This window comes from Neobacillus drentensis (genome assembly GCF_036962125.1).
In the GTDB taxonomy this organism is placed as follows: domain Bacteria; phylum Bacillota; class Bacilli; order Bacillales; family Cytobacillaceae; genus Neobacillus; species Neobacillus drentensis_B.
The window spans coordinates 1-56,475 of sequence record NZ_JBALOA010000041.1 but is presented as its reverse complement, the minus strand read 5'-3'; the positions used below and the strand labels follow the sequence as shown (position 1 = coordinate 56,475).

General features: G+C 40.5%; 71 protein-coding genes and 2 other annotated features (1 of these 73 only partly in view). Of the genes, 5 read left to right on the top strand and 66 right to left on the bottom strand.

All coding sequences use genetic code 11. The features are described from left to right. The 5 genes from V7121_RS23745 to V7121_RS23725 all read left to right on the top strand — a co-directional run. Nucleotides 1–157, top strand: the 3' portion of a protein-coding gene (locus tag V7121_RS23745) for an SDR family NAD(P)-dependent oxidoreductase (RefSeq protein ID WP_335548095.1). 560 nt of this gene lie to the left of the window's left edge; only the last 157 of its 717 coding nucleotides appear in the window; the start codon falls outside the window, past its left edge; it ends in the stop codon at nt 155–157. Beyond that, on the top strand, nt 157–1,185 hold the full coding sequence (locus V7121_RS23740) for an S-adenosylmethionine:tRNA ribosyltransferase-isomerase (protein WP_335548093.1): 1,029 nt from the start codon (nt 157–159) through the stop codon (nt 1,183–1,185). Before V7121_RS23745 ends, V7121_RS23740 begins: the two co-directional genes overlap by 1 nt. A 17-nt stretch (nt 1,186–1,202) precedes the next feature. Then, nucleotides 1,203–1,553, top strand: coding sequence for a VOC family protein (locus tag V7121_RS23735; protein ID WP_335493446.1), 351 nt, complete (start codon nt 1,203–1,205; stop codon nt 1,551–1,553). A gap of 82 nt (nt 1,554–1,635) precedes the next feature. Further along, nucleotides 1,636–2,748: a GAF domain-containing sensor histidine kinase gene (locus V7121_RS23730; RefSeq protein ID WP_335493443.1), complete on the top strand. Its 1,113-nt coding sequence runs from the start codon at nt 1,636–1,638 to the stop codon at nt 2,746–2,748. 14 nt (nt 2,749–2,762) lie between these two features. Continuing rightward, nucleotides 2,763–3,404, top strand: coding sequence for a response regulator transcription factor (locus V7121_RS23725; RefSeq protein WP_335548091.1), 642 nt, complete (start codon nt 2,763–2,765; stop codon nt 3,402–3,404). Nucleotides 3,405–3,502: 98 nt separating this feature from the next. On the opposite strand, the gene rpsI is transcribed toward V7121_RS23725, so the two are convergent. From rpsI to V7121_RS23395, 66 genes are all read right to left on the bottom strand, one after another. After that, nucleotides 3,503–3,895, bottom strand: coding sequence for a 30S ribosomal protein S9 (rpsI, locus tag V7121_RS23720; RefSeq protein WP_026565721.1), 393 nt, complete (start codon nt 3,893–3,895; stop codon nt 3,503–3,505). Between the two features lie 20 nt (nt 3,896–3,915). Then, nucleotides 3,916–4,353, bottom strand: a complete 438-nt coding sequence (rplM, locus tag V7121_RS23715) for a 50S ribosomal protein L13 (RefSeq protein ID WP_335493438.1) — start codon at nt 4,351–4,353, stop codon at nt 3,916–3,918. Between the two features lie 258 nt (nt 4,354–4,611). Continuing rightward, entirely contained in the window at nt 4,612–5,352 is a 741-nt protein-coding gene (gene truA, locus V7121_RS23710) for a tRNA pseudouridine(38-40) synthase TruA (RefSeq protein WP_335493435.1), read from the bottom strand. A gap of 12 nt (nt 5,353–5,364) precedes the next feature. Beyond that, nucleotides 5,365–6,162 carry an energy-coupling factor transporter transmembrane component T family protein gene (locus V7121_RS23705; protein ID WP_335493432.1) on the bottom strand — a complete coding sequence of 266 codons (798 nt, stop codon included), beginning with the start codon at nt 6,160–6,162 and terminating at the stop codon, nt 5,365–5,367. After that, nucleotides 6,159–7,028: an energy-coupling factor ABC transporter ATP-binding protein gene (locus V7121_RS23700; protein WP_335493429.1), complete on the bottom strand. Its 870-nt coding sequence runs from the start codon at nt 7,026–7,028 to the stop codon at nt 6,159–6,161. Before V7121_RS23700 ends, V7121_RS23705 begins: the two co-directional genes overlap by 4 nt. Then, a complete protein-coding gene (locus V7121_RS23695) occupies nt 7,004–7,843 on the bottom strand; it encodes an energy-coupling factor ABC transporter ATP-binding protein (protein ID WP_335493426.1) in 840 nt (279 codons plus the stop codon). The genes V7121_RS23700 and V7121_RS23695 overlap by 25 nt, the downstream gene beginning before the upstream one ends. Nucleotides 7,844–8,247: 404 nt before the next feature. Next, the gene (gene rplQ / locus V7121_RS23690; RefSeq protein ID WP_026565727.1) at nt 8,248–8,610 is read right to left on the bottom strand and encodes a 50S ribosomal protein L17; all 363 of its coding nucleotides are present in this window, start codon (nt 8,608–8,610) and stop codon (nt 8,248–8,250) included. 54 nt (nt 8,611–8,664) lie between these two features. Next, complete coding sequence (locus tag V7121_RS23685) at nt 8,665–9,609, bottom strand: DNA-directed RNA polymerase subunit alpha (protein ID WP_335493422.1); 945 nt, start codon at nt 9,607–9,609, stop codon at nt 8,665–8,667. Nucleotides 9,610–9,785: 176 nt separating this feature from the next. Continuing rightward, nucleotides 9,786–10,175: a 30S ribosomal protein S11 gene (gene rpsK / locus V7121_RS23680; protein WP_024027886.1), complete on the bottom strand. Its 390-nt coding sequence runs from the start codon at nt 10,173–10,175 to the stop codon at nt 9,786–9,788. Nucleotides 10,176–10,196: 21 nt separating this feature from the next. Continuing rightward, nucleotides 10,197–10,562, bottom strand: a complete 366-nt coding sequence (gene rpsM / locus V7121_RS23675; RefSeq protein ID WP_026565543.1) for a 30S ribosomal protein S13 — start codon at nt 10,560–10,562, stop codon at nt 10,197–10,199. Between the two features lie 21 nt (nt 10,563–10,583). After that, nucleotides 10,584–10,697 carry a 50S ribosomal protein L36 gene (rpmJ, locus tag V7121_RS23670; protein WP_000868344.1) on the bottom strand — a complete coding sequence of 38 codons (114 nt, stop codon included), beginning with the start codon at nt 10,695–10,697 and terminating at the stop codon, nt 10,584–10,586. A 38-nt stretch (nt 10,698–10,735) separates the two neighbouring features. Beyond that, nucleotides 10,736–10,954: a translation initiation factor IF-1 gene (infA, locus tag V7121_RS23665; RefSeq protein WP_007085268.1), complete on the bottom strand. Its 219-nt coding sequence runs from the start codon at nt 10,952–10,954 to the stop codon at nt 10,736–10,738. Between the two features lie 278 nt (nt 10,955–11,232). Next, complete coding sequence (locus V7121_RS23660; protein ID WP_335493420.1) at nt 11,233–11,883, bottom strand: adenylate kinase; 651 nt, start codon at nt 11,881–11,883, stop codon at nt 11,233–11,235. 56 nt (nt 11,884–11,939) lie between these two features. Continuing rightward, complete coding sequence (secY, locus tag V7121_RS23655; RefSeq protein WP_335493417.1) at nt 11,940–13,235, bottom strand: preprotein translocase subunit SecY; 1,296 nt, start codon at nt 13,233–13,235, stop codon at nt 11,940–11,942. Then, nucleotides 13,235–13,675 carry a 50S ribosomal protein L15 gene (gene rplO / locus V7121_RS23650; protein ID WP_335493414.1) on the bottom strand — a complete coding sequence of 147 codons (441 nt, stop codon included), beginning with the start codon at nt 13,673–13,675 and terminating at the stop codon, nt 13,235–13,237. The genes secY and rplO overlap by 1 nt, the downstream gene beginning before the upstream one ends. Before the next feature lie 32 nt (nt 13,676–13,707). Continuing rightward, nucleotides 13,708–13,890 (bottom strand): 50S ribosomal protein L30, encoded by a 183-nt coding sequence (gene rpmD / locus V7121_RS23645; protein ID WP_335493411.1) that lies wholly within the window; start codon nt 13,888–13,890, stop codon nt 13,708–13,710. Nucleotide 13,891: 1 nt separating this feature from the next. Further along, on the bottom strand, nt 13,892–14,404 hold the full coding sequence (gene rpsE / locus V7121_RS23640; RefSeq protein ID WP_026565538.1) for a 30S ribosomal protein S5: 513 nt from the start codon (nt 14,402–14,404) through the stop codon (nt 13,892–13,894). A gap of 24 nt (nt 14,405–14,428) precedes the next feature. Beyond that, nucleotides 14,429–14,791: a 50S ribosomal protein L18 gene (rplR, locus tag V7121_RS23635; RefSeq protein WP_098573661.1), complete on the bottom strand. Its 363-nt coding sequence runs from the start codon at nt 14,789–14,791 to the stop codon at nt 14,429–14,431. Nucleotides 14,792–14,823: 32 nt separating this feature from the next. Next, on the bottom strand, nt 14,824–15,360 hold the full coding sequence (gene rplF, locus V7121_RS23630) for a 50S ribosomal protein L6 (protein WP_335493408.1): 537 nt from the start codon (nt 15,358–15,360) through the stop codon (nt 14,824–14,826). Nucleotides 15,361–15,391: 31 nt separating this feature from the next. Further along, on the bottom strand, nt 15,392–15,790 hold the full coding sequence (rpsH, locus tag V7121_RS23625; protein WP_098262322.1) for a 30S ribosomal protein S8: 399 nt from the start codon (nt 15,788–15,790) through the stop codon (nt 15,392–15,394). Nucleotides 15,791–15,819: 29 nt separating this feature from the next. Next, a complete protein-coding gene (rpsN, locus tag V7121_RS23620; RefSeq protein ID WP_007085277.1) occupies nt 15,820–16,005 on the bottom strand; it encodes a 30S ribosomal protein S14 in 186 nt (61 codons plus the stop codon). 24 nt (nt 16,006–16,029) lie between these two features. After that, complete coding sequence (rplE, locus tag V7121_RS23615) at nt 16,030–16,569, bottom strand: 50S ribosomal protein L5 (protein ID WP_335493406.1); 540 nt, start codon at nt 16,567–16,569, stop codon at nt 16,030–16,032. A 28-nt stretch (nt 16,570–16,597) separates the two neighbouring features. Beyond that, complete coding sequence (gene rplX / locus V7121_RS23610; protein ID WP_335493403.1) at nt 16,598–16,906, bottom strand: 50S ribosomal protein L24; 309 nt, start codon at nt 16,904–16,906, stop codon at nt 16,598–16,600. A gap of 36 nt (nt 16,907–16,942) precedes the next feature. Further along, complete coding sequence (rplN, locus tag V7121_RS23605) at nt 16,943–17,311, bottom strand: 50S ribosomal protein L14 (RefSeq protein WP_026565532.1); 369 nt, start codon at nt 17,309–17,311, stop codon at nt 16,943–16,945. 40 nt (nt 17,312–17,351) lie between these two features. Beyond that, on the bottom strand, nt 17,352–17,615 hold the full coding sequence (rpsQ, locus tag V7121_RS23600; protein ID WP_088084990.1) for a 30S ribosomal protein S17: 264 nt from the start codon (nt 17,613–17,615) through the stop codon (nt 17,352–17,354). A 22-nt stretch (nt 17,616–17,637) separates the two neighbouring features. Beyond that, on the bottom strand, nt 17,638–17,838 hold the full coding sequence (rpmC, locus tag V7121_RS23595) for a 50S ribosomal protein L29 (protein ID WP_007085282.1): 201 nt from the start codon (nt 17,836–17,838) through the stop codon (nt 17,638–17,640). Continuing rightward, nucleotides 17,828–18,262: a 50S ribosomal protein L16 gene (rplP, locus tag V7121_RS23590; protein WP_335493400.1), complete on the bottom strand. Its 435-nt coding sequence runs from the start codon at nt 18,260–18,262 to the stop codon at nt 17,828–17,830. The genes rpmC and rplP overlap by 11 nt, the downstream gene beginning before the upstream one ends. Nucleotide 18,263: 1 nt before the next feature. Then, complete coding sequence (gene rpsC / locus V7121_RS23585; protein ID WP_335493398.1) at nt 18,264–18,920, bottom strand: 30S ribosomal protein S3; 657 nt, start codon at nt 18,918–18,920, stop codon at nt 18,264–18,266. A 3-nt stretch (nt 18,921–18,923) separates the two neighbouring features. Continuing rightward, nucleotides 18,924–19,265: a 50S ribosomal protein L22 gene (gene rplV, locus V7121_RS23580; RefSeq protein ID WP_026565527.1), complete on the bottom strand. Its 342-nt coding sequence runs from the start codon at nt 19,263–19,265 to the stop codon at nt 18,924–18,926. Between the two features lie 17 nt (nt 19,266–19,282). Then, complete coding sequence (rpsS, locus tag V7121_RS23575) at nt 19,283–19,561, bottom strand: 30S ribosomal protein S19 (RefSeq protein WP_026565526.1); 279 nt, start codon at nt 19,559–19,561, stop codon at nt 19,283–19,285. A 60-nt stretch (nt 19,562–19,621) separates the two neighbouring features. Continuing rightward, nucleotides 19,622–20,452, bottom strand: coding sequence for a 50S ribosomal protein L2 (gene rplB, locus V7121_RS23570; protein WP_335493395.1), 831 nt, complete (start codon nt 20,450–20,452; stop codon nt 19,622–19,624). A 29-nt stretch (nt 20,453–20,481) separates the two neighbouring features. Next, nucleotides 20,482–20,766 (bottom strand): 50S ribosomal protein L23, encoded by a 285-nt coding sequence (gene rplW, locus V7121_RS23565; protein ID WP_144555565.1) that lies wholly within the window; start codon nt 20,764–20,766, stop codon nt 20,482–20,484. Then, nucleotides 20,766–21,389, bottom strand: a complete 624-nt coding sequence (gene rplD, locus V7121_RS23560) for a 50S ribosomal protein L4 (protein WP_335493393.1) — start codon at nt 21,387–21,389, stop codon at nt 20,766–20,768. The genes rplW and rplD overlap by 1 nt, the downstream gene beginning before the upstream one ends. Nucleotides 21,390–21,417: 28 nt before the next feature. Beyond that, complete coding sequence (rplC, locus tag V7121_RS23555) at nt 21,418–22,044, bottom strand: 50S ribosomal protein L3 (protein WP_026565522.1); 627 nt, start codon at nt 22,042–22,044, stop codon at nt 21,418–21,420. 39 nt (nt 22,045–22,083) lie between these two features. Continuing rightward, nucleotides 22,084–22,392, bottom strand: a complete 309-nt coding sequence (gene rpsJ / locus V7121_RS23550; RefSeq protein WP_026565521.1) for a 30S ribosomal protein S10 — start codon at nt 22,390–22,392, stop codon at nt 22,084–22,086. A 447-nt stretch (nt 22,393–22,839) separates the two neighbouring features. After that, complete coding sequence (gene tuf / locus V7121_RS23545) at nt 22,840–24,027, bottom strand: elongation factor Tu (RefSeq protein WP_335493390.1); 1,188 nt, start codon at nt 24,025–24,027, stop codon at nt 22,840–22,842. Between the two features lie 131 nt (nt 24,028–24,158). Then, complete coding sequence (gene fusA, locus V7121_RS23540; protein WP_335493387.1) at nt 24,159–26,240, bottom strand: elongation factor G; 2,082 nt, start codon at nt 26,238–26,240, stop codon at nt 24,159–24,161. A 48-nt stretch (nt 26,241–26,288) separates the two neighbouring features. Further along, nucleotides 26,289–26,759, bottom strand: a complete 471-nt coding sequence (rpsG, locus tag V7121_RS23535; protein WP_218350784.1) for a 30S ribosomal protein S7 — start codon at nt 26,757–26,759, stop codon at nt 26,289–26,291. A gap of 40 nt (nt 26,760–26,799) precedes the next feature. Further along, a complete protein-coding gene (gene rpsL, locus V7121_RS23530) occupies nt 26,800–27,222 on the bottom strand; it encodes a 30S ribosomal protein S12 (RefSeq protein WP_026565517.1) in 423 nt (140 codons plus the stop codon). Nucleotides 27,223–27,324: 102 nt separating this feature from the next. After that, entirely contained in the window at nt 27,325–27,573 is a 249-nt protein-coding gene (locus V7121_RS23525; RefSeq protein WP_335493384.1) for a 50S ribosomal protein L7ae-like protein, read from the bottom strand. Between the two features lie 137 nt (nt 27,574–27,710). Continuing rightward, nucleotides 27,711–31,310: a DNA-directed RNA polymerase subunit beta' gene (gene rpoC, locus V7121_RS23520; protein WP_335493381.1), complete on the bottom strand. Its 3,600-nt coding sequence runs from the start codon at nt 31,308–31,310 to the stop codon at nt 27,711–27,713. Between the two features lie 219 nt (nt 31,311–31,529). After that, nucleotides 31,530–35,087, bottom strand: a complete 3,558-nt coding sequence (rpoB, locus tag V7121_RS23515) for a DNA-directed RNA polymerase subunit beta (RefSeq protein ID WP_335493378.1) — start codon at nt 35,085–35,087, stop codon at nt 31,530–31,532. A 254-nt stretch (nt 35,088–35,341) separates the two neighbouring features. Beyond that, complete coding sequence (locus V7121_RS23510; RefSeq protein WP_335493375.1) at nt 35,342–35,944, bottom strand: class I SAM-dependent methyltransferase; 603 nt, start codon at nt 35,942–35,944, stop codon at nt 35,342–35,344. A 145-nt stretch (nt 35,945–36,089) separates the two neighbouring features. Further along, nucleotides 36,090–36,452 (bottom strand): 50S ribosomal protein L7/L12, encoded by a 363-nt coding sequence (gene rplL / locus V7121_RS23505; protein ID WP_335493372.1) that lies wholly within the window; start codon nt 36,450–36,452, stop codon nt 36,090–36,092. Nucleotides 36,453–36,554: 102 nt separating this feature from the next. Further along, entirely contained in the window at nt 36,555–37,055 is a 501-nt protein-coding gene (rplJ, locus tag V7121_RS23500; protein WP_335493369.1) for a 50S ribosomal protein L10, read from the bottom strand. 33 nt (nt 37,056–37,088) lie between these two features. Next, nucleotides 37,089–37,233, bottom strand: a sequence feature (ribosomal protein L10 leader region). Between the two features lie 53 nt (nt 37,234–37,286). Then, on the bottom strand, nt 37,287–37,985 hold the full coding sequence (gene rplA / locus V7121_RS23495) for a 50S ribosomal protein L1 (protein WP_335493366.1): 699 nt from the start codon (nt 37,983–37,985) through the stop codon (nt 37,287–37,289). Between the two features lie 154 nt (nt 37,986–38,139). Further along, on the bottom strand, nt 38,140–38,565 hold the full coding sequence (gene rplK / locus V7121_RS23490; RefSeq protein ID WP_026565509.1) for a 50S ribosomal protein L11: 426 nt from the start codon (nt 38,563–38,565) through the stop codon (nt 38,140–38,142). Between the two features lie 179 nt (nt 38,566–38,744). Next, nucleotides 38,745–39,278, bottom strand: a complete 534-nt coding sequence (nusG, locus tag V7121_RS23485; RefSeq protein WP_335493363.1) for a transcription termination/antitermination protein NusG — start codon at nt 39,276–39,278, stop codon at nt 38,745–38,747. Nucleotides 39,279–39,414: 136 nt separating this feature from the next. Continuing rightward, a complete protein-coding gene (gene secE / locus V7121_RS23480; RefSeq protein WP_310367005.1) occupies nt 39,415–39,597 on the bottom strand; it encodes a preprotein translocase subunit SecE in 183 nt (60 codons plus the stop codon). Nucleotides 39,598–39,645: 48 nt separating this feature from the next. Then, nucleotides 39,646–39,792 carry a 50S ribosomal protein L33 gene (rpmG, locus tag V7121_RS23475; protein WP_214716664.1) on the bottom strand — a complete coding sequence of 49 codons (147 nt, stop codon included), beginning with the start codon at nt 39,790–39,792 and terminating at the stop codon, nt 39,646–39,648. A gap of 110 nt (nt 39,793–39,902) precedes the next feature. Continuing rightward, a complete protein-coding gene (gene sigH, locus V7121_RS23470; RefSeq protein WP_335493361.1) occupies nt 39,903–40,553 on the bottom strand; it encodes an RNA polymerase sporulation sigma factor SigH in 651 nt (216 codons plus the stop codon). 69 nt (nt 40,554–40,622) lie between these two features. Beyond that, a complete protein-coding gene (locus V7121_RS23465; protein ID WP_335493358.1) occupies nt 40,623–41,132 on the bottom strand; it encodes an NYN domain-containing protein in 510 nt (169 codons plus the stop codon). Between the two features lie 3 nt (nt 41,133–41,135). After that, complete coding sequence (gene rlmB / locus V7121_RS23460) at nt 41,136–41,885, bottom strand: 23S rRNA (guanosine(2251)-2'-O)-methyltransferase RlmB (protein ID WP_335493355.1); 750 nt, start codon at nt 41,883–41,885, stop codon at nt 41,136–41,138. Nucleotide 41,886: 1 nt separating this feature from the next. After that, the gene (locus V7121_RS23455; protein WP_335493352.1) at nt 41,887–42,306 is read right to left on the bottom strand and encodes a Mini-ribonuclease 3; all 420 of its coding nucleotides are present in this window, start codon (nt 42,304–42,306) and stop codon (nt 41,887–41,889) included. 3 nt (nt 42,307–42,309) lie between these two features. Continuing rightward, the gene (gene cysS / locus V7121_RS23450; RefSeq protein WP_335548089.1) at nt 42,310–43,707 is read right to left on the bottom strand and encodes a cysteine--tRNA ligase; all 1,398 of its coding nucleotides are present in this window, start codon (nt 43,705–43,707) and stop codon (nt 42,310–42,312) included. Next, nucleotides 43,688–44,356: a serine O-acetyltransferase gene (gene cysE, locus V7121_RS23445; RefSeq protein WP_335493346.1), complete on the bottom strand. Its 669-nt coding sequence runs from the start codon at nt 44,354–44,356 to the stop codon at nt 43,688–43,690. Before cysE ends, cysS begins: the two co-directional genes overlap by 20 nt. A gap of 61 nt (nt 44,357–44,417) precedes the next feature. Then, nucleotides 44,418–44,662, bottom strand: a binding site (T-box leader). Nucleotides 44,663–44,707: 45 nt separating this feature from the next. Beyond that, nucleotides 44,708–46,165: a glutamate--tRNA ligase gene (gene gltX, locus V7121_RS23440; protein WP_335493344.1), complete on the bottom strand. Its 1,458-nt coding sequence runs from the start codon at nt 46,163–46,165 to the stop codon at nt 44,708–44,710. Nucleotides 46,166–46,231: 66 nt separating this feature from the next. After that, entirely contained in the window at nt 46,232–46,714 is a 483-nt protein-coding gene (gene ispF, locus V7121_RS23435) for a 2-C-methyl-D-erythritol 2,4-cyclodiphosphate synthase (protein WP_335493341.1), read from the bottom strand. 66 nt (nt 46,715–46,780) lie between these two features. Then, nucleotides 46,781–47,470: a 2-C-methyl-D-erythritol 4-phosphate cytidylyltransferase gene (gene ispD / locus V7121_RS23430; protein ID WP_335493338.1), complete on the bottom strand. Its 690-nt coding sequence runs from the start codon at nt 47,468–47,470 to the stop codon at nt 46,781–46,783. Nucleotides 47,471–47,558: 88 nt separating this feature from the next. Continuing rightward, on the bottom strand, nt 47,559–48,647 hold the full coding sequence (locus tag V7121_RS23425) for a PIN/TRAM domain-containing protein (RefSeq protein ID WP_335493335.1): 1,089 nt from the start codon (nt 48,645–48,647) through the stop codon (nt 47,559–47,561). Between the two features lie 192 nt (nt 48,648–48,839). Further along, complete coding sequence (gene disA, locus V7121_RS23420) at nt 48,840–49,913, bottom strand: DNA integrity scanning diadenylate cyclase DisA (protein ID WP_335493331.1); 1,074 nt, start codon at nt 49,911–49,913, stop codon at nt 48,840–48,842. 3 nt (nt 49,914–49,916) lie between these two features. Further along, a complete protein-coding gene (gene radA, locus V7121_RS23415) occupies nt 49,917–51,299 on the bottom strand; it encodes a DNA repair protein RadA (RefSeq protein ID WP_335493328.1) in 1,383 nt (460 codons plus the stop codon). A gap of 169 nt (nt 51,300–51,468) precedes the next feature. Further along, on the bottom strand, nt 51,469–53,910 hold the full coding sequence (gene clpC / locus V7121_RS23410; RefSeq protein ID WP_335493325.1) for an ATP-dependent protease ATP-binding subunit ClpC: 2,442 nt from the start codon (nt 53,908–53,910) through the stop codon (nt 51,469–51,471). Nucleotides 53,911–53,927: 17 nt separating this feature from the next. Further along, on the bottom strand, nt 53,928–54,998 hold the full coding sequence (locus V7121_RS23405) for a protein arginine kinase (RefSeq protein WP_335493322.1): 1,071 nt from the start codon (nt 54,996–54,998) through the stop codon (nt 53,928–53,930). Between the two features lies 1 nt (nt 54,999). Then, nucleotides 55,000–55,548 (bottom strand): UvrB/UvrC motif-containing protein, encoded by a 549-nt coding sequence (locus tag V7121_RS23400; RefSeq protein WP_335493320.1) that lies wholly within the window; start codon nt 55,546–55,548, stop codon nt 55,000–55,002. Between the two features lie 26 nt (nt 55,549–55,574). Further along, nucleotides 55,575–56,036 carry a CtsR family transcriptional regulator gene (locus V7121_RS23395; protein ID WP_335493317.1) on the bottom strand — a complete coding sequence of 154 codons (462 nt, stop codon included), beginning with the start codon at nt 56,034–56,036 and terminating at the stop codon, nt 55,575–55,577. Nucleotides 56,037–56,475: the final 439 nt, after the last annotated feature.

The window sequence follows — 56,475 nt, the reverse complement described above, 5'->3', positions numbered from 1 at the left end:
AATGGACACAGCTATGCATCAGTTAGCCGTGCCCGACTGCAATTACCCTTTAGCTAAGCCAGAGGAGATTGTTGACATATTTTTATATCTAGCCTCTAGCAAGTCACAAGGTATAAGCGGTCAGCGCTTTGAGGCCCAGAAAGAGGAGGAATTGTAATGGCAACAAAAGCATTAGATTTTTACCTGCCTGATGAATTAAACGCATCCCTTCCTCCTGAAAAACGGGGCGTACGACGAGACCATGTTCGAATGATGGTTCTCGACAAAACTACAGGGGTAATAAACCATGACCATTTTTTCCAATTAGCAGATTATCTCCAGCCAGGAGATTTACTAATTGCTAATAATTCCCGGACTATCCCCGCGGTCTTACATGCTAAATGGGTCCGAAACACAAACCCCATTGAAACCACTATTGAAGTTCGCCTCGCTAGGCGCGTTCGTGAAGATCTATGGGAAGCCCTCATTGTTGCCGATCCTGTTAAACTAGGTGATCTACTTGAATTTTCACCAGACTTGTCCGCAATCGTGATTGGCGAAAAAGGAAATTCCCCTCTAAAAATAATTGAATTTACGAAAAATGGAACCGAATTATTTAACATGATATATGCCCTCGGTGAGCCAGTTCGTTATGAATATATCGAGAAGCCCTGGGAGCTAGACTACTATCAAACCATTTTTGCCAGTCACCCAGGTTCAGTCGAAATGCCCTCAGCAGGCAGAGCGTTTAGTTGGGAGTTAATCTTCAAATTAAATAAATTAGGGATTGAGTTAGATTTTATCCAGCTTCATACAGGATTAAGTTACTTGCTTGATGACGGCTATTTACAAACACCCGAAGACAATGTTGAGGAGTATCAGGTTTCTGAGCGAACCATGGAACGGATTCATCGGACAAAAACCGCAGGCAACCGAGTCATTGCGGTTGGTACCACGGTGGTTCGAGCTCTTGAGAGTGCAGCTAGAAATGGAGTCCTAGCAGGAACCACCAATCTCTATATCGATTCACACTTCCCTTTAAAAATTGCTGATGGAATCATTACGGGGCTTCATGAACCACAAGCGAGCCATCTTGACATGCTTTCAGCGTTCGTATCTGAGCAGCATTTATTCCAAGCATATAATCAGGCGGTCGATGCTCGTTATTTATGGCATGAGTTTGGAGATATGAATCTAATTTTATAACCTGAGGAGGCAGTAATATGCGGTTCCATCATTTTGGCCTCGAAGTAACAAATCTCGAGGACTCCGTCTCATTTTATAAAAAGTATTTAGGATTTCAGGAAGAGTGCCGATTCTTTTTCTTGGAGGATGAGATTGTATTTCTAACATCAGGGGACTTTAGGATCGAGCTTATTTCAACCCAATCGGAAGAAAAACATGCCCATTTATGCTTTGAAGTAACTAATCTCACTGAAATAATTGACCGTTTGGGTGCCGATCGAATAGCCGAAGGGCCTTATACGCTGCAAAACGGGTGGGAGACAATTTTTTATGAAGGGCCTACGAAAAAAGACATCATTGAGTTTTTGCAGATAAAGCCTGTTATATGAGCTCATAAGGCAGCTTTTTAAAGGAAGCCTTTCACCTAATAAGCTATAATAGCAGTAAATGCTGGCAGTGGAGGAGAGTAGAATGACTGAAGAGAATAAAGACATTGGCATCTTAAAAGAAATTGCCGAACTTTTAAATGAAGGAACCGATACAAACGCGGTATTGTCTGGCGTGTTAAAAAGACTCCTTCAGGTTACCGGACTACAAGCGGGCTGGATCTTTCTAATAGATGAACATGGTAACCATCAACTCGCAGCCGACGAATCTCTCCCACCTGCATTGGCAGCAAATCAAAATCAAAGGATGTGCCATGGGGGCTGTTGGTGTGTCAATAAATACAACACTAAGAAACTAACTAAAGCCACTAATATCATGGAATGTAAACGGATTGAAGAGGCTATTGAAGACTATGCTGGAGAGACTTGTGGATTGACTCATCACGCAACTGTCCCGCTCGGAGCAGGTAATGAACGATTTGGAATCTTGAATGTTGGTTCGCCATACAAGACACATTTTAAAAAAGATGAACTCGCATTACTTGAGGCAGTTGCCTATCAAATAGGAACGGCGCTAAAGAGAATAAATCTGACCCAGAAGGAACAGGAGAACGCACTTGTCACTGAACGAAACCGGCTCGCAAGGGAATTGCATGATTCTGTTAATCAACTGCTATTTTCGCTCAGTTTAACAGCTAGAGCAGGAGTGGAAATGACCGAGGACCAGGAAGTGAAACAGACCTTTGGCTACATTCAAGATTTAGCCCAAGAAGCGCTTGGAGAAATGCGGGCACTAATCTGGCAGCTGAGGCCGCTCGGGCTTGAGAATGGTGTCGTCAGTGCCTTAAGAAGTTATGCCGAGATACTGGGGCTTTCCATCAAAACAAAGGTAACTGGAGCAGCGAGCATCCCTGGTACAGTTGAAGAAGCCTTGTGGCGCATCGGTCAAGAGGCATTAGCCAATTGTAAGAAGCATGCTCAGACTACTGAAGCCAACTTACTTTTCCATGCTGCTAAGGATGAAGTGGTGATGACCATCAAGGATGGTGGCTGCGGCTTCCACTACGGAGAAAATCTTGAAATCCCCTCGTTGGGATTAAAAAATATGAAATCTAGAACAGTTGCATTAAATGGTCATTTCCAATTAAGGAGCAAACCAGGAAACGGAACAAAAATAGAAATCCGGATTCCTTATTAGGGAGGAGAGGTCAAGTGAGTATACGTGTCCTAATTGTTGATGACCACCATGTTGTTAGAAGAGGTCTTGTCTTTTTTCTACGGACCCAAAAAGACCTTGAGATAATCGGAGAAGCCGCAAATGGAAAGGAAGCGATTGAATTAGCAAACGCTCTTAATCCCGATATTATTTTAATGGATTTAGTCATGCCAGGGATGGATGGAATTCAAGCAACAAAGATTATAAAGGAGCAACAGCCGGAAATAAAAATTATGATGTTAACTAGTTTTTCTGACCAAGATCATGTCATTCCTGCGCTTGAGGCAGGTGCTTCGGGGTTCCAATTAAAAGACATCCAGCCAGATGAATTAGTAACAGCGGTTAAAAAAATTATGGGCGGAGAAAACCAGCTCCATCCAAAGGCTACCTCACATTTATTAGCCAACTTGTCCAGTAAAGGAAAGAAAGAAAAGAAACTATTAGAAGAATTAACGAAAAGAGAGTTAGATGTATTAAAAGAAATTGCCAAAGGAAAAAGTAATAAGGAAATTGCCGCGTCATTATTCATTACTGAAAAAACAGTAAAAACACATGTTTCAAACCTTTTAGCTAAGCTGGAATTAGCAGACCGTACACAGGCTGCTCTCTATGCTGTTAAAAATCAGTTAGTAGACTAAAAACGGATGTTGAGTAAACCTCACATCCGTTTTTAAATTAAGCATAAAAAAAAGACCCCCAAACCAAGCTGGTTTGAGAGCCTTTGAAACGCCAAAGATTAACGTTTTGAGAACTGAGGCGCACGACGAGCACCTTTAAGACCGTATTTTTTACGTTCTTTCATACGTGGATCACGAGTTAATAATCCAGCGCGCTTTAATGTTGGACGGAATTCAGGGTCAGCTTGAAGTAACGCACGAGCAACACCATGACGGATTGCTCCAGCTTGACCTGTGTATCCACCACCGCTTACGTTTACAAGAACATCGTAGCTTCCAACTGTTTCAGTTGCTACTAATGGTTGTCTTACAACAACACGTAATGCTTCAAATGGGATATAATCTTCGATTTCACGACCATTAACAATAATTTTACCAGTGCCTGGTACTAAACGCACACGTGCGACAGAACTCTTACGGCGACCTGTACCGATATATTGAACTTGTGCCAAGTTAATTCCCTCCCTCTTTATTAACCGCGAAGTTCGTAAACTTCAGGTTGTTGTGCTTGGTGCGGATGTTCGCTGCCAGCATAGACATGTAATTTTTTGATTTGTTGACGGCCAAGAGAATTCTTTGGAAGCATACCTTTAACAGCAAGCTCGATCATTTTCTCAGCATAGTTAGTACGCATTTCTAGAGCTGTTCTTTGTTTTAAACCACCTGGGTGATTTGTGTGACGGTAGTAAATCTTGTCAGTTAATTTCTTACCAGTTAGTTCTACTTTAGAAGCGTTAAGAATGATTACATTATCACCAGTGTCAACATGTGGTGTAAAAGTTGGTTTGTTTTTACCACGTAAAATTGATGCTACTTCAGAAGCAAGACGACCAAGAGTTTTGCCCTCAGCATCAATTACGTACCATTTACGCTCGATATTGTTGGCATTTGCCATAAACGTTGTACGCATGAGTTTCCCTCCTAATTTAAATCCATAAAGATTATGAGTTTCGCACTTTTAAAGCTGTCAGTGTCCAATCTGTTCCGGGAATGAACGTCTTCGGCCCTTGTGCGCTTAGTTTCAATTCATATATTTTCAATCACGATGAAGACTTTCCGGGGCTTTATCGTGGTATTAAAAACACACACATATAATATAATAAATACTCTAGGCCCATATGTCAAGAAAATGTTACGCCAGGTTAGGTTGTATTAAAATTTTTTTAATTTAATCGTAAAATACTTCCCAGAGATACAATCCATGACTAGGGGCAGTTTTACCTGATCGCGTTCTGTCCTTATGCGCTATTATAATCGGAATGTCCTCTGGACTTCGGTCACCAGAACCTACTTCCAGTAGGGTTCCTACTAAGATCCGAACCATATTGTACAAAAAACCATTGCCAACAAAGCGAATCGTCAATAACTGATTCTCTACAGTAAAATTAATGGTTTCAATCGTACGAACTTTATCTTCCACTTCTGTTTTTGCAGCACAAAAGCTAGTGAAGTCATGGGTACCGAGGAAAAATTTACTTGCCTGTTCCATCGCCTTTAAATTTAGAGGATATGGATACTGATAGACAAAATTCCGCTGAAAAGGATCTCTTTCTGAAGATAGATGGATCAAATAGCGGTATTCCTTCCCCTTCGCGTCGAAGCGGGCATGAAATGATTCATCAACTGCCACGGCTGACCGTACATAGATATCTTCAGGAAGCAGAGAGCTCAGTGCTTTGGCCCATCTGTCTTCAGGAATATGAAGGGGAGAATCAAAGTGAATGACTTGTCCTTTTGCATGCACACCTGCATCCGTCCGCCCTGAAGCAGAGACCTTGACTGATTCACCCTTATGCATTTTTGTTAAAGCAGCTTCCAAGACAGACTGCACTGTCCGCTTATTCGGCTGGACTTGATAGCCCGAAAATCCCGACCCATCATAAGAAATAATACATTTATACCTTGGCATGGTTTCGCTCCATTATGAACGTAGTAAAAATAAAAGAATCGTTAATAGGACCAAAAGAGCCATCTGTAAGGAATCTGCATTTTTCCAAGATAATTCTCGGTATTTGGTCCTTCCTTCCCCGCCGCGATAGCCTCTTGCCTCCATCGCAATGGCTAGCTCCTCGGCCCGTTTAAATGAACTGACGAACAACGGAATGAGCAGTGGAATGACCGCTTTAATCCGTTCCTTAAACGGCCCGCTTGCAAACTCAACGCCTCTAGCAATTTGTGCCTTCATAATTTTATCCGTTTCCTGCATAAGCGTTGGAATAAACCGCAACGAAATCGACATCATTAACGCCATTTCATGTACAGGAAAACGAACCCTTTTTAAAGGATGCAGCAATGTTTCAAGCCCATCTGTAATTTCAATTGGGGTAGTCGTCAACGTCAACAACGATGTCATTAAAATTAAGAAAAAGAAGCGTAAGGAAATAAAGATCCCCTGCCTGACCCCTTCCTCGTATATCTTCACTGGCCCAAGTTGATAAAGCAGAGCCCCTTCTTTTGTAAAAAATAATTGAAGCACTAAGGTAAAGAGAACAAGCCAGATGACAGGCTTAAGTCCACCGTACAAAAAGCGGACAGGGACTCGTGATAATCCGAGCATATAAAAAGTATAAATACCAATAAGTGCATAGGTGGCCGCATTATTTGCTAGAAAAATAATACAGACAAAGAGAAAAATAATTAGTAATTTCGATCGTGGATCCATTTTATGAATCATTGAATCGGCGGGGACATAGCGTCCAAAGATCATTTTATCCATCATAAGCGGACACCTCTACTTAACTCTTTAGTCACAGCAGTAGACAGTTCCTCAATCGTTAGAAAAATTTTCTCTAGTTTAAATCCTAATTTGTCCTCAAGTTTAAGTTGAAAGCGGACCACTTCGGGAACATCAAGTCCCATTTCAACTAATTCAACGGGTGCTGAAAAGATTTCATTTGGTGTCCCTTTTTTGACGACCTTGCCTTGCTGCATAATCACAATTTGGTCCGCGTATCTCGCGGCATCTTCCATGCTATGTGTGACTAGAATTGTAGATAGATTTCTTTCCTTATGAAGGGAATAAAACATATCCATAACCTCTTTACGGCCCCTTGGGTCTAACCCTGCGGTAGGCTCGTCCAAAACAATGACATCTGGCTCCATGGCTAGAACACCAGCGATGGCCACACGCCTCATTTGACCCCCAGAGAGATCAAATGGTGATTTATCAAGGATTTCTTCCCCTAATCCTACTTGTTCTAATGCAATACGTGCCCGTTCCTTTGCTTCAGTTTCTGAAACACCAAAATTCAGCGGTCCAAAAATAATATCCTTTTCCACCGTTTCTTCAAACAATTGGTGTTCAGGAAATTGAAAAACGATGCCCACCTTTTGGCGGATTGTCTTCAAGTTTTTGTTTTTCTGTAAGGCTTTAATCTCATGATTGCCAATTGTTACTGACCCTTTTGTTGGCTGCAGAAGTGCATTTAGATGCTGCAGTACGGTGGACTTACCAGAACCGGTATGGCCAATAATCGCCATATACACACCGGATGGTATATCAATTGAAACGTCCTCAATGGCTAGTCGTTCAAAAGGAGTGTTTGCTTGATAACGATAATCTACATGTTTGAGCGAGATGTCCATAGCTCTGTCACCAACTCTTCTTCCGATAAATAGTGCCTAGATAGCTCTATACCCTTGCTCCGAAATGATTTACTCATTTTTACAGAAAAAGGAATATCCAAACCTAATTGAACCAATTGTTCATCCATGGAGAATATCTCTTCAGGAGTGCCTTCACGGAATACTTCTCCTTTATTCATCACAATAATTCGATCAGCTTTGGCTGCTTCTTCTAAGTCATGAGTAATTGAGATCACTGTCAGGGCCTTTTCTTCTTTCAATAAACGAACAGTCTCCAATACTTCTTCCCGCCCTCTTGGGTCAAGCATAGAAGTCGCTTCATCCAGAATAATAATCGAAGGTCGTAAGGCAAGTACACCAGCGATCGCCACACGTTGTTTCTGACCACCAGATAGATGGTGGGGCTCTTGATCTAGAAACTTATCCATCTTTACCCGCTTTAATGAATCCTCGACTCTTCGGACCATTTCATCTCTAGGAATGCCGTTATTTTCTAAACCAAAAGCCACATCATCCTGTACTGTCGTTCCTACAAATTGGTTATCAGGATTCTGAAAGACCATGCCAATTTTTCTGCGGACATCCCATATTGATTCTTCATCAAGCTTAATCCCACATACAAGAATTTGACCTGATTGCGGGAATTGCAGACCATTTAATAGCTTGGCCATCGTCGATTTACCTGAACCATTATGACCGACAATAGCTAGCCATTCACCCTCATAAATATCAAAAGAAACATTATTTAATGCTTTACGTTCTTGTGTCTCATATTGATAGGAAATTCCCTCCAGAGATACAATTGATTTTTTCATTAAGATATTCCTCCCCTCAGCTAAACTATTCTCTGCTCCATATTATTTATTTTTACATATAAAAAAAAGCCTGCACCTCGTCCCTACGCAGCAACGTTAGGGCTGCAAATAAAGGGCTTTCTAAAAAGAAATGGGAGGAGGTGCATGAGCTAGACGAGTCGCAATATTAATCACGCATCCAATAGATACGATAAATAAAAGTTACTAGAATCAAGAAGCATTATAGATAAAGTCCTCTGTTCCCAGAATTCCTTTTATTCGATCTCCAAAGTATTGGAGTTACGCTCATCATAACACTCTTTTGGGCTTGGTACGTACAGGATATTGAATTCTATTACAGAAAAAGGGCAAAGAACAAGTTTGTTACAAAACTGTCCAGCGCCCTTGTTGTCTGTTAAAAGTTATTAAACTAACTCGATAATAACCATTGGTGCACCGTCACCGCGGCGTGGTCCAAGTTTCATAATTCGAGTGTATCCACCTTGACGCTCAGTATAACGTGGAGCGATATCAGCGAAAAGTTTTTGTAATGCACTTGTATTGTTTTCAGCATCAGCAACTTCGTTACGTACATATGAAGCAGCTTGACGACGAGCATGTAGATCACCACGTTTACCTAAAGTGATCATTTTTTCAACAGTCACACGAATTTCTTTCGCACGAGTTTCTGTTGTTTCAATGCGCTCGTTGATAATTAAATCTGTAGTTAAATCACGTAGCATAGCTTTACGCTGTGCACTTGTGCGTCCTAACTTTCTGTATGCCATGAAGGGTTCCCTCCTTTGTTGAAGTCATAAGTCGGATATAAGCTTGTCAAAAGACTAGTCGTCTTTACGTAAGCCTAAACCAAGCTCTTCTAGTTTTGCCTTCACTTCTTCAAGTGATTTACGGCCTAAGTTACGCACTTTCATCATATCTTCTTCAGTTTTATTAGCTAATTCCTGAACAGTATTAATTCCAGCACGTTTTAAACAGTTATAAGAACGAACAGAAAGATCGAGTTCTTCAATAGTCATTTCAAGAACTTTTTCCTTTTGATCCTCTTCTTTTTCTATCATAATCTCAGCATTTTGAGCTTCATCAGTTAAACCAACGAAAATATTTAAATGCTCAGTCAAAATTTTTGAACCAAGCGCAATTGCTTCTTTAGGTCCGGTGCTTCCATCGGTCCAGACATCAATTGTCAGCTTATCAAAATTCGACATTTGTCCAACACGCGTATTTTCTACATGAAACATCACACGTGAAACAGGTGTAAAGATCGAGTCTATTGGAATGACACCGATTGGTTGGTCTTCTCTCTTGTTTTGAACAGCCGGTGTATATCCACGTCCACGTCTAGCCGTTAAACGCATGCGAAGATGACCATTTGCAGCTAATGTAGCAATATGAAGATCAGGATTTAATACTTCAACATCACTATCGTGAGTGATATTGCCAGCAAGTACAGGTCCTTCACCTTGTACATCAAATTCAAGTGTCTTCTCTTCGTCAGAGTAGATTTTAAGCGCTAATTTTTTAATGTTTAAAATGATGGATGTTACATCTTCCACGACGCCTTCAATTGTTGAGAACTCATGAAGTACCCCATCGATTTGAATCGATGTGACCGCGGCACCTGGGAGTGAAGATAATAGGATACGACGTAAGGAGTTACCCAAAGTGGTACCATATCCACGCTCAAGTGGCTCTACGATGAATTTACCGTACTTGGCATCGTCGTTGATCTCAATCGTTTCGATTTTTGGTTTTTCTATTTCGATCATCAAATAACCCTCCTTCAAAACGTCGAAACTTCAAATTAGCATGATGACTAATTGTAAGTCCCCATGTATGCGTTCCCGTTTTGTGCACAACAACTGGAATAAATCTTCTGTATGAGTGCAAAAAATTAATATCATATCCCATTATAGACATATGATACAAAATCTATACAGAAAAATTAAACACGACGACGTTTTGGTGGACGGCATCCATTATGAGGAACAGGTGTAACGTCTTTGATTGCTGTTACTTCAAGACCAGCAGCTTGAAGAGCACGGATTGCAGCTTCACGGCCTGCACCAGGTCCTTTAACAGTAACTTCCAAAGTTTTCATACCATGTTCAATAGATGTCTTAGCTGCAGTTTCAGCCGCCATTTGTGCAGCAAATGGTGTAGATTTACGTGAACCTCTAAATCCAAGCGCACCAGCACTTGACCATGAAATTGCATTACCATGTACATCAGTAATAGTTACAATCGTGTTATTAAAAGTTGAACGGATATGAGCAATACCTGATTCAATATTCTTTTTAACACGACGTTTACGTGTATTAGTTTTACGTGCCATTTAAATTACCTCCTTTGCCGATTACTTCTTCTTGTTCGCTACAGTCTTACGAGGACCTTTGCGTGTACGAGCGTTGTTTTTCGTATTTTGTCCACGAACCGGTAAACCACGACGATGACGTAATCCGCGGTAGCAGCCGATTTCCATTAAACGCTTAATGTTAAGAGAAATTTCACGGCGAAGGTCACCTTCAACTTTTAACTTGTCGATGATGTCACGGATTTTGTTTAATTCGTCTTCAGTTAAATCACGTACACGTGTATCTTCAGAAACACCAGCTTCTGCTAATACTTTTTGTGCAGTGTTTTTACCAATACCATAAATGTAAGTTAAAGATATAACTACACGTTTTTCACGTGGAATATCTACACCAGCAATACGTGCCATAATGAGCGCACCTCCTTAAAATTAACCTTGTTTTTGTTTATGTTTAGGGTTTTCACAGATAACCATAACTTTTCCGCGTCTACGGATAACTTTACATTTTTCGCAGATCGGTTTAACAGATGGTCTTACTTTCATTATTATCCTAACCTCCTTAGTAGTACGGAGTGCAAGCATTATTTAAAGCGGTAAGTAATTCTTCCGCGTGTTAAGTCATATGGAGAAAGCTCAACAGTCACTTTGTCACCCGGAAGGATCCGAATGAAATGCATTCGTATTTTACCAGAAACATGCGCCAGCACGGTATGACCGTTTTCTAATTCTACCTTAAACATTGCATTCGGCAATGTTTCAATGACTTTACCTTCAATTTCAATTACATCATCTTTGGCCATCGATCTCGTCTCCCTTCTCTATTCAAAATAGTGTTTACAACAAAATCCAACTTTTCTAGTTCGTACTCAAATAGCAACCTTATAATTCTAACATATTGTTCTGCTTCTGTCCGCAAGTAAATTCTACATAATTAGGAATTATCAATTCCACATGTAAGTCTTGCCCAACTCTCGGTCCTACATACTCCGTACAACAGAAAAGCCATTTGCTTTCACACACTTTTGAATCTTAGTGAAGAGATGGTCGAGAGTCGCTCGTACGGATTTACTTATGGTCATTAATGCAATTCCCCAAGTAAATGCTCGATATCAGCAAATACATCGTTAATATCCTGCTGACCATCAAGTGTACGAAGATAACCTTTAGTTTCATAAAAAGTTAATAATGGTTCTTGTTGTTTGATATTTACGTCTAGGCGATTTTGAACCGTTTCAGCATTATCATCTGCTCTTTGGTATAACTCTCCGCCGCAGCGATCGCATACACCCTCTTGTTTAGGAGGATTAAATACTAAATGATAAGTAGAACCGCATTCTTTACAGATTCGACGTCCAGTCAAACGTTCCATTAATAATTCTTTATCCACATTAATATTAATTACATAGTCGATCTTTTTATTTAAATCAACTAATAGTTTTTCCAACGCTTCTGCTTGAGGTACAGTTCTAGGAAAGCCATCTAAAAGGAAACCTTTTAGACAATCTTCCTTGCTTAATCGTTCACGAACAATGCCGATTGTTACTTCATCAGGAACAAGCTCACCTTTATCCATGAATGATTTCGCTTGTAATCCTAGTTCCGTTCCTTCTTTCATCGCTGCACGGAACATATCTCCAGTCGAGATATGAGGGATGCCGTATTGCTCGACGATTCTTTCAGCTTGAGTGCCTTTACCAGCACCTGGAAGCCCCATTAATACTAAATTCACACGTGTTCCCCCCTCGTGCTTTAAATGGGTTTTAGGGAGCATTGGCCCCTAAAACCTTATTTAATAAAACCTTTATAATGACGTTTAACTAATTGTGCTTCAAGTTGTTTCATCGTATCAAGTGCAACACCGACTACGATAAGCAAACTTGTTCCTCCAATTTGAGCTGATTGCGGAAGGTTCGCTATTTTAATAAATAACATTGGCAGTACCGCAATAACAGCAAGGAAGATCGCTCCAACAAAGGTTAAACGATATAAGACGCGTGTTAAGTATTCTTGCGTACTCTTTCCCGGACGAATCCCTGGAATATAGCCGCTTTGCTTTTGTAAGTTTTCCGCTGCTTGTTCAGGGTTAACTTGAATAAAGGCATAAAAATAAGTAAACGCGATAATTAATGCAGCATATAACGTCATCCCGATTGGATGAGAATAATCAAATACTTTGGTAATCCAAAGTGTTACATCATTTGTAGGAAAGAATGAAGCAACCGTTCTTGGTGTTACAATAAATGAAACAGCGAAGATCACCGGAATAACACCCGCAGCATTAACCTTTAAAGGCATATGCGTGGATTGTCCTCCAACAGGATTACGTCCTGCAACGACACGTTTCGCGTATTGAATAGGTATCTTACGATTAGCTTGTTGAATAAAGATAACTCCAACCACAATAGCAATAATAGCAAGTACGATTAGAATTACTGTGACAATACGTAAGAATAATGCATCTCCTGCATTCTCAAACTGCTGAACGTAGATTTGATTAACAGTTGATGGCATTCCAGCCACGATCCCGGCAAAGATGATAATTGAAATTCCATTACCAACACCTTTTTCCGTAATCTGTTCCCCTAACCACATTAAAAACGATGTACCAGCTGTTAAGACAACCGCAATTAGCAGATACGTAGGAATTCCTGGATTTTGAATCAATTGACCACTAGCTAAATTATTAAAACCATAGGACATACCTAAAGCTTGAATAAAAGCGAGTACAACTGTGAAATATCGAGTAAATTGAGCTATCTTACGACGCCCAGATTCCCCTTGCTTTGACCATTCCGTAAATTTCGGAACAACATCCATTTGTAGGAGTTGGATAATAATCGAAGCAGTGATATATGGCATGATACCCATTGCAAAGATGGAGAATTGTTTTAATGCTCCACCGCCAAAAGTATTCAAAATACCGAAAACACTTAGTTTATCTTGGTTTGCAAGTACATCTGCATTAACGTTTGGTACAGGGATAAATGTACCTAATCGAAATACGATTAACATTAAAAGGGTGAATATGATCTTACGTCTTATCTCACCCACGCGCATAAAATTGGAGATTGTCTGGAACATTAGATCACCTCAGTGTTTCCACCAGCAGCTTCGATCGCTTCCTTAGCAGCAGAGGAGAATTTGTGAGCTTTAACAGTCAACTTTTTCTCTAGTGTCCCTTTAGCAAGAATCTTGATTCCTGCTTTTTCGTTACTTACCACACCTGTTTCGATAAGAAGTTCTGGAGTAACTTCTGTACCTTCAACAAAGCGGTTTAATGCTTCAAGATTTACAACTGCATATTCCTTACGGGCAAAGTTTGTAAATCCACGTTTTGGTAAACGACGGTATAAAGGTGTTTGACCACCTTCAAATCCTAGACGAACACCACCGCCTGAACGAGCATTTTGACCTTTATGACCTTTACCGGCAGTTTTACCTTGACCAGATCCGATACCACGGCCTAAACGCTTGCGCTCTTTACGAGAACCTTCAGCAGGTTTTAATTCATGAAGTTTCATATTGGCACCTCCTTATGAAAGAAAACAATAAATTATTGTTCTTTAACTGTAACAAGGTGAGCAACTTTAGTAATCATACCGCGAATTGCAGCATTATCTGGATGCTCAACTGTTTGATTCATTTTACGTAGTCCTAGGGCTTTAACTGTTTCACGTTGATCGCCAGGACGGCCAATCAAGCTGCGAGTGAGGGTAATTGATAGTTTGTTTGCCATTTTATTTCCCCCCGTATCCTAACAGTTCTTCTACTGATTTGCCACGTAGTTTTGCTACGTCCTCAGCACGTTTTAATTGTTTTAAACCGTCAATTGTTGCACGCACCATGTTAATTGGAGTGTTCGTTCCTAATGACTTAGAAAGGATATCTGCTACTCCACCTAATTCAAGTACGGCACGAACTGGACCACCAGCGATTACTCCAGTACCTTCAGAAGCAGGTTTTAGAAGAATTTCACCAGCACCAAAACGTCCGATTACTTGGTGAGGAATGGTAGTTCCAACCATTGGTACTTCGACTAAGTTTTTCTTTGCATCTTCGATGGCTTTACGAATAGCATCAGGTACTTCTTGAGCTTTACCAGTACCGAAACCAACGTGACCGTTTTTATCGCCTACAACAACAAGGGCTGTGAAGCGGAAACGACGTCCACCTTTAACAACTTTCGCAACACGGTTAACCGTGACTACGCGTTCTTCTAGTTCAAGTTTGTTTGGATCAATACGACGCATCTTTTTGTGTCCCTCCTTTGTCTTTTAGAATTGTAAGCCGTTTTCACGGGCAGCATCAGCTAATGCTTGAATACGTCCATGGTATAGGTATCCGCCACGGTCAAAGACAATAGAAGTGATACCTTTTTCAACCGCACGTTTAGCGACTAATTCTCCGACCTTCTGTGCAGCTTCAACGTTATTTGTAGATTCTAAACCGAAATCTTTATCTAATGTAGAAGCACTTGCTAAAGTTACTCCGTTAATGTCATCAATTACTTGAGCATAAATATGTTTGTTAGAACGAAACACATTTAGACGTGGACGAGCAGAAGTACCGCTAAGTTTCGCACGGACACGAGCATGTCTTTTCTTGCGAGTAGCGTTTTTATCTTGCTTCGTAATCATTTACGTCACTCCTTTCGTTTACCTATGCGGCATTACTTACCAGTTTTACCTTCTTTACGACGAACAAATTCACCTTCGTAACGAATTCCTTTACCTTTATACGGTTCAGGAGGACGAACTCCGCGGATATTTGCTGCTAATGCACCAACACGTTCTTTGTCAGTACCTTTAATAATGATTTTTGTGTTTGCAGGAACTTCGATTTCAAGGCCCTCTTCAGCTTCGATTTCAACTGGGTGAGAGTATCCAACGTTTAACACAAGCTTGCTACCTTGCTTTTGGGCACGGTATCCAACCCCGATTAACTCTAGGCCTCTTGAGAAGCCCGTAGATACACCTTCAACCATGTTCGCAAGCACGGCACGAGTTGTTCCATGTAATGCGCGGTGTTCTTTAATATCAGAAGGACGAGTGATAGTTACAAGATTTTCTTCCACATTGATTGTAATATCAGAGTGGAATGTACGAGTAAGTTCACCCTTAGGTCCTTTAACTGTAACAGTGTTGTTATTTAAAGTAACTGTTACTCCAGCTGGAATAACAATCGGTTTTTTTCCTACGCGAGACATTTAGTGCACCTCCATTCATTCAAAAGCTCAATTACCAAACGTAAGCTAATACTTCTCCGCCGATTTGTTTTGCACGAGCTTCTTTATCAGTAATAACACCAGTAGATGTTGAGACTAATGCGATACCAAGACCGTTTAGAACGCGTGGTACCTCAGTAGATTTTGCGTAAACTCTAAGTCCAGGCTTGCTTATGCGCTTAAGACCAGTAATAACGCGTTCGTTATTAGCACCGTACTTTAAGAAGATACGGATAATACCTTGTTTGTTGTCTTCGATAAATTCGACGTCACGTACGAAACCTTCGCGCTTTAAAATTTCAGCAATTTCTTTTTTCATATTAGAAGCAGGCACTTCTAACTTTTCGTGACGCACCATGTTCGCATTACGAATGCGAGTAAGCATATCAGCAATTGGATCTGTCATGACCATTATTTTTACCTCCTTCCCAGACTTGGGTTTTACCAGCTAGCTTTTTTGACACCAGGAATTTGTCCTTTGTATGCTAATTCACGGAAACAAATACGGCAAAGCTTAAATTTACGATATACAGAGTGTGGACGACCACAACGTTCGCAGCGAGTGTACTCTTGTACTTTGAATTTAGGCGTGCGTTGTTGTTTCGCAATCATTGACTTTTTAGCCACGTTTTCGCCTCCCTTATTTAAGGATTACTTTTGGAATGGCATTCCAAATTGAGTTAAAAGTTCACGAGATTCTTCATCAGTTTTTGCAGTCGTTACGATAACGATATCCATACCACGAACTTTGCTTACTTTATCGTAATCAATTTCAGGGAAGATTAATTGTTCTTTAACACCTAAAGTGTAGTTACCGCGACCGTCGAATGCTTTCTTAGAAATACCACGGAAGTCACGTACACGAGGTAGTGAAACAGAAACTAATTTATCCAAGAATTCGTACATGCGTTCACCGCGAAGTGTAACCTTAGCACCGATTGGCATACCTTCACGAAGACGGAAGCCAGCGATAGATTTTTTCGCACGTGTAACGACAGGTTTTTGACCTGTGATTGTTGCTAGTTCTTCAACTGCGTTATCGAGTGCTTTTGCGTTTGCAACTGCGTCACCAACGCCCATATTCACAACGATTTTTTCAAGTTTAGGAACTTCCATAACTGATTTATAGTTGAACTTGCTCATTAGAGCAGGTGTAACTTCTTTTACAAATTTTTCTTTTAGGCGGTTCACTTATAGTACCTCCCTTCTAAATTTTAAACTATTTATCTAAAACTTCACCGGATTTTGCTACGCGTACTTTCTTGCCATCAACCGTTGTGGAACCTACGCGAGTTGGGTTACCAGTTTTCGGATCGATAGGCATAACGTTTGATACATGAATAGGAGCCTCAAAGCTAAGAATTCCGCCTTGTGGATTCACTTGAGAAGGTTTAGAGTGTTTTTTCACAATGTTAACACCTTCAACTAGTACACGGCTATCTTTAGGATAAGCTGCCAGGATCACACCTGTTTTACCTTTATCCTTGCCAGAAATGACTCTGACCTTGTCGCCTTTTTTCACATGCATCAGTAAGCACCTCCTTAAAGGCTATTGATTTTAAAATTATAATACTTCTGGAGCAAGAGAAACAATTTTCATAAAGTTGTTGTCGCGAAGTTCGCGGGCAACAGGTCCGAAGATACGAGTTCCGCGTGGACTCTTATCATCTTTGATAATTACACATGCGTTTTCATCAAAACGAATGTAAGAACCGTCAGGACGACGAGCACCGCTCTTTGTACGAACAATAACTGCTTTAACAACGTCACCTTTTTTGACAACGCCACCTGGTGTTGCTTGTTTTACTGTGCAGACGATAACATCACCAATACCAGCAAATTTGCGGCCTGAACCACCAAGAACTTTAATCGTAAGTACCTCACGAGCACCAGAGTTGTCAGCAACTTTTAAACGTGATTCTTGTTGAATCATGTGTGTAACCTCCCTTCGGAATGAAGCTTAATCCGAACAATTAAATAATAACTGCTTTTTCTACAACTTCAACTAAACGGAAACGCTTAGTAGCTGAAAGCGGACGAGTTTCCATGATACGTACTACATCGCCAATTTTAGCTTCGTTTTGCTCATCATGAGCTTTATACTTTTTAGAGTACTTAACGCGTTTACCATATAAAGGATGCTTTTTTTGTGTTTCAACAAGAACAGTTACTGTTTTATCCATTTTGTCAGAAACAACGCGTCCTGTGTAAACTTTACGTTGGTTACGTTCACTCATTGTGTGAACCTCCCTTCAATAATCACTTGTTAACGCTGATTTCTCTTTCACGAACAACTGTTTTCATACGAGCGATCGCTTTGCGTACTTCACGAATGCGAGCTGTGTTTTCAAGTTGTCCTGTCGCCAATTGAAAGCGAAGGTTGAAAAGTTCTTCTTTTAAAGATTTTACTTTTTGTTCAATTTCAGCAGTGGTTAAGTCACGAAGTTCATTAGCTTTCATTTGATTCACCACCAATTTCTTCTCGTTTTACAAACTTACACTTTACAGGAAGTTTGTGCATTGCAAGTCGAAGTGCTTCACGAGCGATTTCTTCAGAAACGCCAGCGATTTCGAACATAATTTTTCCAGGCTTCACAACAGCTACCCAGCCTTCAGGTGCCCCTTTACCGGAACCCATACGAACTTCTAGGGGTTTAGCAGTGTAAGGCTTGTGAGGGAAAATTTTGATCCAAACTTTACCGCCACGTTTCATGTAACGTGTCATCGCAATACGTGCTGCTTCGATTTGGCGGTTCGTAATCCATGAAGCTTCTAAAGCTTGTAGGCCGAATTCACCGAATGATACTTCTGTACCGCCTTTTGCGTTACCACGCATGTTACCACGGTGTTGACGGCGATATTTTACGCGTTTTGGCAATAACATATTATTTGCCTCCTTCCGCAGTTTTCTTCTTAGTAGGAAGGACTTCTCCCTTATAGATCCAAACTTTTACGCCAAGCTTACCATAAGTAGTATCAGCTTCAGCAGTTGCATAATCGATATCAGCGCGAAGTGTATGAAGTGGAACTGTTCCTTCGCTGTAATGTTCAGCACGAGCGATATCCGCTCCGCCAAGACGACCAGATACTTGTGTTTTGATACCTTTTGAACCAGCGCGCATAGCACGTTGAATTGCTTGCTTTTGTGCACGACGGAAAGATACACGGTTTTCTAATTGACGAGCAATATTTTCTGCAACTAATTTCGCATCAACGTCAGCTCTCTTGATTTCAAGGATGTTGATGTGAACTCGTTTGCCAGTTAATTGATTTAATGCTTTACGAAGTGCTTCAACTTCAGTACCGCCTTTACCAATAACCATACCCGGCTTAGCAGTATGCACTGTTACGTTTACACGGTTTGCCGCACGTTCGATTTCAACTTTAGAAACAGAAGCATCCTTCAAACGCTTCGTGATGTACTCACGAATTTTAAGGTCTTCGTGTAAAAGAGTAGCGAAGTCTTTACCTGCGTACCACTTAGATTCCCAATCTTTAATGATTCCGATACGCAAACCGACTGGATTTACTTTTTGACCCACAGATTATCCCTCCTTCTTTTCTGATAGAACGATTGTGATGTGGCTAGTGCGTTTGTTTATTTGGCTTGCACGGCCCATTGCGCGAGGACGGAAACGTTTTAAAGTTGGTCCTTCGTCAACAAATGCTTGTGCAACAACTAGATTGTTAACGTCCATTTCATAGTTGTGCTCAGCGTTTGCCATAGCAGATTTTAATACTTTTTCTACGATTGGAGAAGCAGCCTTAGGTGTGAGATTTAAAATCGCCACAGCTTCACCAATTTGCTTTCCTCGGATTAAATCAACGACTAAACGTGCTTTACGAGGAGCAATACGAACTGTTCTTGCAACAGCTTTAGCTTGCATTTGGATGCCCTCCTCTCTTAACGTCTTGTTTTCTTGTCATCATTACCATGGCCCTTGTAAGCACGAGTTGGAGCAAACTCTCCAAGCTTGTGTCCTACCATGTCTTCAGTAACATATACAGGCACATGTTTGCGACCATCATATACTGCGATAGTGTGGCCAATAAATTGTGGGAAGATTGTAGAACGGCGTGACCAAGTTTTAATAACTTGTTTGCTTTCAGTCTCGTTCAACTTTTCTACCTTAACCATTAAATGATCATCAACAAATGGTCCTTTTTTTAAGCTGCGACCCATGAAGGAACCTCCCTTCGTGACTGTTCTACGGTTCTCTCTTTGAACCGTAGGAAAATCACGTTATTTTTTACGACGACGAACGATGAACTTATCTGATTTGTTTTTCTTTTTACGAGTTTTGAATCCAAGAGTTGGTTTACCCCATGGAGACATTGGTGATTTACGTCCGATTGGTGAACGTCCTTCACCACCACCGTGTGGGTGATCGTTAGGGTTCATTACAGATCCACGAACAGTTGGGCGTTTGCCTAACCAACGAGAACGACCCGCTTTACCAATGTTGATTAATTCGTGTTGTTCATTACCTACTTGACCGATTGTTGCACGGCATTCAGCAAGAATCATACGAACTTCACCAGAATTTAAACGTACAAGTACGTATTTTCCTTCTTTACCAAGTACTTGAGCGCTTGTTCCAGCAGAACGAACTAACTGGCCGCCTTTTCCTGGTTTTAATTCAATGTTGTGTACTACTGTACCAACAGGAATGTTTGCTAATGGAAGTGCGTTACCTACTTTAATATCTGCCTCAGGGCCAGACATAACTTCCATGCCAACTACTAGGTTCTTAGGAGCTAAGATATAACGCTTTTCTCCATCCACATAGTTGATTAATGCGATATTTGCAGAACGGTTTGGATCATACTCAATTGTAGCAACGCGTCCTGGAATGCCATCTTTGTTACGTTTAAAATCGATTAAACGATATTGACGCTTGTGGCCGCCACCTTGATGACGAACAGTTAACTTACCTTGGTTATTACGGCCGCCTTTTCTCGTTAATGGAGCAAGTAAAGACTTTTCTGGAGTGCTAGTTGTGATTTCTGCGAAATCAGAAGTAGTCATTCCACGACGACCATTGGAGGTAGGTTTGTACTTTTTAATCGCCATTTTATTTCCCTCCTCTTCTTGATAGGTTCTTATGCTTCAAAGAATTCGATTTCTTTGCTATCAGCAGTTAATTTTACAATTGCTTTACGACGTTTGTTTGTGTAACCACCGAATTTTCCCATACGCTTGAATTTACCTTTGTAGTTCATGATGTTTACTTTCTCAACATCTACGCTAAAGATTTCTTCGATAGCATCTTTAACTTGTGTTTTGTTAGCTTTAACATCTACTTCAAAAGTGTATTTTTTCTCAGCCATTAGGTCAGTAGAACGTTCAGTGATAACGGGGCGCTTAATGATATCGCGTGCATCCATTATGCAAGCACCTCCTCTACTTTTTCAACCGCTGCTTTAGTCATGATCAATTTATCATGATTAACAACATCTAATACGTTAATTCCGTCTGCAGTAACAACAGTAACACCTGGGATGTTACGAGCTGATAATGCTACGTTTTCATCAAGATCTGCAGTAACGATTAATGCTTTTTTCTCAACAGATAAACCGTTTAATACAGATTTGAATTCTTTTGTTTTTGGAGCATCGAATGTTAAAAGATCTAACACTAAAATATTCTCTTCTAACACTTTAGAAGATAGTGCAGATTTAATTGCTAAACGACGAACCTTTTTAGGTAATTTATAGCTGTAGCTGCGTGGTGTTGGACCGAATACAGTACCACCTCCGCGCCATTGTGGAGAACGGATAGACCCTTGACGAGCACGTCCAGTTCCTTTTTGACGCCATGGCTTACGACCACCGCCGCGTACTTCAGAACGAATTTTTGTTTTATGAGTTCCTTGACGTAATGAAGCTCTTTGCATAACGATTGCTTCAAACAATACGTGTTGGTTTGGCTCAATACCAAATACAGTATCATTAAGTTCGATATCTCCAACTTGTGATCCAGCTTGGTTTAATAATGCTACTTTAGGCATTCTTTGTTCCTCCTTTCTGAAAGGGTGACTATGCTTTAATTGCACCTTTAATTTTTAGTAATGCTTTTTTAGCGCCTGGTACGTTACCTTTGATTAAAAGTAAGTTACGCTCTGTATCAACCTTTACGATTTCAAGGTTTTGAACAGTGATTTGCTCTCCACCCATGCGTCCTGGTAGTAATTTACCTTTGAATACACGGTTTGGAGCAACAGGTCCCATTGAACCTGGACGACGGTGATAACGAGAACCGTGGGCCATTGGTCCGCGTGATTGTCCGTGGCGCTTAATTACACCTTGGAAACCTTTACCTTTTGAGATTCCTGTTACATCTACGATATCTCCAGCAGCGAAAATATCAACTTTGACTTCTTGACCAACTTCATAGCTTGCTAAGTCATCTCCGCGGAATTCGCGAACGAAGCGCTTAGGAGCAGTATTAGCTTTAGCAACATGTCCTTTTTCTGGTTTGTTAGCTAACTTTTCACGTTTGTCTTCAAATCCAACTTGAACTGCAACATAACCGTCGCTTTCAACTGATTTCTTCTGAAGAACTACGTTTGGAGCTACTTCAACTACAGTTACAGGAATTAAGTTGCCATTACTAGCAAATACTTGAGTCATACCAATCTTTCTTCCTAAGATTCCTTTGGTCATTTAAGTCACACCTCCTAGATAATTTATCATTTATTTTGATTAAAGTTTAATTTCGATATCAACACCAGATGGTAAATCTAAACGCATTAACGCATCAACTGTTTGTGGAGTTGGGTTAACGATGTCGATTAGACGCTTATGTGTCCGTTGTTCGAATTGCTCACGAGAATCTTTGTACTTATGAACCGCACGAAGAATTGTGTAAACAGTTTTTTCTGTTGGTAACGGAATTGGACCAGATACTGCCGCACCAGAACGTTTTGCTGTTTCAACGATTTTTTCTGCCGATTGATCTAGAATTCTGTGATCATACGCTTTTAAACGGATACGAATTTTTTGTTTTGCCATTATTTTCCCTCCTTTATTCGCCTATTTTCTAAATAGACATTCTCAGTGAAAATTTCCCTCACACACTCGCCATGGCAAAGCGGCCGGGTGTGTCAGCAACCTTCCACATCATCGCAGTCAAAGACCAACATTGTCTATTATACATAAAACACAAAGCAAACGCAATACCTATTACGATTTTTTCTTTATGTTTCTGTTTCGAACACTTTTCCTATTATAGCGGCTGATACACACTTTTACAACAGATATTATCAAACTCCAGAAATATACAAATTTAAGACCAATAGCGAGATTATTTTGAATGTTAATATATATAGAAGAAACACGTTTCATACCGTTACTCTTTTAGTAATGTTGTAACAAAAAAAAGCAGATGGATCGTCATCCATCTGCTTTTAATATGTTTGGTCATTATCTACTTAGCACCAGTGGCGCTTAAGTTTCAAATTACTCAGTGATTGTAGTGATTGAACCTGAACCTACTGTACGTCCACCTTCACGAATTGAGAACTTAGTTCCTTCTTCGATAGCGATTGGAGCGATAAGTTCAACAGTCATTTCAATGTGGTCGCCAGGCATAACCATTTCAGTACCTTCTGGAAGCATACAGATACCTGTAATGTCAGAAGTACGGAAATAGAATTGTGGACGGTAGTTTGAGAAGAATGGAGTATGACGTCCACCTTCTTCTTTTGATAAAACGTAAACTTGTGCTTTGAACTTTGTGTGTGGAGTGATTGACTTTGGTTTAGCCAATACTTGACCACGTTCGATTTCTTCACGAGCTACACCACGAAGAAGGGCACCGATGTTGTCACCAGCTTCAGCGAAGTCAAGAAGCTTACGGAACATTTCTACACCTGTTACAGTAGTAGATTTTGGCTCTTCAGTGAAACCTACGATTTCAACTACGTCACCAACTTTAACTACACCACGCTCAACACGTCCTGTAGCAACTGTTCCACGACCAGTGATTGAGAATACATCCTCTACTGGCATCATGAATGGCTTATCAGTATCACGAGTTGGAGTTGGGATGAACTCATCAACAGCATTCATAAGTTCAAAGATTTTTTCTTCCCACTCAGCTTCGCCTTCTAATGCTTTAAGAGCAGAACCTTTGATAACTGGAGTGTCATCGCCAGGGAAATCGTATTCAGTTAATAGATCACGAATTTCCATTTCTACTAATTCAAGAAGTTCTTCGTCATCAACCATATCACACTTGTTCATGAATACAACAAGGTAAGGTACGCCTACTTGACGAGAAAGAAGAATGTGCTCACGAGTTTGTGGCATTGGACCATCAGTTGCAGATACAACTAGGATACCGCCGTCCATTTGCGCAGCACCAGTGATCATGTTTTTAACATAGTCAGCGTGTCCTGGGCAGTCAACGTGTGCATAGTGACGAAGATCAGTTTCATATTCTACGTGTGCAGTAGAAATTGTGATTCCACGTTCTTTTTCTTCTGGTGCACCATCGATTTGATCGTATGCACGAGCTTCTGCTTTACCAGATTTAGCAAGAACAGAAGTGATTGCAGCTGTTAAAGTTGTTTTACCATGGTCAACGTGTCCGATTGTACCAATGTTAACGTGTGGCTTTGAGCGGTCGAATTTAGCTTTACCCATTAGGAAATCCTCCTCTAAATTATAAAAATTTAAGTATAGTTTTTTATGTAAGCCGTGAATATGGTTGTCCCATATTCACGACTTCCACTGCTTACATTAGTAGTTATACATAATCAAAAGATGAAAATCAATTATTCACCTTTATTTTTTTTGATGATTTCTTCTGAAACTGATTTTGGTACTTCTTCATAGTGATCAAAGTGCATAGAGAATACTCCACGTCCTTGAGTACTAGAGCGAAGTGCAGTTGCATAACCAAACATTTCAGAAAGTGGAACCATTGAACGAACTACTTGTGCGTTACCACGAGCTTCCATACCTTCTACACGACCACGACGAGCTGTGATTTGACCCATGATATCCCCTAAATATTCTTCAGGAATAACAACTTCCACTCTCATCATTGGTTCAAGTATTACAGGCTTACACTTAGAGGCAGCATTTTTAAGAGCCATTGACGCAGCAATTTTAAACGCCATCTCCGAGGAGTCAACATCATGATACGAACCATCGAATAATCTTGCTTTAATATCAACTAGTGGATAGCCAGCAAGTACACCACGGTCTAACGCATCTTCAAGACCAGCTTGGACTGCAGGGATGTATTCACGAGGAACAACACCACCAACGATTCCGTTAACGAATTCAAAACCTTTACCTTCATCGTTAGGAGAGAATTCAATCCAAACATGTCCATATTGTCCGCGACCACCAGATTGACGAGCGAATTTACCTTCCACTTGTGCTGAAGCACGGAAAGTTTCGCGGTAAGCAACCTGAGGAGCACCAACGTTAGCTTCAACCTTAAACTCACGACGCATACGGTCAACAAGAATATCAAGGTGAAGTTCTCCCATTCCTGCAATAATTACTTGTCCAGTTTCCTGGTCAGTATGTGCACGGAATGTTGGATCCTCTTCTTGAAGTTTTTGTAACGCAGTCGTCATTTTGTCTTGGTCAGCTTTAGATTTTGGTTCAACTGAAAGTTGAATTACTGGCTCAGGGAATACCATTGACTCTAGAATAACAAGATTTTTTTCATCACATAGAGTATCTCCAGTAGTTGTATCTTTCAGACCTACAGCTGCTGCAATATCACCGGCATAAACCTTAGAGATTTCTTGACGGCTGTTAGCATGCATCTGTAGAATACGTCCTACACGCTCACGCTTACCTTTTGTAGAGTTTTGGACATATGAACCGGCATCTAGTGTTCCAGAGTAAACACGGAAGAACGTTAATTTACCAACATAAGGGTCAGTCATAACTTTGAATGCTAGAGCAGAGAATGGCTCTTCATCGCTAGAATGACGTTCAACGATTTCTTCTTCATCATCCACTGCATGACCTTTGATTGCTGGAACATCTAATGGAGATGGAAGGTAATCGATAACAGCATCCAACATAAGCTGAACACCTTTGTTTTTGAATGCTGAACCACAGATAACTGGGTAGAATTCAACATTAACAGTACCTTTACGAATCGCTGCTTTTAGCTCTTCTTTAGTGATTTCTTCACCACCAAGGTATTTTTCCATTAATTCTTCATCAAGTTCAGCCACTGCTTCAACTAATTTTTCACGATATTCATCAGCTTGTGCACGATATTCTTCCGGAATTTCACGGACTTCAATATCTGTGCCTAAGTCATTGCTGTAGAATACTGCGTTCATTTCCACAAGGTCAATGATCGCTTCGAATTGATCTTCAGCACCGATTGGTAACTGAATTGGGTGTGCATTCGCTTGAAGACGATCATGAATCGTATTTACTGAATATAAGAAGTCAGCTCCGATTTTATCCATCTTGTTTACGAAAACAACACGTGGTACACCATAAGTTGTTGCTTGGCGCCAAACAGTTTCTGTTTGAGGCTCAACACCAGATTGTGCATCAAGTACTGCTACTGCACCATCAAGTACACGAAGGGAACGTTCAACTTCTACTGTGAAGTCTACGTGTCCTGGCGTATCAATGATGTTTACACGATGGCCATGCCATTGTGCAGTTGTTGCAGCGGAAGTGATTGTAATTCCGCGTTCTTGTTCTTGTTCCATCCAGTCCATCTGAGAAGCACCTTCATGTGTTTCACCGATCTTATGAATACGACCAGTGTAATAAAGAACACGCTCAGTGGTAGTCGTTTTACCGGCATCAATGTGAGCCATGATACCGATATTACGAGTGTTTGCTAAGGAGAACTCTCTTGCCATTGGGTCTTTCTCCTTCCTAGTTTGAAAGTTTTTATATTGAAGGTTAGATTACCAACGATAGTGAGCAAACGCTTTGTTTGCTTCAGCCATTTTGTGTGTATCTTCACGCTTTTTAACAGATGCTCCAGTGTTGTTAGCTGCATCCATGATTTCGTTAGCTAAACGCTCTTCCATTGTTTTCTCTCCACGGTTACGTGAATAGTTCACTAACCAACGAAGACCAAGTGTAGAACGGCGGTCAGGGCGCACCTCTACTGGTACTTGATAGTTTGCACCACCTACACGGCGTGCTCTAACTTCAAGTACAGGCATAATGTTCTTAAGTGCTGCTTCGAAAACTTCCATTGGCTCTTTGCCAGTACGTTCACGAATTAAATCAAATGCAGAATAAAGAATTGCTTGTGACTTACCTCTTTTACCGTCAACCATCATCTTGTTGATTAAACGAGTAACTAATTTTGAATTGTAAAGTGGATCTGGTAACACGTCTCTCTTTGCTACAGGACCTTTACGTGGCATTTTATTTCCTCCTTTCAACGAAGCTTCTATTTAAGTTGTTTTATTTCTTAGCTGCTTTTGGTCTCTTAGTACCGTATTTAGAACGACCTTGCATACGGTTGTTTACACCAGCAGTATCAAGCGCTCCACGTACGATGTGATAACGTACCCCTGGTAAGTCTTTTACACGTCCTCCACGAATAAGAACAACACTGTGTTCTTGAAGATTGTGTCCAATACCAGGAATGTATGCAGTCACCTCAATACCATTTGTCAAACGTACACGAGCATATTTACGTAACGCTGAGTTTGGTTTCTTCGGAGTCATTGTACCAACACGAGTACATACACCGCGTTTTTGTGGTGAAGATACATTAGTTTGTGATTTTTTAAAGCTGTTATAACCTTTGTTAAGTGCTGGTGATTTTGACTTTTCCTCTTTAGATTGACGAGGTTTACGCACTAATTGGTTAATAGTAGGCATTTATGTTTCCTCCCTTCATTATTTGTAAGCCCACACATCCAGGTGGTTCATTTTTTTGCAAAAACAAAGTTTTTGCAGACTTTCTATCTACAAAAACAGCTTTTAGCGGATAATTGCAACAGTTGAAGCACCAACTTCAATCCCACATGCTTTCCCAAGTTTTTTCATCGAGTCTACATAAAGGATAGGAATACTTATATCAAGAGCTTCATCAATAACCTTAGCCGTCAATCTTGGATCAGCGTCACTAGCTACGATTAACTCTCTCACATTACCTTCTTTAAGTGCCTTTACTGCTTGTTTTGTTCCTATAACGAACTTTTGTGCCTGTAATACTTTTTCATAAGACATATATTCATATCCTCCAAAGTATCAGGTGAATAGGAGCACCTTTGATATAGTACCATTTTAAAATTTGGATGTCAACAAGACATTTACTATTTTCTTAAAATAAGGAATCTGCTAGTTAGCAGATTCCTTTACTTTATTTAATCAATAGTTACAGTTTCTTCGGAAGTTGTATCACGTAGGACAGGTTCTGCTTTGCGGTATCGCTGCATTCCTGTTCCAGCTGGTACAAGCTTACCAATGATAACATTTTCTTTTAAGCCAAGTAATTCATCGCGTTTACCTTTGATAGCAGCATCAGTAAGAACTCTTGTTGTTTCTTGGAAGGATGCAGCAGATAGGAATGAATCAGTTTCAAGCGATGCTTTTGTAATACCAAGTAAGACTGGTCGTCCTGTTGCAGGCATCTTACCCGCTAACAATGCCTTTTCATTGGCATCAGTGAACTGGTGAATATCAAGAAGTGTACCTGGAAGTACATCTGTTTCACCTGCGTCACCGACACGTACTTTACGTAACATTTGACGTACCATTACTTCCACGTGCTTATCGCCAATTTCTACCCCTTGCATACGATAAACCTTTTGAACCTCACGCAATAAGTACTCTTGGACAGAAGTAACGTCTTTGACTCTAATTAATTCTTTCGGATCAATCGAGCCTTCCGTTAACTCTTCGCCGCGAGCTACATTATCATTTACTGCAACTTTTAATCGCGCTGTATATGGTGCATTGTATGTTCTCGATTCCACTTCACCTTGAACAACAATTTCATGCTGACGGTCACGGCCCTCATTAATACCAACAACAACACCATCAATTTCAGAAATAACCGCTTGACCTTTAGGATTACGGGCTTCAAAAATTTCCTGGATACGCGGTAAACCTTGTGTAATATCGTCTCCTGCAACCCCACCAGTGTGGAATGTACGCATCGTTAACTGTGTACCTGGCTCACCGATTGATTGCGCAGCGATAATACCAACTGCTTCGCCTACTTCAACCTCTTGACCAGTTGCCAAGTTACGACCATAACACTTCTTACATACACCATGTCGTGTGTTACATGTAAATGCAGAACGGATTTTTACAACTTCGATGCCAGCATTCACAATTGTTTCTGCTAAATCTTCTGTAATCAAGCCATTTTCAGGTACTAGAACTTCACCTGTCTGAGGATGCTTTATCGCCTTACGTGCATAACGACCAATCAGACGTTCGTCTAATCCCTCAATAATTTCCGTACCATCTTTAAGAGCGCTAATTGTAAAGCCGCGGTCAGTTCCGCAATCATCTTCACGAACAATAACGTCCTGTGCAACATCAACCAATCTACGTGTCAAGTAACCAGAGTCAGCTGTCTTAAGTGCTGTATCAGCAAGACCTTTACGAGCTCCGTGTGTCGAAATAAAGTACTCTAATACTGTTAATCCTTCACGGAAACTTGATTTAATCGGTAACTCAATGATACGTCCAGCCGGGTTGGCCATCAGACCACGCATACCAGCAAGCTGCGTGAAGTTAGAGGCGTTACCACGGGCTCCAGAGTCACTCATCATAAAGATTGGATTCGATTTATTCAACGACTTCATTAGTTTTCCTTGAATGGTATCTTTGGCAGCACTCCAGATCGCAATGACGCGATCATAACGCTCATCTTCTGTAATAAGACCACGTCTGAATTGCTTCATCACGCTATCTACTTTATTTTGTGCGTCATGAAGAATTTCCTGTTTCTCAGGAAGTACGACAATGTCAGCCACACCAACGGTAAGACCTGCTTTAGTTGAATGTCTAAATCCTAAGTCCTTCATACGGTCAAGCATTTTTGACGTTTCTGTAATCTTGAAACGTTTGAATACTTCCGCAATAATGTTTCCAAGGATTTTCTTTTTGAACGGATCTATTAATGGCATCGATTGAATCTTTGCCACAACATCTTCGCCTTTTTCAACAAAATATTTAACAGGTGTTTCAACTTCTAAATTCTGTCTAGTTGGTTCATTAATGTATGGGAATGATGTTGGCAGAATTTCATTAAAAATAAGTTTTCCAACCGTGGTTATTAATAACTTATTATTTTGTTCTTCTGTAAAGGTTTCATTTCCTAATGAGCCCGCATGGACAGCCACACGTGTATGCAAATGAACATAGCCGTTTTGGTAGGCAAGGATTGCTTCACTCGTATCTTTAAAAATCATACCCTCTCCAACAGCGCCTTCTCTTTCCAACGTTAAGTAATAGTTACCTAATACCATATCCTGGGAAGGTGTAACAACTGGTTTACCATCTTTAGGGTTTAAGATATTTTGAGCAGCCAGCATGAGAAGTCTAGCTTCTGCTTGTGCTTCTGATGATAATGGTACGTGAACAGCCATTTGGTCACCATCAAAATCCGCATTGTATGCTGTACATACAAGAGGATGAAGACGGATTGCCCGGCCTTCGACTAGCGTTGGTTCAAAAGCCTGAATCCCTAATCTATGCAAAGTAGGGGCACGGTTTAATAGAACCGGATGCTCTTTAATGACATCTTCGAGTACATCCCATACATCTGGAGAGACTCTTTCTATTTTACGTTTAGCAGATTTAATGTTATGTGCTAAACCTTTCTCTACCAATTCCTTCATAACGAAAGGCTTAAATAGCTCTAGTGCCATTTCCTTCGGAAGTCCGCACTGGAACATCTTTAAGTTTGGTCCTACAACGATAACTGAGCGCCCAGAATAGTCAACACGCTTTCCAAGTAAGTTCTGACGGAAACGACCTTGTTTTCCTTTTAACATATGGGAAAGTGATTTCAACGGACGGTTACCAGGGCCTGTAACAGGACGTCCACGACGGCCGTTGTCAATCAAAGCGTCAACTGCTTCTTGAAGCATCCGCTTTTCATTCTGAACAATAATACTTGGTGCACCTAAATCTAATAAACGCTTTAAGCGGTTATTACGGTTAATAACACGGCGGTAAAGATCGTTTAAGTCAGATGTTGCAAATCTTCCACCATCCAATTGAACCATTGGACGAAGTTCTGGTGGAATTACTGGTAGAACATCAAGAATCATCCATGAAGGTTCATTTCCAGAGCCACGGAAAGCTTCTAATACTTCAAGGCGTTTAATTGCACGGGTACGTCGTTGCCCTTGTGCGCTTTTTAATTCTTCTTTTAATCCATCTACTTCTTTGTCTAAATCAATATCAAGAAGAAGCTTTTTAATAGCTTCCGCACCCATGGCAGCTTGGAATTTGTTTCCGTACTTTTCACGATATGCACGATATTCTTTTTCAGATAGTAGCTGTTTCTTATCAAGAGCTGTATCTCCTGACTCCGTCACAACGTAAGAAGCAAAGTAAATAATCTCCTCCAAAGCCCTAGGTGACATATCTAAAACTAGACCCATCCGGCTTGGAATTCCTTTAAAGTACCATATATGTGAAACAGGAGCAGCAAGCTCAATATGCCCCATACGTTCACGGCGAACCTTCGCACGTGTAACTTCCACACCACAGCGATCACAAACAACGCCTTTATAACGGACACGCTTGTACTTTCCGCAATGACATTCCCAATCCTTCGTTGGACCGAAAATTCGTTCACAGAATAAGCCATCCTTTTCAGGCTTTAATGTACGATAGTTAATCGTTTCTGGTTTTTTTACTTCTCCGAAAGACCATGAACGGATTTTATCCGGTGAAGCCAGACCAATCTTCATAAACTCAAAATTATTAACATCCAGCAAGGGGCCTACCTCCCTTTTGATATCTCCAGGTTTTACCCTTAACACAATAAAGCGGAAGCGCGCGTCTTAGCCCCGACAAGCATAAGACGAAATCCGCAAGAAGGCATTTTTTTGCCTTCTGGAGGATTTTGGCTTATGACCTCGAGGGGCTGCGCGCTGCAGCTAGGAAAGACGTACAAAAGCGAGAGCGCATGGTTGCGCTCCAACTAATTTAAATATTTATTCTTTTGAACCGACCTTTTCGGATTCAAAAGCTTGTTCAGGAACAATGTTTAATGTGTCGACTTGTTGTAAGTCATCATCATCTTCGGTATCGCGCATCTCTATTTCTTCTTCGTCACCTGAAAGGATTTTTACGTCCATACCAAGACTCTGAAGTTCTTTAATTAATACTTTGAAGGATTCTGGAACACCTGGCTCCGGAACGTTTTCACCTTTGACGATGGCTTCATACGTTTTCACACGACCCACCACGTCATCGGATTTAACAGTAAGAATTTCTTGAAGTGTGTATGCTGCACCGTATGCTTCAAGTGCCCAAACCTCCATCTCACCAAAGCGCTGTCCACCAAATTGAGCTTTACCGCCCAATGGCTGCTGTGTAACTAATGAGTATGGTCCAGTTGAACGAGCATGGAGTTTATCATCAACCATGTGTGCAAGTTTAATCATATACATGACACCTACGGATACACGGTTATCAAATGGTTCCCCTGAGCGGCCATCGTAAAGGACGGTTTTAGCATCACGGGCCATACCTGCTTCTTCAATAGTTCCCCAAACATCTTCTTCACGCGCTCCGTCAAATACTGGAGAAGCAACATGAATGCCTAAATAACGGGCTGCCATTCCAAGGTGGAGTTCCAGCACCTGTCCGATGTTCATCCGTGATGGTACCCCTAGTGGATTTAACATGATATCAACAGGTGTGCCATCTGGTAAAAACGGCATATCTTCTTCAGGTAAAATCCGTGAGATTACCCCTTTGTTACCGTGGCGTCCCGCCATTTTATCACCCTCAGAAATCTTACGTTTCTGAACAATATAAACGCGGACCAGTTGATTAACTCCTGGTGGAAGTTCATCACCATCTTCACGATTAAAGACTTTAACGTCGAGGACAATTCCGCCGCCGCCATGTGGCACACGAAGAGAAGTATCACGAACTTCACGTGCTTTTTCACCAAAGATTGCATGTAATAGACGTTCCTCTGCCGTTAATTCTGTAACCCCTTTTGGTGTTACCTTACCAACTAACAAGTCACCATCTTTTACTTCAGCACCCGTCCGAATGATGCCGCGTTCATCCAGGTTACGAAGAGCATCTTCGCCAACGTTAGGAATATCACGGGTAATTTCTTCAGGTCCGAGCTTTGTATCACGAGATTCTGACTCGTATTCTTCAATATGAATCGATGTGTAAACATCATCTTTTACAAGACGTTGATTCATAATAATCGCATCTTCATAGTTATAACCATCCCATGTCATGAAAGCAACAAGGACGTTACGGCCTAGAGCTAATTCTCCTAATTCCATTGAAGGTCCATCAGCAAGAATTTCTCCCTTGGTTACTCGGTTACCCACAGCAACAATAGGACGTTGGTTATAACAAGTTCCTTGGTTGGAACGGATGAATTTTAACATACGGTATTTATCAAGGTTACCTTTAACCTCTTGACCATCGACCACATTAATACGACGCACCCAAACTTCACGAGCTTCCACATGTTCAACGATACCTTCGTGCTTACAGATCACGGCTGCACCTGAGTCTTTACCAGATACATATTCCATACCTGTTCCAACACGAGGAGCTTCAGGCTGCATCAATGGAACAGCTTGACGTTGCATGTTCGCACCCATTAGTGCACGGTTGGAGTCATCATTTTCTAGGAATGGGATACACGCTGTAGCGGCAGAAACAACCTGCTTAGGCGATACATCCATGTAGTCAATACGTTCACGCTTGACCACTGTGTTTTCACCACGGAAACGAGCAACTACTTCATCATCTAAGAAGGATCCGTCGTCATCTAAGCGAGAGTTCGCTTGGGCAACTACGTAGTTATCTTCTTCGTCCGCAGTCAGGTAATCAATACGGGACGTTACTTTACCAGTATCCGGGTCAACCCTGCGATATGGTGTTTCGATAAATCCAAAGCGGTTGACTTTCGCGTATGATGACAGCGAGTTAATCAAACCAATGTTTGGACCCTCTGGCGTTTCAATTGGACACATCCGGCCATAGTGGGAGTAGTGAACGTCACGAACTTCCATCCCAGCCCGTTCACGAGTTAAACCACCAGGTCCTAATGCAGAGAGACGACGCTTGTGCGTTAATTCAGCAAGCGGGTTTGTTTGGTCCATGAACTGTGATAATTGTGAGCTGCCAAAGAATTCTTTAATAGAAGCAATAACTGGACGAATGTTGATTAATTGCTGCGGTGTGATCGTTGCAGTGTCCTGAATAGACATTCTTTCACGAACGACACGCTCCATACGGGATAATCCAATACGGAATTGATTCTGAAGCAATTCACCAACAGAACGAAGACGTCTGTTACCTAAATGGTCGATATCATCTGTATCGCCTACTCCATGTAATAGATTAAAGAAGTAGCTAATTGAAGCTATGATATCAGCCGGTGTAATATTTTTAATTGGTTCTGCCACATAAGCATTACCTAATACATTAATTACTTTTTCACTTTCATCACCAGGAGCATAAATCTTAATGTCCTGAAGAGTGATTTCCTCTTCTACTACGCCGCCATATGGATTAAAGCCTTTGAAATTAATATTCTTTTCAAGGGCAGGGATAATTCTATCAAGATTTCTTCTATCAAGAATGGTTCCCTTTTCAGCAATAATTTCACCTGTTTCAGGATCTGCAAGGGATTCTGCTAATCGTTGGTTGAATAAACGATTTTTAATATGGAGCTTTTTATTAATTTTATAGCGGCCTACATTTGCTAGATCATAACGCTTAGGATCAAAGAAACGTGAAACCAATAAACTCTTAGCGTTATCTACGGTAGGTGGTTCACCTGGACGCAGACGCTCATAAATTTCTAAAAGGGCCTTTTCGACACCTTCCGTATTGTCTTTTTCAAGTGTATTACGGATGTATTCGTTGTCCCCAATCAATTCAATGATTTCTTGATCAGAGCCGAAACCAAGTGCACGCAAAAGAACCGTAACGGGCAGTTTCCGAGTACGATCTATTCTCACATAAACGACATCTTTAGCGTCAGTTTCATACTCCAGCCAAGCGCCTCGGTTCGGAATGACGGTAGCCGAAAAGCCCCTCTTTCCATTTTTATCAAACTTTCCACTATAGTAAACACTCGGAGAGCGCACTAATTGCGAAACGATAACACGTTCTGCCCCGTTAATGACAAACGTACCTGTTTCCGTCATAAGTGGAAAATCACCCATAAATACATCTTGATCTTTTACTTCGCCTGTTTCTTTGTTCACAAGACGTACTTTTACACGCAATGGAGCAGAATATGTAACGTCCCGTTCTTTTGATTCCTCTACTGAATACTTTGGATCGCCAAGACTGTAATCAATAAATTCTAGTGATAGGTTACCGGTAAAGTCCTCGATTGGTGAAATATCCTGGAACATTTCACGCAAACCCTCATCAAGAAACCATTGATAGGAAGAGGTTTGGATTTCAATAAGGTTTGGTAATTCTAAAACTTCACTGATTCGTGCGTAACTTCTTCGTTGGCGGTGTCGTCCATACTGAACTAGTTGACCTGTCAACTGATTCACCCCTCAAATCAAGCGTTATTATTAAAAATCTATAAACGTTTATGGAATAGAAATTTACTTCCTTTTCCAGTAAACAAAAAGAAAAAGGGTTTTTAACTAAAAACCACATTTTCACATTTTGACTATTATTTTGTCATCATTTCCTAAATATCCCTTTAATATACAAGAAATTCAAGTATTTATAGGAATAATTCGGAAATTATTATGATGGCATTTTATAATGCTATCATAGTGACATTTCCAAGTCAACTTTTTTGTGCCCTTATGACAAAATAACCTTTGGATTTGTCAATAGTTTCGACGTGGTTAAATAAATTATTTAATTTTTCAATCGCGGAAGGTGCACCTTGCTTCTTTTGAATGACAACCCAGAGTTCACCCTGTGCAGATAGATGTGTAAAACTTTGTTCAAAAATATCATGAACTGTTTTTTTCCCTGCTCTAATCGGTGGATTGGTTAGTATAGCAGCAAATGTGTTTTCTTTCACATTTAATAAACGATCACTTTCATAGATTCTTACATTCTGAATCCGATTAAGTTCTGCATTAACCTTCGCCAATTCAATAGCCCGTTCATTAACATCAACCATATGTACCATACGATCATGATAATATTTTGCAAGAGAAAGGCCAATTGGGCCATAGCCACAGCCCACATCGAGAAGGCACCCCTCAGCATTTGGCATTTCAAAAGACTCAATTAACAAACGTGAGCCGAAATCTACCTCTCTTTTTGAAAACACACCGTTATCTGTTTTAAAGCGAAAAGTGTTATTTTTTAAGGTGTAATCCCAATATTTCGGATCACTTTCAACCTTTTGTGTTCGAGAATAGTAGTGTTCAGACAAATGACTCACCTCCGAGGATTTAATAATTGAAGATAATGGAGGAAAGGAAACATTAAAGAATTAATTAAGTCAAAAAAAGCCCGCTTATTCAGCGAGCTCGTTTTGTGATTGGGCCAGAGCGCCAAAGCGCTTCAGCTTATCTTAATTACTTAACTTCAACGTTTGCTCCAACTTCAGCAAGTTTAGCTTTAACTTCTTCAGCCTCTTCTTTAGAAACGCCTTCTTTAACAGCTTTTGGAGTGTTGTCAACAAGATCTTTTGCTTCTTTAAGTCCAAGACCAGTGATTTCACGTACTACTTTGATAACCTTGATTTTTTGGTCGCCAGGGCTAGCAAGGATTACGTCAAATTCAGTTTGCTCTTCAACAGCAGCAGCTCCAGCTCCGCCTACCATTGCTACAGGAGCAGCAGCAGTTACGCCGAATTCTTCTTCGATTGCTTTTACTAGATCGTTAAGTTCTAAAACAGTCATAGTTTTAACTGCTTCAATGATTTGTTCTTTAGTCATGATTAATTTTCCTCCTTAGTTTTCGTTCAAATTTATTGGTTTGACGTTAAGGCTGTCAGCTTCAGCTCCCAGCAGCTAAGCGGTCGCTTATGCTTTTCTAGCTTACGCGCCTTGTTCTTCTTTTTGTTCTGCAACTGCTTTTGTAACAAGAGCAAGGTTGCGGATTGGAGCTTGTAGAACTGAAAGTAACATAGATAGTAAACCTTCGCGTGATGGTAGGTCTGCAAGAGCTTTAATTTCTTCAGCTGTTGCTACGTTCCCTTCAATTACACCTGCTTTAAGCTCAAGTGCTTCATGCTTTTTCGCAAAGTCGTTCAAGATCTTAGCTGGTGCTACTACATCTTCAGTACTGAACGCGATTGCGTTTGGACCTGTTAATGCAGCGTTTAATGCTTCAAGACCATTTGCTTCAGCCGCACGGCGTGTCATTGAGTTTTTGTAAACTTTGAATTCCACACCAGCTTCACGAAGCTGTTTACGAAGTTCAGTTACTTCTGCAACTGAAAGACCACGGTAATCAACAACAACTGTTGATACACTGTTCTTTAATTTATCAGCAATTTCGCTAACGATTTGTTGCTTTAATTCGATTGCACTGCTCATCTTTACACCTCCTGTAGATTGTCTACATTTATACCAGGCAGATAAAAGCCTCCATATCGAGCGTTGACATGGAGGCAGGATAACAACTGATCACTCAGCTATTTATATCGCATTACCTCGGCAGGAAATTAAGCGCGATATGCGCACCTGCTGTCTACAGTACAAATGTTATTATTTTAAACAACAAAATAGATTATATAAAATCTATTTTAGAATGTCAATTGGTAATTATTACTTCACTGCTACAGATGAAGGATCCACTTTTACGCCAGGTCCCATTGTTGAAGCAACTGTTACGTTCTTCATGTAAGTTCCTTTTGCTGCAGATGGCTTCACTTTTAGTAAAGTTTCAAATACAGTGTTAAAGTTTTCAACAAGCTTTTCGTTTTCAAAAGATGCTTTACCGATTGGCACGTGGATGTTACCAGACTTGTCAACGCGGTATTCAACTTTACCTGCTTTAATTTCGTTAATCGCACGAGTTACATCAAATGTAACTGTTCCTGTTTTAGGGTTTGGCATTAAGCCTTTAGGTCCTAAAACACGACCAAGTTTACCAACTTCACCCATCATGTCAGGAGTTGCTACGATTACATCAAATTCAAACCAACCTTGTTGGATTTTGTTGATGTACTCTGCATCGCCTACATAATCAGCACCAGCTGCTTCTGCTTCTTTAACTTTTTCCCCTTTAGCGAAAACTAAAACGCGTTGCGTTTTACCAGTTCCGTTTGGAAGCACTACTGCACCACGGATTTGTTGGTCAGCTTTCTTAGGGTCTACACCTAAACGGAATGCCGCTTCAAGAGTCGCATCAAATTTAGCGTAGTTTGTTTCTTTTGCAAGACCAATTGCTTCAACAATTGGGTATGCTTTTAAGCGGTCTACAAGCTTTGAAGCTTCTAAATACTTCTTACCTTTTTTAGCCATTTTAATTTCCTCCTAGATTGTGGTTTTAGCGAATAATTCTCCCACGGCGAAAAGCGGAGGCGCCCCTAGGCGCCGCAGCTAGCCCACGAAAAAGGTTGCGAGTGTTTATAACGTCGCAACCCCTTCATTTTACAAAAACAATCAGTTACATGGATTAATCTTCGATGACGATACCCATGCTGCGAGCAGTACCTTCAACCATACGCATTGCTGCTTCTACGCTAGCTGCGTTTAGGTCAGGCATTTTCTGTTCCGCAATCTCGCGTACTGTATTACGCTTAACTGTTGCTACTTTATTACGGTTAGGTTCACCAGAACCAGACTGGATTCCAGCTGCTACTTTCAAAAGAACGGCAGCAGGAGGAGTTTTCGTAATAAATGTAAATGAACGGTCTTCAAATACCGTGATTTCAACAGGAATGATCAAACCAGCTTGATCAGCTGTACGAGCGTTAAATTCTTTACAGAATCCCATGATGTTAACACCGGCTTGACCTAGTGCAGGTCCAACTGGTGGTGCAGGGTTTGCTTTCCCAGCAGGAATTTGTAATTTAACGACTTTAATTACTTTTTTAGCCACGAGACACACCTCCTTAAAGTCCGTGATGTGGTAATAGGGTCTTTTAGGAACCCTCCCACTCAGGCATCTGTCTTTATCTATTGATCATAAAGAACTTGACATAAGTCTTGTCTCACATGGAGACATACTGACCTATGAAATATTACCACTTTTTAAAAATGATTTCAAGTTTTTTTACATTAAAGTTTTTCAATCTGCGTAAAATCAAGCTCTACAGGTGTGTCGCGACCGAACATATTAACAAGAACTTTAAGTTTTGCTTTGTCCTTATCCATCTCTTCAACAGAGCCAGTAAAGTTAGCAAATGGACCTTCTTTAACGCGAACTGTTTCGCCAATTTCATAATTTGCATCGACACGAGTTTCAGTGACACCCATTCTTTTCAGAACAACCGCTACTTCTTCGGGAAGTAATGGTGTTGGTTTAGAACCTCCGCCTGATGAACCAACAAAGCCTGTTACACCAGGAGTATTTCGAACCACATACCATGAATCATCTGTCATCACAATTTCAACCAATACATAACCTGGAAACACCTTACGTTTGACTACCTTTTTCTTGCCGTTTTTAATCTCAGTCTCTTCTTCTTCAGGAACAACTACACGGAAAATCTTATCTGTCATTCCCATTGATTCAACACGTTTTTCTAAATTTGCTTTTACTTTATTTTCATAACCTGAGTAAGTATGTAGTACATACCAATTTTTTTCCATTTAAGAGGACTTGTACGTCCGTCCCTCCCTATTTATTAGTCATTGACTATTTTTTAAACAAATAAAAAACCCGTTATACGGGCTTTTGATAAAAAATTCCTTTATTAATCACCATTATACCATGAATAATGATTTATTATTCAAGAATTAAGCGAATCAATTTTGAAATCCCTAAATCTAAAACGGCAAAGAACGCTGCGAAAAATACAACGGTCGATAGTACAGTAATCGTCGAGCGCGTTAATTCCCCACGTTTTGGCCAACTTACTTTTCTCATCTCACGGAAAATATCACTGAAGAACTTCTTTATGCGCTGCATTGTAAGTAACCCCCAAAATCTAAAAATAACTGCAAGAATATATGATGACTATTTTGTTTCTCGATGTATGGTATGGGTCGTGCAAGTTTTGCAGAATTTTTTCAATTCTAGTCTCTCTGTTTGTGTCTGCTTGCTGATCGTCGAATAATTACGCGAGCCGCAAACAGCACAGGAAAGGATAACCTTTTTACTCATTTCGACACCTTTACCTAATTTTCTATTATATCCTTAAAAATGTAACATGTGCCCTAATTATTGTCAATAACCTTTGGAAACGGTTCAAATATATGACATAAAACATGATATTAGAGTGAGAATTCGCGCAGTTCTAAATAGCGTTCCAGCTTTCTTTTGACTCGCTGCAGGGCATTATCAATTGATTTCACATGACGATTAAGTTCCTCAGAAATTTCTTGATAGGATTGTCCATCTAAGTAGAGGGCTAAAACCTTTCTCTCTAAGTCACTTAATAATTCAGTCATTTTAAATTCAATGTGGTCGAATTCTTCTTGATTAATAATTAATTCCTCTGGGTCAAGAACCTTGGCCCCCGATAAAACATCCATCAATGTTCTATCAGATTCCTCATCATAAATTGGCTTGTCCAATGAAACATACGAATTTAACGGGATATGCTTTTGCCTTGTGGCGGTTTTAATGGCTGTAATAATCTGACGAGTAATACATAGCTCGGCAAACGCTTTAAAAGAGGTTAGCTTGTCCTCCCGAAAGTCACGAATGGCTTTGTACAATCCAATCATACCTTCTTGGACAATATCCTCTTTATCAGCTCCAATTAAAAAATAGGACCTTGCTTTTGCACGTACAAAATTACGATACTTGTGGATTAAATAATCCAATGCTTCACTATCACCTTGGTGCACTAAATCAACAATCTCTTCGTCCTCCATTATGAGGAACTGCTGGTTGACCTTTGTTCCGAAGTCCGTACTCAAAGTAGATCCCCTCCACCGAACAAGCATAGTTAGTAATAGTATACATGACTATTTTTTCAAAGTCCACGTTCACTTTTGCCCTCTGCGCCACTTTTCAAAAATTTCTGCCATTTCGTCGCTCATGTTTATTTTTGAGACTGGTTTTTTCTCTTGAATCTTCTTCACTTTCTTTTCGATACCGCGTTCAATTGCCGACATTTCGATCAGGAGCTCCCGAGCAGATTTCCTTAATGCACCTTGTCCAAATATGGCCCATTGCTCGGTAAAATCGGAGGTTGCTACATGAATTTGCGTTCGGCGATTATTTAGACTAATCGCCATTTTTTCTATCCGTTCATCTGCTGTTTCATTTTCTTTTGTAAAAATGACTTCTACTTGATGGTTCTTATATTTCTTTTCTGTTCCCTGCACATAGTAGGCATCAAAAACAACAATCACACGATATCCGGAATAGGCTTGATATTCTGCCATTCTTTCCACGAGGCGATCCCTTGCTGCTGGCAAATCCCGATCCTTTAATGCTCTTAGTTCCGGCCAGGCTCCAATAATGTTATATCCGTCAACAAGCAGGATATCCATAGGTTAACTCTCGAGCGGGTGTCGTTTTCGATATACCTCATACATGAGTATAGATGCAGCAACAGAAGCATTTAAAGAAGTCACCTTACCAACCATTGGGAGATGAATGAGAAAGTCACATTTATCCCGGATGAGTCGTCCCATTCCTTTTCCTTCGCTGCCAATTACGATACCCAGCGGCAGCGTCCCATCTAGCCTGCGGTAATCATCTTTTCCTGAAGCATCTGTTCCAGCAATCCAAATACCGCGGTCCTTTAATTCATCGATTGTCCTCGCCATATTTGTGACGCGGACGACAGGGATATGTTCAATCGCACCCGTGGAGGCTTTGGCGACTGTTGCCGTTAACCCGACAGCTCGGCGCTTTGGAATAATGATTCCATGGGCTCCCACAGTATCTGCCGTTCTCATTATTGATCCGAGATTGTGAGGATCCTCTATTTCATCAAGTAATAAAAAGAAAGGCGGCTGATTACTCTTTTCTGCTGCTGCAAATAAATCATCGATTTCCGCATATTGATAGGCGGCCACGTAAGCAAGAACACCTTGATGATTTTCATCCGCGATTTGGTCAATTTTTTTCTTTGGAACAAATTGAACAATTACATTTGCTTCCTTTGCTAATTGGGTAATTTGCTGCATCTGCCCGCGCTGGGACCCTTCAGCTATTAAGATTTTATTAATATCCCTTTCTGATTTCAGCGCTTCAATAACTGGATTTTTACCGACAATATATTCTTGATTCTTTTCCATCCTAGCGTTCCTCCTTCCTTTCATCCACATATAATAAGGCTGTCTTAATTAGTTCTTCCATCCGCTCTATTCGACCCGTTAAATACAAATAACCCATCAACGCTTCGAACGCCGTACTGTAATGATAGGTTTGGACATCTGTATTTTTAGGTACAGAGCCAGATTTTGCATTTCGACCGCGCATAATTACCGCTAATTCTTCCTCATCGAGAAGATGATTATCCATCATTTGAAAGAGGATTTTGCACTGTGCCTTCGCTGATACGTATGTAGTACCAGTCCTGTGTAATTGATTCGGTCTTACCTGCCCGCTATACAGGAGGTGGCGCCTTACATAGGTTTCGTAAATGGCGTCACCCATATAGGCAAGGGCGAGACTATTCAATTGTTTGGCATCGACTGTCTGTTCGTATTCAAGCATGAATTAGCCTCTTTTCCACCTTGTACCTTGCGGGGTATCTTCTAAAATAATGTTCATTTCCTTAAGCTGATCTCTAATTTGGTCAGATAATTGGAAATCACGGTCTTTCCGGGCCTGGATTCGCTTTTCAATTAGTGCATCAATTTCTTCATCGAGCATTTCTTCCTTTTCCATCGTCAACCCTAAGACATGGAATAAGTCCTCAAATTGTTTCGTAAAGGCATCGATTACAGCAACAGCCGTATTTTTTTCTAACAGATAATAATTAGCCAGTTTCGAGAGATCAAATAAAACGGAAATAGCCTTCGCTGTGTTGAAATCATCATCCATCGCCTCGATAAACTGTTGTTGAGCTTCGGCTATTTTATCAAGCCATTCTTGATTATTATCCGTTAAGTCAGTACTTGCTTCTTTCCGATGTTTTAAGTTTTGGTAGGAAGTCGTTAAGCGTTCGAAGGCAGCTCTCGTACTTTCCAGCAATTCCTCACTGTAGTTAATCGGATTGCGATAATGAACGGATAACATGAAAAATCGTAACACTTGTGGATTATGTTTCTTGATAATGTCATGAACTAACACAAAGTTTCCTAGCGATTTTGACATTTTTTCATTATCTATATTGATATAGCCATTGTGCATCCAGTAACGGGAAAATAATTTCCCTGACAGTGCTTCTGACTGGGCAATTTCATTTTCATGATGCGGGAAGGTTAAATCCTGACCGCCTGCATGAATATCAATTGTTTCACCCAGATACTTTTTCGCCATTGCCGAGCACTCAATATGCCACCCCGGACGGCCAAGACCCCATGGGCTTTCCCAGTAGATTTCCCCTTCCTTTGCCGATTTCCACAAAGCAAAGTCTAAATCATCTTGTTTTCGATCGCCGACTTCAATTCTAGCGCCTACCTGCAAATCATCAATTGATTGATGTGATAACTTCCCATAATCATCGAATTTTCTTGTCCGGAAATAGACATCCCCCGCAGATTCATATGCAAAGCCTTTTTCAATTAATTGACTAATAAAGTCAATAATAATATCCATATTTTCCATTACCCGAGGATGAACATCTGCCTTTTTGCATCCTAAGGCTGTGACATCTTCAAAATAAGCATGAATAAAACGGTCAGCAATCGTTGGAACCTCTTCTCCTAACTGGTTGGCAGCACGGATTAATTTGTCGTCAACATCAGTAAAATTGGAAACATATTTAACATCGTAGCCGCGATATTCTAAATAGCGGCGGACCGTATCAAAAACGATAGCCGGACGGGCATTACCAATATGAATATAATTATAGACAGTCGGACCGCAAACATACATTTTTACCTTTCCCTCTTCCAGCGGTACAAAAGCCTCTTTTTTACGTGTTAGTGTATTATAAAGTTGAATGGCCATTAACTTTTATCCTTTCTCCTTTTAATTCTTCGAGTTCATACATTAATCGATCCAAGTCGTTTTGCATTTCTCTTAAGCGGTCTGCCACAGGGTCTGGCAAGTCGCAATGATTTAAGTCTCTGGTAATCCTTCTTCCATCCTGGATGACTACTCTGCCTGGAATCCCTACTACCGTAGAATTAGGGGGTACTTCCTTCAAAACGACTGATCCTCCGCCAATTTTAGAATTTTCTCCAACAGTGATCGAACCGAGTACCTTAGCACCTGTAGCAATCAGGACATTATCCTTAACCGTCGGATGCCGTTTTCCTTTTTCTTTCCCTGTTCCACCAAGTGTTACCCCTTGATATATAGTTACATTATCCCCAATTTCACACGTTTCCCCAATAACAACCCCCATTCCGTGGTCAATAAAAAATCGTCTGCCTATTTTTGCTCCAGGATGGATTTCAATACCAGTGAAAAACCGGCTTACTTGTGAGATAACCCTAGCTAGAAAAAATAACTTTCGATTAAAGAGTGCATGCGCGAATCGATGTGCCCAAATGGCATGCAAGCCTGAATATGTTAGGATGACTTCTAAATAACTTCTTGCTGCAGGATCCTGCTCAAAAACAACCTCTACGTCCTCCCTCAACTTCTTGAACATTACCATTCTCCCCCTATTGTTTGGTAAATAAAAAAGAAATAAAAAACGCCTCTGTCATCACGACAGAGGCGCTTACACGCGGTTCCACTCTGATTAGACCGATAAGCTAGGTAACATCAGCTTAAATAGTAGTCTCACTCTACCTGTTAACGGATAGGTTCCGCCTATTTCTACTCAGAGTTGACTCGTTTCGAAACAGGGCTCAGAGGTGCATTTCAAATTAGGAGAGGCTTCAACCACTTTCAGCCGGTGATGGTTTTCTCTTTCAAGCATCCTTTTTTTACTTATCCTCTTCAACACTTTAGGATTATAGAATTGTTTACTTTACTATATTACATTTTGTTCTTAATGTTAACTAATAATTTTATTAATTCTTGTTTGAACTTTATTTTTTCCTAAAAGTTCAATTGCCTGTGGCAGGTCTGGCCCATGGGTTTGGCCTGTAACTGCTGCCCGAATTGGCATAAATAGGTTTTTTCCCTTTTGACCCGTCGATTTTTGAACTGCCTTCATAGCAGCCTTTATTCCATCAGCTCGGAAAATTTCTAATTGGTCAAGTTCATGCGAAAAGGCCTTTAACACTTCTGGAACCGTTTCTCCTGCTAGAATTTCCTTCGAATCCTCTTCATAGTCCACATCATCTTTAAAGAACATATCGGACAATTCCACGATTTCAGCGCCATAACTCAATTTTTCCTGTAAAAGCTCAACAAGCCCCTGAACCCATTGCTGCTGTTCATCTGTCAGGCTTTCATTTAGGCGGCCCGCTTTAACTAAGTGTGGCAGGGCTAGCTCCACTACACGGTTAACGTCAACCTTTTTCATGTATTGGTTATTCATCCATAATAGTTTCTGCTTATCGAATAAGGCTGGTGATTTGGATAAGCGATTGGCATCAAATATTTCAATAAACTCGTTCTTCGAGTACAGCTCTTCTTCACCAGCTGGTGACCAGCCGAGGAGCGTAATAAAGTTAAATAACGCTTCTGGCAAATAACCTAATTCTTCATATTGCTCGATGAACTGGATGATTGATTCATCCCGCTTACTTAACTTCTTACGGCTTTCATTCACAATCAACGTCATGTGGCCAAAAATCGGCGGCTCCCAGCCCAGTGCTTCATAGACCATCAATTGTTTTGGTGTGTTCGAAATATGATCATCACCACGGAGCACATGAGAGATTTTCATTAAATAATCATCAATCGTTACCGCAAAGTTATAGGTTGGCGTGCCATCCTTTTTAATAATGACCCAATCGCCCATCCCTTCGGATTCAAAGGAAACACTTCCTTTTACCATATCATCAAATGTATAAGTTTTTCCCTCAGGGACGATAATTCGAATACTTGGCTGACGTCCTTCACTTTCTAACTCTTGGCGTTGTTCTTCCGTTAAATGACGGCATTTTCCCGAATAATGCGGCGTCTCGCCTCGTTCTGTCTGAGCTTCCCGCTCTGCTTCAATCTCAGCTTCGGTACAATAGCATTTATATGCATGGCCCTCAGCTAATAATTGGTTATAGTAGGTTTCATAAATATCATTTCGTTCCGATTGGCGGTACGGGCCGTATTCGCCGCCGACATCAACACTTTCATCCCAATCCATTCCCAGCCATTTTAAATATTTTAACTGGCTTTCTTCTCCGCCTTCAATATTTCTCTTTTTATCCGTATCTTCAATACGAATAATAAATTTCCCACCCTGATTGCGTGCAAATAAATAATTAAATAATGCTGTCCGGGCGTTACCAATATGTAAATGTCCTGTTGGACTCGGAGCATATCTTACACGAACTTCGTTTGACATCCTTAAGCCTCCAATATTAATGGTTTCAACTGATTATTTTATCACTCTATTGAATTTCAAGAAAGGCTATTCATGAACCTTTCTTAACAAAACAACCGCTTGAGAGGCAATTCCTTCCCCTCTGCCAGTAAAACCTAACTTCTCTGTGGTGGTTGCCTTAACATTAATTTGTTCTGGCGAGGCTTCTAGCAATTCGGCAATCCTTTCGCGCATTTGTTCAATATAAGGGGCCATTTTAGGCTTTTGAGCAATAATTGTACAATCTGCATTCACCAGCTCATACCCTTTATTTTTTACCAATTGCCATACATGCTCCATCAGCTTCGAGGAATCTGCATCTTTAAAATTAGGATCGGTATCAGGAAAATGTTTGCCAATATCTCCCTCTCCAATAGCACCGAGGCAGGCATCGGAAACGGTATGTAATAACACATCCGCATCGGAATGACCTAGTAAACCCCTATCATAAGGAATGTTAATCCCGCCTATTATCAGCGGACGGCCTTCTGTTAATTGGTGGACATCAAAGCCCTGACCTATTCGAAACATCTAAAAAACTCCCTTTTTCCATTTGTCTAGTTTACAGCACCTAAGGAAAAATCGACTACCTTTCTCCTACTCAAGGTGTTTTCGCTTTTCTAATATTGCTTCTGCAAAATATAAATCTTCTGGTGTGGTTAATTTGATATTATCGTAATCCCCTTCAACCATCGTAACCGGATAACCGAGCCGCTCCACTAAACTAGCATCATCGGTTCCTAGGTAGTGATCTATTTCTGCCCTTTGATAGGCTTCCATCAAAAGTGAAATACGAAAAGCTTGTGGGGTTTGAACAGCCCACAAGCTTGAACGTTCGACAGTTTCAACCACCGTACCGTCTTGTACCTTTTTGATCGTATCCTTTACGGGTACTCCTAAAATGGCTGCCCCTGTTTCTTCGGCCATTTGTGTTAAACGGTCGATATGCTCTTTACAGATAAACGGACGTGCCGCATCATGGACAAGAATCACCCCGACGGTTTCCACGGTTTTAAGCGCATTGTATATGCTATCCTGACGTTCTTTTCCACCAGGCACGAAGTGGATTGCTTTTGTAACATGAAACTTAATTAGTAAGTCTTTAAATTCCTTTTCATCTTGTGGATGGAGCGCAACAATAATCTTGCTGCAGGCTTTATCCTGTTCAAACACCCTCAATGTATGGATCAATACAGGTACCCCATTAAGCTCTAATAAAAGCTTGTTTTTCCCTGCTCCCATTCTTTTTCCCTGACCTGCTGCCGGGAGAATGACCTGGTAAGTCATATAAATACCCCACTCTATTCTGACTGGCTTCAGCACCTAGGGGCTTTCTGGTCTAAGCCCCTAAACCTGGCGCTTCTAGCTTTTATATTTAAAGTGCTTTTTCTAATAGTTTTGGTTTTGCAAAAATCATTCTTCCAGCAGATGTCTGGAGAACACTTGTGACGAGAACTTCAATTCGTTTGCCGATATATTCTCTTCCTTCTTCGACAACAATCATGGTTCCGTCATCTAAGTAGGCAACACCCTGATGATACTCTTTTCCATCCTTAATCACTTGGACTGTTAATTCCTCGCCCGGAAGAACAACCGGCTTAACAGCATTCGCTAAATCATTAATATTTAGCACGGAAACATTCTGCAATTCACAGACCTTATTCAAATTAAAATCATTGGTGACTAAAATACCATTTGTGATTTTCGCTAATTTGACCAACTTTGAATCTACTTCACTAATTTCCTCAAAGTCACCTTCATAAATTTCAACCTTAATAGCCAGTTCCTTTTGAATGCGATTTAAGATATCTAACCCTCTGCGGCCGCGATTTCGTTTTAAAACATCGGATGAATCAGCAATATGCTGTAATTCCTCGAGGACAAACTGTGGAATGACAATCGTACCTTCTAAAAACCCTGTCTGACAAATATCAGCTATACGCCCATCAATAATCACGCTAGTATCTAGGATTTTTAACGGCTGAATCGTTTCCTTATCATTCTCGTCATCACTAGATTTTTTCTTATGACTGCGATTTCCAAAAAGTCCTAGCAGTTCATCCCTTTTCTTAAAACCTACTTGAAAACCAAGATAGCCAAATACAATAGTCAGCAAGATTGGTACAACTTCATTTAAAATCGGCACTTGAACGGCATTAAGGGCAAATCCGATTAAAAAGGCAACCAGTAACCCGAATATGAGACCTACACTCCCAAAAAGGACATCGGTCACAGGAATTTTTACTAAAGAATCTTCCGCCCATTTAATAAAATTAAAGACATAATCTACTGCCCAAAAGGTAATAAGGTAAAAAATAATAGCACCTAAAACAGCAGTGATATACGAGTTGTTAATTACGGGAATGTCATTAATATGAAGTAAATTGAACAATTCCGGTAATAACAAAATTCCAAGCGTACCACCCATAATGAGGAAGCAAGCCTGCACAATACGTTTTAACATTCCTTCACCTCCTCTACTCATTATAAACATATTCATAAAAATGAAACCTTAAATTATCGATTATTTTTCCCTTAAAGGTTCTTATTAATCATAGCTGCTATGAATTATTTTGAGTAGATGATTACTCCCCATAGGGTAGCATTGGAAAATTTTCGTGTCAAACAATTGGAGTTTTTTTACTTTTATTAGTTTTTAAAGATGACGGTCAGTATATAACCGCTCTTTAATTAGTTTAAAGCCTTCCTTAATCTTTTTGGCACGGACTTCCCCGATTCCTTCAACATCATCAAGTTCTTCAACTGTTGCTGTAATGATTTTGGATAGTTCACCAAAGCTGCTAATGAGATTCTCAATAATGATCGAGGGAAGTCTTGGAATCTTATTTAGGATTCGATAGCCGCGTGGATTTTTATTTTCATCGAGATGAACATAGCCTAGATATCCCATTAGTTTTAATAGGACCATATCCTCAATCGTTCCACTAGTCGCCATTGCTTGCATCTTGCCGAGTACATCTCTTGCCTTGACGTCGCGGTCAGAGGCGTAATCCTTAATAATAAGCATTGTTTCCGCTTCTAGGTCGGTTAATATTTCATTGAGCTGCAGGCGAATAAGACGGCCTTCTGTTCCTAATTCATGTAAATAGGTTAGCAGTTCATTTTTGATCTTTAGGACCATTTCAAAACGGTGAATTACCAGTAAAAAGTCATTATAAGTAACCGACTCTTCGAATTCAAGAATACTTAGATTGGTGATACTTTGTTCCAGAACCGTTTTATATTTTTCAAGCGTCTGAATCGCTTGATTGGCTTTTGTTAAAATCACCGCGATATCCTTTAAGGCGTACCGGAAGTTTCCTTGATAGAGGGTGATAACATTTCTCCTTTGGGAGATGGCAATAACTAGGGCCTTCGTTTGTTTTGCGGTTCTTTCAGCTGTGCGGTGCCTCATTCCTGTTTCAGAAGAGGGGATATCGGAGTCAGGAACTAGCTGGGCATTGGCAAACAGAATTTTATTCCCTAATTCATTAAGAATAATCGCACCGTCCATTTTGGCCAATTCATATAAAAAGCTTGGCGAAAAAGGGCAATTAATCTCAAAGCCGCCATCAACGATACCTTTTACTTTTTCATTAAAACCAATAACAATGAGACCTCCTGTGTTAGCACGAAGGACATTGTCGATTCCCTCCCGAATGGGTGTACCCGGTGCAAGGAACTGTAATACTTCACTTACGGTATGCTCACCAAGCTTTTTACTTTCCATCTGCTACCCTCCCAACGCTGCCTTTAATGCTTCACTTACATTGGAAACACCAATAAGTTCGACTCCGTTTGGTCCCTTCCAGCCACTAAGATTATTGGCAGGCAGAATCACTCGTTCAAAACCCAGTTTAGCCGCTTCTTGAACACGCTGTTCAATTCTAGATACCCTTCTTACTTCCCCAGTTAAGCCGACCTCGCCAATAATACAGTCAGTCGGTCTTGTCGGTTTATCTCTAAAACTCGATGCAATACTTACAGCAACCGCTAAATCAATCGCTGGCTCATCCAATTTCACGCCTCCAGCGACTTTTAAGTAGGCATCCTGGTTCTGCAACAGCATCCCTACTCTTTTTTCCAAAACCGCCATTAACAGCGGGACTCGGTTATGATCGATTCCAGTAGCCATTCTCCTTGGGTTCCCAAAACTCGTCGGGGAAATTAACGCTTGAATTTCAACAAGGACCGGTCTTGTCCCTTCCATTGATGCAACGACGGTTGAACCAGATGCACCCCGTGACCGCTCTTCTAAAAATATTTCTGAGGGATTAGCTACTTCTTCAAGACCCAATTCTTTCATTTCAAAAATGCCCATTTCATTGGTTGAACCAAAACGGTTTTTTACTGCCCGCAATATCCGGTAGGTATGGTGTCTTTCACCTTCAAAATAAAGGACAGTATCAACCATATGCTCTAACAGCCTTGGACCAGCAATTGACCCTTCTTTTGTTACGTGGCCGACAATGAAGATGGCAATCCCTTTGGTCTTCCCAATCCTCATTAATTCTGACGTACACTCTCGGACCTGAGAAACACTCCCCGGGGCACTTGTTACATCGGGATGAAAGACTGTTTGAATTGAATCTATAATGACAAAGCTAGGATTCGTACTATCGATGGTTCGGTTAATTTCTTCAAGATTCGTTTCAGAATAAACGAGGAGATTTTCAGAAGATATTCCTAATCGTTCGGCACGTAGTTTTGTCTGTCGTACCGATTCTTCACCAGATATGTATAAAACCTGATTTCCTTTAGTGGCCAGTTGTGATGAAACCTGTAAGAGAAGGGTTGACTTCCCTATTCCAGGGTCACCGCCAATAAGCACTAATGATCCCTTGACCACGCCGCCGCCAAGGACTCGATTTAGTTCGTTTAAATCGGTTAGAATTCGTGGCTCATTCTCCACTTCAATCGAATTAATAGGTATTGGTTTTGCTAACAATCCTGTTCCCGTTTGAGAATGCGCAAATGCACCTCTCCTCGAGGCACCGGTTACTTCAACTTCCTCGACCATCTTATTCCACTCACCGCAGCCAGGGCATTTCCCCATCCATTTTGGTGATTCATATCCACAGTCCTGACACATAAACTTAGTCTTTCGTTTAGCCATTTTTCCTTCGATCCTCTCTTACGACGCTAGCTCTTTTTTGGAGCCAGATTTTGCTAATACATTAAGGTTACCACACCTATTTTATTTTTTCATTTGAAAAAGTCGATAGAAAAAGAGGTACACGATTTTTCTTTATTTACGTGTACCTCTATATGGGTCTATCCTGCTGCTATTTTACTAAGCTTGTTTTCTCAGCCATTCGAACAATAAATTCGCCATTATCAACATCAATGATTGCATGCTGTCCTGTTAATAATGTTCCTTTTAATAGTTCTTCAGAAAGCCGGTCTTCAATATGTTTTTGAATCGCACGTCGTAATGGCCGCGCTCCATATTCAGGGTCATAACCTTCCTGAGAAATTTTTTCTTTTGCGGCAGCTGTTAATTCTAATGAAATATTTTGCTCTTTTAGACGTTTCACTAACTGCTCTGATAGCAATGTAACAATTTCCTCTAAATGCTTTCGCTCTAATGCATGGAAAACAATAATTTCATCAATACGGTTTAGGAATTCAGGACGGAAGGCCTTCTTTAATTCTCCCATCACTTTCCCCTTCATATCTTTATAATCCTGTTCCCCATCTTGAATATTAAAGCCAACATATTTATTCCGTTTTAGTGCCTCTGCTCCTACGTTGGAAGTCATAATGAGAACTGTATTACGGAAGTCCACTGTTCTGCCTTTCGAATCAGTTAAACGTCCATCCTCAAGGACTTGCAAGAGAATATTAAATACATCCGGATGTGCCTTTTCAATCTCATCCAGTAACACAACGGAATATGGCTTTCTGCGGACCTTCTCTGTTAATTGGCCGCCTTCCTCATAGCCGACATATCCTGGCGGTGAACCAACCAGACGAGAGGTCGAGTGTTTCTCCATATATTCCGACATATCAATCCGAATCATCGCTTCCTCATCACCAAACATCGCTTCGGCAAGAGCTCGCGCTAATTCTGTTTTACCTACACCTGTAGGTCCAAGGAAGACGAAAGAACCAATTGGTCGTTTTGGATCTTTTAATCCTGCACGAGCACGACGGACAGCCTTCGCTACAGCTTTAACCGCTTCTTCCTGGCCAATCACTCGAGAATGAAGTACTTCTTCTAGATTTAGCAGCTTTGCCATCTCTGTTTCTGCAAGCTTAGAGACAGGAACTCCAGTCCAACTGGAAACAACACTTGCGATATCTTCTACCGTTACTTCGTTATTTTCTTTTCCTTGCTTTTCCTTCCAATTCTTCTTCGTTTCCTCAAGCTGTTCACGTAAACGCTGTTCTGTATCCCTTAAGGAAGCAGCCTTTTCAAATTCTTGACTTTGAACGGCCGAATCTTTTTCTTTGCGAACCTCCTCCAACTTCACTTCTAATTCTTTTAAATTAGGTGGAGTGGTAAAGGACCGAAGCCGTACCTTAGAACCTGCTTCATCAATTAAGTCGATCGCTTTATCTGGCAGGAACCGGTCAGAGATATAGCGGTCAGATAGTTTGACAGCTGCCTGAATCGCCTCATCTGTAATTGATACACGGTGATGTGCCTCATAACGGTCGCGAAGTCCTTCTAAAATTTGAATCGATTCTTCCATGGTTGGTTCATCGACACGAATTGGCTGGAAGCGTCGTTCTAGTGCAGCATCTTTTTCAATATATTTACGATATTCGTCGAGTGTCGTTGCGCCGATACATTGGAGTTCTCCGCGGGCAAGGGAAGGCTTTAAGATATTGGAAGCATCAATCGCCCCTTCAGCACCGCCAGCTCCGATTAACGTATGCAGCTCATCAATGAATAGAATAATATTTCCTGCTTGGCGAATCTCATCCATTACCTTTTTCAAGCGGTCCTCAAACTCGCCACGATATTTTGTACCAGCTACGACGGTTCCCATATCGAGAGTCATCACTCGTTTATCGCGGAGAATTTCAGGTACCTCATTGTTGACAATTTGTTGGGCAAGCCCTTCTGCAATTGCTGTTTTACCTACACCAGGCTCACCAATTAATACAGGGTTATTTTTTGTCCGTCGGCTTAACACTTCAATTACACGTTGAATTTCCTTACCGCGTCCAATTACTGGGTCAAGGCTTCCTTCACGAGCAATCGAGGTTAAATCACGGGCAAGACTGTCAAGCGTTGGTGTGTTGGCACTAGCAGATGCCCCGCCTTGGTGTCCGCCTGACTCATTACTTCCTAATAATTGAAGAACTTGCTGTCTCGCTTTATTTAAACTCACACCTAAATTATTAAGCACGCGGGCCGCAACGCCTTCTCCTTCACGAATTAAACCAAGGAGAATGTGCTCAGTGCCTACATAAGAATGTCCCAATTTACGTGCTTCATCCATCGATAATTCAATGACTTTTTTAGCTCTTGGAGTATAGTGAATGGTCTGAGAAGCTTCCTGTCCTTTGCCAATTAAGTTTTCTACTTCTTTCTGGATTTTTTCAGAACCTAAGCCAAGTCCATAAAGGGCCTTTGCTGCAATCCCTTCTCCCTCGCGAGTTAATCCTAATAAAATGTGCTCTGTTCCAATATTGTTGTGTCCAAGACGAATTGCTTCCTCTTGTGCTAATGCTAGAACTTTTTGCGCTCTTTCAGTAAAACGGCCGAACATCATATTCTCTTCCTCCTCACCTATTTTTCTTGCTCCATTTTTATTCGATCCCTAATTAATGCTGCCCGTCTGATATCTCTTTCATATGGTCTTAATGAACCCCCAGCATATTGCTGCAAGAAGCCTGGCTGAGTTAATATCATTAATTCATTCAATATCGTCTTTGGCATATTTTCTATATAACCCATATCTATTCCAAGCCGAACATCTGACAAACATCTTGCTGCTTCTTTTGTTTCAATAATTCGGCTATTAGATAATACACCCAGTGATCGGAACACTCTGTCTTCTAATTGTATGTTCGAAGTTTTCCGTAATGCTTCACGTGCCGACCTTTCTTGCGAAATTAACTGGCTAACAACCCCCTTTAGATCCCGGCAAATGTCCTCTTCCGATTTTCCAAGGGTGATTTGATTAGAAATTTGAAATATATTACCTAATGCTTCGCTGCCTTCACCATAAATTCCTCTAACCACTAGTCCTAATTGGTGAATAGCAGGAATAATTCGATTAATTTGCTGCGTCAAAATTAACCCTGGCAAATGCATCATCACCGACGCACGGAGACCTGTTCCAACATTCGTAGGACAACTGGTTAAATACCCGTGTTTTTCATCAAATGCGTATTGAACATTGCTCTCAAGCCAATCATCAATCTCATTTGCAGCATCTAAAGCTTCAGATAATTGCAAACCAGGAAACAAGCATTGTATACGGATATGATCTTCTTCATTAATCATAATACTAACTTCTTCATTTTCGGTTAACAGAACAGCCCCGTACGGTGAATCCTCTGCTAGGTTCGGGCTGATTAGATGTTTTTCCACTAATACCCTTTTTTGCAGGGGTTGAAGCTCATCAATTTTCAATAATTCCATTGGGCCAAATTTTTGTACTGGAGATTGATTTAAGATGCCCTCCATATTCTCAATAATCCTTTTTGCTTCTTCATGAGAAAAAAGGGTTGGAAATTTATAATCTTCAAAGTTACGAGCCAAACGGATTCGGGAACTGAGAACAATATCTGAATCAGGTCCTTCTGCACTCATCCAGGAACTAACAGCTTGATTTATAAAACGTTCAAGCGACATGTTATTCCCCTCCCTCGTTGCTAGCAGCTAATTTTCTCTCTAACTGCCGAATTTCATCGCGAATTTCGGCTGCCTTTTCAAACTCTTCACTGGATATTGATTCTTTTAAATTATTTTTTAATTCATCAATTTGTTTTTTTAGATGAATCCCTCCACCAATTCTTTTTGGAATTTTTCCATTATGTGTCCAGTTTCCACTATGAAGCCTCCTTAAAACGGGATTCAATTGTTCTTTAAAAGACTCATAGCAATGCGAACAGCCAAAACGGCCCACTTTTAAAAACTGTTGAAAAGTCATCGAGCAAGAGTCGCAATGGAGGATTTCTTCCTGATGAAATGGACTTTGGCTGGGCTTTTGAAAGGAAGGGTCAATATTTAATAGTCCTGCTAATAAATTATTAAAAGCAAATCCAGACTCCCCATTGAAAATGAACATTTCTCCTTTTTCCTGTGCACATTTCTCACAAAGATGAACTTCCGTCTTCTCACCATTAATAATTTTTGTAAAATGGAGCGCCGCAGGCCTTTGATTGCATTCCTGGCAAATCATACTTTCACCTCTCGACTGAAAAAAATTTATTTATATTTTAAAGAAGTTAACATCGCTTTTAGCATTCTGGCTCTTAATTCATCTCGGTATGGAAGATCAATATAAAGAACAGAACGATCGATTACACTCAACATAATTTTAGCTTCCCGCTTTGAAACGATTTCTTCTTGAACGAGTCTAAATATGACATCCTCAGCACTAGTTTGACTAATCCTGCTGTGAATAAGTGCGAGGGATTGGTCAATTAAATGGGCAAAGTCATGGGATTGAACCTTCATGATTCGAATATACCCACCACCGCCTCGTTTACTTTCTACAATATATCCTCTTTCAATCGTAAAACGGGTATTAATCACATAATTTATTTGTGAAGGAACACATTGAAATTTGTCTGCAATTTCACTTCGTTTAATTTCAACAAGGTCTTTTTCACTTAATTCCAATACTTGTTTGAGGTATTTTTCAATAATATCAGAGATGTTTCTCATCTTCCCACCTCCATTCTCTGACTTTGACTATATTTGACTAAATTATACTGAATTTTTTTTGTAGATGCAACGATTCACTACTAATGATTTTCTCCAAATCTCGCCATTGTGAAACCTAAGTTTCGTTAAAAAGTATTGCTAATAAGATCGGGTTTGTATCCATCGTAATTGACTAGACTGGTTTTTATGTGAAGTCAATATCGCTTATTATCAATAATTAGACGTAAAAAGTACCTAATTTTACAATAAAACGGACAATTAAACTAAAACTTAAGGTAATTTTACAAAACTAAAGGAGAATTATACAAAAGTTTGATTATATAAACAAATTATGTAAGTATATTCCATATTGCACCCTATGTATCTCTCTAACTGATTATTTCCATAACAAAAAAGGACAACCTTTTCAGGTTGTCCTTGATGTGCCTGGCAACGTCCT

What these genes read in the sequence shown, in the direction of transcription:
- V7121_RS23740 (WP_335548093.1), top strand. Translation starts at nt 157, where the DNA reads ATGGCAACAAAAGCATTAGATTTTTACCTGCCTGATGAATTAAACGCA.
- V7121_RS23735 (WP_335493446.1), top strand. Translation starts at nt 1,203, where the DNA reads ATGCGGTTCCATCATTTTGGCCTCGAAGTAACAAATCTCGAGGACTCC.
- V7121_RS23730 (WP_335493443.1), top strand. Translation starts at nt 1,636, where the DNA reads ATGACTGAAGAGAATAAAGACATTGGCATCTTAAAAGAAATTGCCGAA.
- rplM (WP_335493438.1), bottom strand. Translation starts at nt 4,353, where the DNA reads ATGCGTACAACGTTTATGGCAAATGCCAACAATATCGAGCGTAAATGG.
- truA (WP_335493435.1), bottom strand. Translation starts at nt 5,352, where the DNA reads ATGCCAAGGTATAAATGTATTATTTCTTATGATGGGTCGGGATTTTCG.
- V7121_RS23705 (WP_335493432.1), bottom strand. Translation starts at nt 6,162, where the DNA reads ATGATGGATAAAATGATCTTTGGACGCTATGTCCCCGCCGATTCAATG.
- V7121_RS23700 (WP_335493429.1), bottom strand. Translation starts at nt 7,028, where the DNA reads ATGGACATCTCGCTCAAACATGTAGATTATCGTTATCAAGCAAACACT.
- V7121_RS23695 (WP_335493426.1), bottom strand. Translation starts at nt 7,843, where the DNA reads ATGAAAAAATCAATTGTATCTCTGGAGGGAATTTCCTATCAATATGAG.
- rplQ (WP_026565727.1), bottom strand. Translation starts at nt 8,610, where the DNA reads ATGGCATACAGAAAGTTAGGACGCACAAGTGCACAGCGTAAAGCTATG.
- V7121_RS23685 (WP_335493422.1), bottom strand. Translation starts at nt 9,609, where the DNA reads ATGATCGAAATAGAAAAACCAAAAATCGAAACGATTGAGATCAACGAC.
- rpsK (WP_024027886.1), bottom strand. Translation starts at nt 10,175, where the DNA reads ATGGCACGTAAAACTAATACACGTAAACGTCGTGTTAAAAAGAATATT.
- rpsM (WP_026565543.1), bottom strand. Translation starts at nt 10,562, where the DNA reads ATGGCACGTATTGCTGGTGTAGATATTCCACGTGAAAAACGTGTAGTT.
- rpmJ (WP_000868344.1), bottom strand. Translation starts at nt 10,697, where the DNA reads ATGAAAGTAAGACCATCTGTTAAACCGATCTGCGAAAAATGTAAAGTT.
- infA (WP_007085268.1), bottom strand. Translation starts at nt 10,954, where the DNA reads ATGGCCAAAGATGATGTAATTGAAATTGAAGGTAAAGTCATTGAAACA.
- secY (WP_335493417.1), bottom strand. Translation starts at nt 13,235, where the DNA reads ATGTTCCAGACAATCTCCAATTTTATGCGCGTGGGTGAGATAAGACGT.
- rplO (WP_335493414.1), bottom strand. Translation starts at nt 13,675, where the DNA reads ATGAAACTTCATGAATTAAAACCTGCTGAAGGTTCTCGTAAAGAGCGC.
- rpmD (WP_335493411.1), bottom strand. Translation starts at nt 13,890, where the DNA reads ATGGCAAACAAACTATCAATTACCCTCACTCGCAGCTTGATTGGCCGT.
- rpsE (WP_026565538.1), bottom strand. Translation starts at nt 14,404, where the DNA reads ATGCGTCGTATTGATCCAAACAAACTTGAACTAGAAGAACGCGTAGTC.
- rplR (WP_098573661.1), bottom strand. Translation starts at nt 14,791, where the DNA reads ATGATTACGAAGCAAGATAAAAACGCTACTCGCAAGAAAAGACATGCT.
- rplF (WP_335493408.1), bottom strand. Translation starts at nt 15,360, where the DNA reads ATGTCTCGCGTAGGAAAAAAACCGATTGTTATTCCAGCTGGAGTAACA.
- rpsH (WP_098262322.1), bottom strand. Translation starts at nt 15,790, where the DNA reads ATGGTCATGACAGATCCAATTGCTGATATGCTTACTCGCATTCGTAAT.
- rplX (WP_335493403.1), bottom strand. Translation starts at nt 16,906, where the DNA reads ATGCATGTGAAAAAAGGCGACAAGGTCAGAGTCATTTCTGGCAAGGAT.
- rplN (WP_026565532.1), bottom strand. Translation starts at nt 17,311, where the DNA reads ATGATTCAACAAGAATCACGTTTAAAAGTTGCTGACAACTCTGGTGCT.
- rpsQ (WP_088084990.1), bottom strand. Translation starts at nt 17,615, where the DNA reads ATGAGTGAACGTAACCAACGTAAAGTTTACACAGGACGCGTTGTTTCT.
- rpmC (WP_007085282.1), bottom strand. Translation starts at nt 17,838, where the DNA reads ATGAAAGCTAATGAACTTCGTGACTTAACCACTGCTGAAATTGAACAA.
- rplP (WP_335493400.1), bottom strand. Translation starts at nt 18,262, where the DNA reads ATGTTATTGCCAAAACGCGTAAAATATCGCCGTCAACACCGTGGTAAC.
- rplV (WP_026565527.1), bottom strand. Translation starts at nt 19,265, where the DNA reads ATGCAAGCTAAAGCTGTTGCAAGAACAGTTCGTATTGCTCCTCGTAAA.
- rpsS (WP_026565526.1), bottom strand. Translation starts at nt 19,561, where the DNA reads ATGGGTCGCAGCTTAAAAAAAGGACCATTTGTTGATGATCATTTAATG.
- rplB (WP_335493395.1), bottom strand. Translation starts at nt 20,452, where the DNA reads ATGGCGATTAAAAAGTACAAACCTACCTCCAATGGTCGTCGTGGAATG.
- rplW (WP_144555565.1), bottom strand. Translation starts at nt 20,766, where the DNA reads ATGGATGCACGCGATATCATTAAGCGCCCCGTTATCACTGAACGTTCT.
- rplD (WP_335493393.1), bottom strand. Translation starts at nt 21,389, where the DNA reads ATGCCTAAAGTAGCATTATTAAACCAAGCTGGATCACAAGTTGGAGAT.
- rplC (WP_026565522.1), bottom strand. Translation starts at nt 22,044, where the DNA reads ATGACCAAAGGAATCTTAGGAAGAAAGATTGGTATGACTCAAGTATTT.
- rpsJ (WP_026565521.1), bottom strand. Translation starts at nt 22,392, where the DNA reads ATGGCAAAACAAAAAATTCGTATCCGTTTAAAAGCGTATGATCACAGA.
- tuf (WP_335493390.1), bottom strand. Translation starts at nt 24,027, where the DNA reads ATGGGTAAAGCTAAATTCGACCGCTCAAAGCCACACGTTAACATTGGT.
- fusA (WP_335493387.1), bottom strand. Translation starts at nt 26,240, where the DNA reads ATGGCAAGAGAGTTCTCCTTAGCAAACACTCGTAATATCGGTATCATG.
- rpsG (WP_218350784.1), bottom strand. Translation starts at nt 26,759, where the DNA reads ATGCCACGTAAAGGTCCTGTAGCAAAGAGAGACGTGTTACCAGATCCA.
- rpsL (WP_026565517.1), bottom strand. Translation starts at nt 27,222, where the DNA reads ATGCCTACTATTAACCAATTAGTGCGTAAACCTCGTCAATCTAAAGAG.
- V7121_RS23525 (WP_335493384.1), bottom strand. Translation starts at nt 27,573, where the DNA reads ATGTCTTATGAAAAAGTATTACAGGCACAAAAGTTCGTTATAGGAACA.
- rplL (WP_335493372.1), bottom strand. Translation starts at nt 36,452, where the DNA reads ATGACTAAAGAACAAATCATTGAAGCAGTTAAAACTATGACTGTTTTA.
- rplJ (WP_335493369.1), bottom strand. Translation starts at nt 37,055, where the DNA reads ATGAGCAGTGCAATCGAATTAAAGCAACAAATCGTTAGCGAAATTGCT.
- rplA (WP_335493366.1), bottom strand. Translation starts at nt 37,985, where the DNA reads ATGGCTAAAAAAGGTAAGAAGTATTTAGAAGCTTCAAAGCTTGTAGAC.
- nusG (WP_335493363.1), bottom strand. Translation starts at nt 39,278, where the DNA reads ATGGAAAAAAATTGGTATGTACTACATACTTACTCAGGTTATGAAAAT.
- secE (WP_310367005.1), bottom strand. Translation starts at nt 39,597, where the DNA reads ATGCAGCGCATAAAGAAGTTCTTCAGTGATATTTTCCGTGAGATGAGA.
- rpmG (WP_214716664.1), bottom strand. Translation starts at nt 39,792, where the DNA reads ATGAGTAAAAAGGTTATCCTTTCCTGTGCTGTTTGCGGCTCGCGTAAT.
- V7121_RS23465 (WP_335493358.1), bottom strand. Translation starts at nt 41,132, where the DNA reads ATGGATATCCTGCTTGTTGACGGATATAACATTATTGGAGCCTGGCCG.
- rlmB (WP_335493355.1), bottom strand. Translation starts at nt 41,885, where the DNA reads ATGGAAAAGAATCAAGAATATATTGTCGGTAAAAATCCAGTTATTGAA.
- V7121_RS23455 (WP_335493352.1), bottom strand. Translation starts at nt 42,306, where the DNA reads ATGCTTGAATACGAACAGACAGTCGATGCCAAACAATTGAATAGTCTC.
- cysS (WP_335548089.1), bottom strand. Translation starts at nt 43,707, where the DNA reads ATGGCCATTCAACTTTATAATACACTAACACGTAAAAAAGAGGCTTTT.
- cysE (WP_335493346.1), bottom strand. Translation starts at nt 44,356, where the DNA reads ATGTTCAAGAAGTTGAGGGAGGACGTAGAGGTTGTTTTTGAGCAGGAT.
- gltX (WP_335493344.1), bottom strand. Translation starts at nt 46,165, where the DNA reads ATGTCAAACGAAGTTCGTGTAAGATATGCTCCGAGTCCAACAGGACAT.
- ispF (WP_335493341.1), bottom strand. Translation starts at nt 46,714, where the DNA reads ATGTTTCGAATAGGTCAGGGCTTTGATGTCCACCAATTAACAGAAGGC.
- ispD (WP_335493338.1), bottom strand. Translation starts at nt 47,470, where the DNA reads ATGACTTACCAGGTCATTCTCCCGGCAGCAGGTCAGGGAAAAAGAATG.
- V7121_RS23425 (WP_335493335.1), bottom strand. Translation starts at nt 48,647, where the DNA reads ATGTTAAAACGTATTGTGCAGGCTTGCTTCCTCATTATGGGTGGTACG.
- disA (WP_335493331.1), bottom strand. Translation starts at nt 49,913, where the DNA reads ATGGAAAGTAAAAAGCTTGGTGAGCATACCGTAAGTGAAGTATTACAG.
- radA (WP_335493328.1), bottom strand. Translation starts at nt 51,299, where the DNA reads ATGGCTAAACGAAAGACTAAGTTTATGTGTCAGGACTGTGGATATGAA.
- clpC (WP_335493325.1), bottom strand. Translation starts at nt 53,910, where the DNA reads ATGATGTTCGGCCGTTTTACTGAAAGAGCGCAAAAAGTTCTAGCATTA.
- V7121_RS23405 (WP_335493322.1), bottom strand. Translation starts at nt 54,998, where the DNA reads ATGTCGCTTGAACGTTTTATAAATCAAGCTGTTAGTTCCTGGATGAGT.
- V7121_RS23400 (WP_335493320.1), bottom strand. Translation starts at nt 55,548, where the DNA reads ATGATTTGCCAGGAATGCAATCAAAGGCCTGCGGCGCTCCATTTTACA.
- V7121_RS23395 (WP_335493317.1), bottom strand. Translation starts at nt 56,036, where the DNA reads ATGAGAAACATCTCTGATATTATTGAAAAATACCTCAAACAAGTATTG.